Below are 57671 nucleotides of genomic sequence, written 5' to 3'. Positions count from 1 at the left end.
GCCTTAAAAAATATAGACTTATTTTTCGTTGTAACAAATAGATTGAAAAAAAGCCTGGCAGCATTAGGGATTTCAAATGAAAAGATGCATGTTATTTATAATGGAATTGAATACGATAAGGAAAAAGCAGAAGGCTATAATAAAAAAGAAATGTTCAATATTGATGAAGATGTATTTACGGCAATCCAAGTAGCGCGATTACATCCTGTCAAAGGACATGAAGTTTTATTCGATGCGTTACAACAAACAAAATTGGAGAAAATTAAAGTATTATTAGTTGGCGATGGCCCATTAGAAGAAAATCTAAAGTCATTAGCTACTGAAAAAGGGATTAACGATAAAGTAGAGTTTTTAGGACATCGTCAAGATGTAAAACAATTATTTGCGTCGTCACATGTAAATTTATTAACTTCCCATAGTGAAGGGTTCCCACTAGTTTTATTAGAAGCGGCAAATCAACGCGTACCATCAATTGTGACTAGGGCTGGAGAAATTGAACCATTAATCGTAGATGAAACTTACGGATGGATTGTGCCAACAGGTGATGGAAAGGCATTAGCATTAGCTTTAGAAGAAGCGTATGATAAGTGGAAAACGGGAGAATTAGCAGCAATGGGAAAACATATTTATGAGCATGCTACTATGAATTTCTCACTTCAAAAACTATATGAAGATACAAAGGAAACATATAAGCAATTAATAGCGAAAAACTTGTAATGATAGAGAGGATAGTTAACTATGGCAGTACAAACAGTTGATATTCTAGGCGTTCCTTTTTCTACAATGACAATGGATGAAACGGTCCAATATTTAAAAGAACAACTAGAAGCGGAGCGAACTCATACGTTTCAGGTAGTAACAGCAAACCCTGAAATTGTTATGTGCGCAAAAAAGGATGAAAAGTTCTATCAAACATTATTGAATACAGATTTAATTACACCTGATGGTATTGGGGTTGTAAAGGCAAGCGGCATGCTTGGTACACCTTTAAAAGAACGTGTAGCAGGTTTTGATTTAATGTGTAATTTACTTGCGAAGTTATCAGAAGATAGTAAACCAGTATCTGTTTTCTTATTAGGTGCAAAGCCGCATGTTGTACAAGCTGCAGCAGATCATTTAACAAAGACATATTCAGCTGTATCCATCGCCGGTACACAAGATGGTTATTTTAAACAAGAAGACGAAGAGAATATTATTTCTCGCATTCAAGAAGCAAAACCAGATTTATTACTTGTTGCACTTGGTTTCCCGAGACAAGAGAACTTTATCCAAAACAATAAGCAGCGTTTAGAAACGAAAATGGCTGTTGGAGTGGGTGGAAGTTTAGACGTATGGGCTGGAGAGGTAAAACGTGCACCAAAATGGATTCAAGCGATTCATTTAGAGTGGTTTTATAGATTATGCAGTAATCCAACACGCTGGCGTCGTCAGTTAGTATTAGCGGAATTTTTAAAAGAAGTAATGCGTTCGAAAAAGTAGCGAAATATCGCTGCTTTTTTTATTTGTTCATTTTTAATAAATTGAAACTTTAATTAGTGAGGCATCCCTACTGATTATTAGCCCTCACCGATCGGGATAGACGTTTTACTTTTTGGGAATGATGAAGGAGAATTTTTTACACAAAAGTATTTTACTTATACAATTCACACATGTAAAATGATGTGTAAAGACACCTGTGTGAGGAGGACTTCTAGTGGGCAAGGTAAAAGAAATTTCGAAGCGCAAACTACTTGGTATAGCTGGGCTTGGATGGCTATTTGATGCAATGGATGTTGGAATGCTTTCATTTGTAATGGTAGCCTTGCAAAAGGATTGGGGATTAACGAGCCAGGAAATGGGCTGGATAGGCAGTATTAACTCAATCGGTATGGCAGTAGGAGCGCTTATTTTTGGGATACTATCAGATAAAATAGGCCGAAAATCAGTCTTTATTATTACATTATTATTATTTTCTATCGGTAGTGGTTTAACTGCATTAACGACGACACTCGCGATGTTTCTCGTTTTACGCTTTTTAATTGGTATGGGGCTTGGCGGAGAGCTTCCGGTTGCCTCTACATTAGTATCAGAGAGTGTTGAAGCGCATGAGCGTGGGAAAATTGTTGTGTTATTAGAAAGTTTTTGGGCAGGTGGATGGCTAATTGCAGCCCTTATCTCGTATTTTGTTATTCCGAAATATGGTTGGGAAGTTGCGATGGTATTGAGTGCAGTTCCAGCACTATATGCTTTATATTTAAGGTGGAATTTACCGGATTCCCCAAGGTTTCAAAAAGTTGAAAAAAGACCATCTGTTATTGAAAATATAAAATCAGTTTGGTCTGGGGAATATCGTAAAGCAACAATTATGCTATGGATTCTATGGTTTTGTGTTGTCTTTTCTTATTATGGAATGTTCCTTTGGTTACCGAGTGTAATGGTGCTAAAAGGATTTAGTTTAATAAAAAGTTTCCAATACGTACTTATTATGACATTAGCTCAACTTCCAGGATATTTCACCGCTGCTTGGTTTATTGAACGTCTCGGTCGTAAATTTGTGTTGGTTACGTATTTAATCGGGACAGCTTGCAGTGCCTATTTGTTTGGGGTTGCGGATTCATTAACAGTATTAATTGTGGCAGGTATGTTACTATCCTTCTTTAACTTAGGTGCTTGGGGAGCATTATACGCCTATACACCTGAACAGTATCCGACGGTTATTCGTGGTACTGGTGCAGGAATGGCAGCAGCATTTGGGCGTATTGGTGGTATTCTAGGGCCACTATTAGTGGGGTATTTAGTTGCCTCAGAAGCTTCACTATCACTAATATTTACGATTTTCTGCGGATCAATTTTAATTGGTGTATTCGCTGTAGTAATACTTGGACAGGAAACGAAGCAACGAGAATTAGTATAAAGTGAAATTTTAAACGTAGCCCTGACCGTTTATTATCCTACACTACTCAGCTCTTTCTAGGCAGTTAATGTAGGATAAAGGGGGAGAGGAAACCGAAGTGGTTTCCTTTTTTCTGTTTTTTTAGATAAATAATGGTATAGTAAGAAAAAGGGATTATTTCTTATAAAAGCGAATGTATACAGCAGGACATATGGACAAAGAATTAGGTGGTTGAAGAAATGAAAATTTTACTGATCATGGAAGAGGCAAAAGAGAGAAGAAAGTTAGCTGAAAATTTCACTGAAAATATGAGAAATGTAGAATGTTTTGAAGCAAAGACAGGAACAGAATCTTTATTTATGATGAAAAAACATATACCAGACTTTGTTTTTTTAAGTTCCAAATTACTAGATGGTACTGGTTTTGAATATGCAAGTTTATTACGAGAAATAAATTGCTATACAAAATTTATTTTTGTAGGTGAAAACATAGAAGAATCCATTACAGCTTTTCGTTTCCAAGCATTTTATTATTTATTACGACCATTTCGTGAAGAAGATTTACAATTTCTTTTATATAAAATAGGTAAAGAACAAGGTGAGAAAGCAAAGAGTTATTTGCGGAAACTACCGATAGAAAGCCAAGAGGGTATACGATATATTCTTCCAGAAGATATCGTATATGTAAGTAAAAATAAAGAAAATAAAACTGTTTCAATTTACACAACGAATAATCAGTATATTTCAACATATACACTTCAGGAATTAGAAAATAAGCTAAATGCATATGATTTTTTACGTGTGCATAAAAGCTATTTAATTAATATGTCATATGTAAAAGAACTGAAACCTTATTATAATGGCACGTATAATTTGTATTTAGATAGGTATGATGAGCAACCGATTCCAGTCAGTCGTAATTATGTAAAACGCCTTCGAAATAACATTGAATTATAGTAGGTAATGAGAGTATTTTAACATGATAAACTGAAAATCCTTCATGATAGGGAGGATTCAAGTTAAATATTCAGAAAATTTAGTACAATCTCCACTAAGAAATAGTATTGGGGGAATTGTATGTGAAGACATTGAAATCGATCTTACTTTGGGGCGTTATTACAGCAGTAGGAGCAGGTGCTTTTGGGGTGATAGCTTTATCACAAGGTGAAACCATTAATGCTGTATGGCTCTTAGTAGCTGCTGTATGTGTATATGCAGTTGCTTATCGCTTTTATAGTAGATTTATAGCGAGAAAGGTTTTTAATTTAGATGATAATCGGCAAACACCAGCCCATACATTAAATGATGGGAAAGACTATGTTCCAACAAATAAGTGGGTATTGTTTGGACATCACTTTGCAGCGATTGCTGGGGCGGGACCTTTAGTAGGACCGATTTTAGCAGCACAAATGGGATATTTACCAGGGACCATTTGGATTATTGTTGGGGTAGTTGTTGCGGGGGCTGTCCAAGATTTTGTCATTTTATTTGCTTCGATGAGACGTAATGGTAAATCGTTAGGAGAAATGATTAAGGATGAGATTGGGCCTGTTACAGGACTAATTGCAATGATAGGTATTTTAGGAATTATGATTATTTTATTAGCAGTATTAGCGTTAGTCGTAGTAAAGGCACTGATTGGAAGTCCTTGGGGAATGTTTACGATAGCAGCAACTATTCCTATCGCTATTTTAATGGGAGTTTACATGCGCTATATTAGGCCTGGTCGTGTTGGAGAAGGGTCAGTAATTGGTATTATCCTACTTATTTTATCTCTTATTGGAGGACAGTATGTAGCAGAAAATCCAACACTTGCAAGTATGTTCACATTTAGTGGTGAAACAATTGCTATTATGCTTATTGTATATGGATTTATTGCATCTGCATTACCAGTTTGGATGTTATTAGCACCACGTGATTATTTAAGTACATTTTTAAAAGTTGGAACAATTGTTGGATTGGCGATAGGTATTTTAATTGTAGCACCTGATTTACAAATGCCAGCAGTTTCGCAATTTATTGATGGAACAGGTCCTGTTTTCTCCGGTAATTTATTCCCATTCTTATTTATTACGATTGCCTGTGGTGCAGTCTCTGGATTCCATGCTCTTGTTTCATCAGGTACGACGCCAAAAATGATTGAACAAGAGGGACATGCACAGCCAATTGGTTACGGAGCAATGTTAATGGAGTCGTTTGTAGCTGCGATGGCAATGATTGCAGCTTGTGTATTAACACCAGGAACTTATTTTGCGATTAATAGTCCGGCAGCACTTATTGGTACGGATGTATCGCAGGCAGCTCAAGTTATTTCTTCATGGGGATTTGCTATTACACCAAATGAACTAAAAGAACTTGCTGTAAATGTTGGAGAGCAAACAATTTTATCACGTACAGGTGGCGCACCAACGTTAGCGATAGGTATGGCATATATTTTCTCACAAGTAATAGGTGGAACGGCGATGATGGCATTCTGGTATCATTTTGCTATTCTCTTTGAAGCCCTATTTATTTTAACAACGATTGACGCAGGAACGCGTGTAGGACGATTTATGATTCAAGATATCTTAGGGCATGTATATAAGCCGTTTGCGAAAACAGATTCTACATTAGCGAATGTGATAGCTACAACGTTATGTGTATTAGGATGGGGTTATTTTTTGTACCAAGGGGTAGTAGACCCGCTTGGTGGAATTAATACATTATGGCCACTTTTCGGTATTGCAAATCAAATGTTAGCAGGTATTGCATTATTACTTGGAACGACAATTTTGTTCAAAATGGGGAAAAAGGCATATGTTTGGGTGACACTTATTCCAACTGTTGGATTGCTTATTGTAACGATGACGGCGGGTTATCAAAAGCTATTTCATGAAAACCCTAAAATAGGATTTCTATCTCATGCAAAGGTGTTCCAGGGAGCATTAGATGAGGGGAAAGTGTTAGCACCAGCTAAAAATGTTGCTCAAATGAAGCAAATTATTTTCAATGATTATATTGATGCAGCGCTTTGCGGGATTTTTATGATAGTTGTAATCGCTGTATTAATTTCTGCAATTCGAATTTGGATTCAAGTATTAAGAAATAAGCCGATGCCGCTAAAAGAGGCACCATATATTTCTAGAGATGAAAGTGAGTCGAGGAACTATTATGCTTAAACGACTACGGAAAGTATGGGGGGAAAGAAAACGCTTTATTAGTTTGCTCGTTGGGGTACCAAGTTATGAAGTATATGTGGAGCATATGAAAAAGCATCATCCTGAAGAAGAGGTTGTATGTCAAAAGCAATTTTTTGCTGAGGCACAAGAAGCAAGATTTAATGCAAAGGATGGAAAAATATCACGCTGTTGTTAATGAAAAAGGGCGAGTTTTCGCCCTTTTTATTTTTTTGCTGTTTCACGTGGAACAGCAAAAAATAAACAAAAAACTTTGGGAATTATAGGGATTTCGTATACAATAAAGTGAGGAAGGGGATAGATGGAAAAGTAGGGAGATTATTTTATGTTAAGGGACTTATTTGTAAATACAACAATTATTCTTTCCTTTATTTTTGTTGGAGGTCAGCTTTTAAGAGATAGGCCGTTAAAAGAAGAGTTTTCTCTTTGGCAGAAATGTGTAGTAGGTATTCTTACTGGAATATTAGGTATATTACTAATGTATTTCGGTGTTCATGTTGGTACCATCCTATTGGATTTGCGCTACTTAGCTGTTATTTTAGCTGTTATAATTGGAGGCCCGATAGCGAGTACTATAGCTGTTAGTATGATTTTAGTAACTAGGTTATTATTTATGGATTATTCATTAGCTTCTCAAGTAGCTTTTTATACAATTATTGCGATAGGAGTAGGTAGTATCTTTATTTCGCGTCTAAATCTCTCTCTAGGAGAAAAGTGGGCATGGTTACATACATATATTTTATCTATTCTAATCCCCTCACTATATATATGGTTAATTAAAGATATTAACATAGTAGGATTATATTTAATTTCTAGTATTATTACAGGCTACATAACATTCATAAGTGCAAATTACGTTTTACAATCCAATGAGTTATTCCAAACGATGAAGCAATACGCAACGGTAGACGCATTGACAGGTCTAGGAAACGTAAGACAGTTTGATTTAGAGATGAATCGTCATATTAGTAATAAGAACATGAAAAATGATTCGCTTTGTTTACTACTTATAGATATTGACCACTTTAAGTATGTAAATGATACGTACGGGCATCCTGCAGGGGACGAAGTGTTAAAACAAGTAGGATGTATTTTACGAGAAACTTCACAATTTCCAGATTTGGCTTTTCGAAAGGGTGGAGAGGAGTTTGCGCTTTTGATACCGAATAAGGGATTAGCTTACGGAATTCGTATGGGCGAGCAAATTCGTATAGCTGTTGAAAGTCACTCATTTCAATTGTTAGATGGAACAAAAATAAAAATTACGGTTTCGGTAGGGGTTTCAGAGTATGAAGGGTCATCAGAGCAATTTATTCAAGCGGCGGATGATGCGTTATACTACTCGAAACGAAATGGTAGAAATAAGGTCAGTTCTGCATCTTAAAGATAAGATGACCAGAAGACATAAAGCTTATAAAAAACACTCACAGAGGCAATGTATGAACCTTGTGAGTGTTTTTATTTATATATTAGACAAGTTCTTTTGATACAACGAATTTACGATATGCACCATGGTGAGTCGGACCTACGTATTCGTTAATTTTGAATGAGTAACGAATAGCAGCTGTGATGAATTCTTTAGCAGTTTTTACTGCTTCTTTCACAGGTTTTCCTTTTGCAAGTTCTGCTGTAATTGCAGCAGAATATGTACAACCTGCACCGTGTGTATTGGTTGTATCGATTTTTTCTGATTCTAGAAGGTCGAATGTTTCTCCATCATATAGGACGTCGATTGCAGTTTCCGTACCAAGTTTGCTTCCACCTTTAATTAGTACGTATTTGGCACCTAAAGCGTGGATTTTCTTCGCTGCTTCTTTCATGTCCTCAAGAGAATTAATTTTCACACCGCTTAATTGGTAAGCTTCAAATAAGTTTGGTGTTACAACTAATGCCTTTGGCACAAGAACGTCACGTAAGCAATCGTTCGTTTCAGGATGTAATGCTTCATCTGCACCTTTACATACCATAACAGGGTCAACTACTACATTTTTGAAATTGTGCTTTTCGATTGTTTCTGCAACCATTTCAATAATTTCTACTGATCCAAGCATACCTGTTTTTAAAGCGTCTACGCCAACACCTTCAATTGTTGTTTCTAATTGTGGTTTTAATGTAGAAGCTGGGATTGGAAATACGTTATGTGCCCAACCGTTATGTGGATCCATCGTTACGATTGTTGTAAGAGATGTCATTCCGTATACGCCAAGTTCTTGGAATGTTTTTAAATCTGCTTGTATACCAGCACCGCCACTTGTGTCAGAACCAGCGATAGTAAGTGCTTTATTTAATGTCATTATGAAAGCCCCCTCAAGTGATATAATGAAAACTATGTTTTCACCATTATATCAATGTTACGAATAAGTACAAAGTGAAAAGTAGATGATTTATTTTAAGAGCTATTTAAAATCTTGTATGCAGGAGACTGAATATGTTTCGAGATAATCGTACAAATGAATTAGTTATATTAAAGGAAATTGCAGAAACATTAAATACATCAAATGATACATATCATGTATTGCAAGCAGTGCTAGAAAAATTGCTCAGTGTAACAGGTTTAACGACAGGCTGGATTTTTCTCGCGGATGAAAATGGGAAGTATACGAAGGTGATCGATTACCAGTTACCAGAGGCACTTACATATGAAAATAAACGCCCGATGTGTGAAGGTGAGTGTTGGTGTTTACGCGGCTTCGTAGATGGGAAATTAGAGAGAGCCGTTAATATTATTGAATGTAAAAGAATTAATAATGCAATTGAATATAATTGGGGAGATACAGAAGGAATTCTTCATCATGCTACGGTTCCTTTAAAGGCTGGAGGAGAGAAATTTGGTGTTTTAAATGTAGCTAGCCCAGGTAAAACACATTTTTCGGAAGAAGAATTAGTATTGCTCCAATCAGTTGCTTTCCAAATCGGTACGGCTTTAAAGCGAACAAAATTATATGAAAATGAAAAGCGAAGAGCACATTATTATGTGAAATTGGAGCGGTTTATTCAAGCTTTAAAAACGATTCATAAGTTTAATGTATTACCTGAAAAAGTGGTAAATCACGTAGGTGAAGTATTTCAGTGGAATCAAGTGGCGTTTTTTATTAGGGAAGAAATAGAGTTATCTTTGCGAGCTTCTTATGGGCAGGAAGAGTTACAAGAGGATGTAAAAGAAGCGGCAAAGAAGGCGTTAGAACAAGGTGAGCTAGCTCTATTAAAACATGTAAATGGAGTTGTTATTGCTACGCCAATACATATTCAAAATCATATATTTGGTGTTTTATGTGTTAGTTTAAATAATGGGGAATTTGATGTTAATACAATAGATATAATTCAAGCGTTATCGAATCACGTTTCATTAATAATAGAGAATCTAAGATTAAACGAACAGCGCCGTGAACTCGTACGAATGGAAGAAAGAAACCGATTAGCAAGGGATTTACATGATTCTGTTTCGCAAAAATTATTTTCATTAACCTTTATGACAAAAGGGGCTGAGGCAGTTTTAAAAGGTCAAAATGAAAAGGTTGACCAATCTTTGCATGAGATGCGTGAACTAGCGCAAGGAGCTTTAAAGGAAATGAGAACATTAATTTGGCAGCTTCGTCCGGCAGGGTTAGAAAAAGGTTTATTACCAGCTTTAAAGCAGTACGGTGAAAACTTGGGACTGAAAATTAGGGAACAAGTTACAGGTGTTCGTGATTTACCGCGTGTAGTAGAGGAAGCGCTATGGAGAATTGGACAAGAAGCTTTAAATAACGTAAGTAAACATGCGAATGTCAGAGAAGCAACGATTTATTTCAAAGTGACAGAGAAGAATGTATCATTAGAAATAGTCGATCAAGGAAAGGGCTTTGTAGAAAAGGATATAAAAGAGAAGAAATCACTCGGCATGACTACGATGCGTGAAAGAGTAGAATTAGTTGGTGGAACAATTAAAATTGTAAGTAGTAAGAAGCGAACGAGCGTAAAAGTAAAAGTACCATTATGATGTGAAAATGAGGGAAGTTTGTGAAAATAAAAGTATTGTTAGTCGATGATCATACAGTCGTTTTAAAAGGATTAGCATTTTTCTTAAGTACACAGGAAGATTTAGCGTTAGTTGGAGAAGCAAATAATGGGAAAGAAGCGTTAGTGAAAGTAGGGGAGACGAATCCAGATGTTGTATTAATGGATTTATATATGCCCGAAATGGATGGTGTCGAGGCGACGGCGTGCATCAAAAAAGAATATCCGAATGTGAAAGTAATTGTATTAACTAGCTTTTCTGATCAGGCGCATGTTTTACCAGCGTTAAGGGCGGGGGCAAGTGGGTATATTTTAAAAGATGTAGAACCAGATCAGCTTGTTGAAGCTATTCGAAGCGCATATAAAGGGAATATTCAATTGCATCCGGATATAGCAAATACTCTTCTCTCTCAAACATTACCTGTGGAAGAAAAGGAAGAAGAACCTTTTCTTCAAGTGGGTGTGCTAACGGCGAGAGAAAATGAAGTGTTGCAACTATTAGCAAAAGGGATGAGCAATAAGGAAATTGCATCTGTTTTAGTTATTACAGAAAAGACAGTTAAGGCACATGTAAGTAGCATTTTAAGTAAATTAAATTTATCCGATCGTACGCAAGCGGCGTTATATGCAGTGAAAAATGGAATTGTATAAGACGAAAGTCGTAAGACCTAGTTCGCCTTTAGAAGGTGGACTTTTTTTATGGAAAAATACGTCTATGTGAGGACGAAATTGTCCTGATATAAAGATAAAATATGTTTGTAAGCAACAAAACAACAATTACAAGGGATACCTTTTTTGAAAGCATATAACAACATAAGAGTGAGTACTAGGAGGAAGAAATAATGGCAACAGTTTTATTCGTTAAAGCAAACAACCGCCCAGCGGAACAAGCAGTTAGTGTAAAATTATATGAGGCATTTTTAGCAAACTATAAAGAAGCACATCCAAATGATACAGTAGTAGAACTTGATTTATATAAAGAAGAATTACCATATGTAGGCGTAGACATGATCAATGGTACATTTAAGGTAGGTAAAGGATTTGATTTAACAGAAGAAGAGGCAAAAGCAGTAGCAGTTGCTGATAAGTATTTAAATCAATTCCTAGAAGCTGATAAAGTTGTTTTCGGCTTCCCATTATGGAACTTAACGATTCCAGCAGTGCTACACACATATATTGATTATTTAAACCGTGCTGGTAAAACGTTCAAATATACGCCAGAGGGTCCAGTTGGCCTAATCGGAGATAAGAAGATTGCATTATTAAATGCACGAGGCGGCGTATATTCAGAAGGTCCAGCAGCTGAGGTAGAAATGGCTGTTAAATATGTAGCAAGTATGATGGGCTTCTTCGGCGCAACAAACATGGAAACAGTAGTTATTGAAGGACATAACCAATTCCCAGATAAAGCAGAAGAAATTATTGCTGCAGGTCTTGAAGAAGCAGCTAAAGTAGCAAGTAAATTTTAATTTAAATTATAATCGTCACTCGAAAAAACAGCATTAACGTTTACATGTTAATGCTGTTTTTTTATATTTTTAGTTCATCAGCAAGTTTTTCTAATGTATTTCGATCTTTTATATAATATGTTCGGCCTTCTTTTCTTAAATAATTTTGTTGGCAAAACTGATTTAATACATATAAAAGATGACGGTAGCTGACATTTAAATATTCCGAGGCCTCGGTATGCTTTTCTATATAACAATTATTTTGCTCTGTTAATAGAATAAAAGCAGCTAATCGATTTTCGAAAGGATAACTATAGTTTTTTGCGTAATTTTCAGTGCGAGTAATTGTCTTTTCTCCAATAAATTTGCATAAGTGCTGTAAAAACGTTGCATCTTGTAATAAAAGTTGCTGACAATTTTTAAGAGGAAGTGCCAAACACATACAATCTTCTAGTACTTCAACGGACTTAGTAATATTTTCTACTCCTATTAATCCTAATTCCCCGATAAAAGATGGTGCTTGAATAAAGTTAATTAATGAAACCTTCCCGTTTTGATGACTCATATATATTTTTGCTTTCCCAGAAATTAAGTAATAGAGATAAGGAAGAGCATTTCCTTCGCTACATATCATCTCTTTCGTTTGAAAAGAATGTAGCTCTACATATGGCAAGACATGAAATGAAAATAGGGTATGGAATTGATGGATTTGCATGTATTGATAAATTTCTTCCTCATTTTTGCTGATTTTCATATTTTCACCCCCATGTATAGTATGAGATATCTCCTATTATCTTTACAAGAAGGAATGATACGATTTATGTAAATTTGTTTTTGTAGAAAAGAGAGTGTGATGAATTTATGAAAAAATATAAAACATTGTTATTTGATGTAGATGATACATTACTAGATTTCCAAAAGGCTGAAAAAGTGGCTTTACGGGTGCTTTTTGAAGAGAAGGGAATTCCTTTAACAGACGAGATAGAGGCTCGTTATAAAAAAATAAATAAAGGTCTTTGGGATGCTTTTGAAAAAGGTGAGCTATCACGTAATGAAGTTGTAAATACACGATTTTCTCTGTTGTTTAAAGAGTATGGAGAAGAAGTAGACGGTATATTATTCGAAAATAATTATCGTAGCTACTTAGAAGAAGGAAATCAACTCATGCAAGGTGCGTTTGAATTTATAAAACAAATTCAAGGGGAGTATGAGTTGTATATAGTGACAAATGGTGTTTCTAAGACGCAAGATAAACGTTTGCGTAATGCAGGGTTACATTCATTATTTAAAGATGTTTTTATTTCGGAAGATACAGGTTTTCAAAAGCCGATGAAAGAGTATTTTGATTATGTTTTTGAACGGATTCCTAACTTTGCACCTGAAGAAGGGCTGATTATTGGGGATTCATTAAGTGCCGATATTAAAGGTGGATATGTAGCAGGAATTGATACTTGTTGGTTTAATCCAGAAAGGAAATTAAATGATAGTGGGATTATACCGACATATGAAGTGCATAATTTTGAAGAATTATACGCTCTATTAAAACAGTTTGTTTAATGAAAATAGATGATTGGGGTTTATTTTACATGAATCATTTTTTCTAAAGGTCTTTTTCGAGTTAGTATGGAATATATTTCTTTTGTTTCTTTATATGAAATTGTTAACATTTATTTTAGAACATTCAGAAAAAACTGTTTGACATTAGGAAATTATTGCTATAAAATCAACGGTAATTGCATAGTCTTATCAAGAAAAGGTGGAGGGACAGGCCCGATGAAACCTTGGCAACAGCCGTATAACGGAATTGTGCCAAATCCTGCAGGTAGTAATCCTGAGAGATAAGAAAGAGCCTTTAGAGCGTGTTTTCAAACTGCTCCTTTCTTGTTTTCAGGAAAGGGGCAGTTTTTTATTTTGTATAAAAGAAAGGAGAATGAGAGATGGGAGAATCATGGGGAAAAGGAACGATTTGTGTGCAAGGTGGCTATACGCCAAAGAATGGTGAACCACGTGTTTTACCACTTTATCAAAGCACAACGTATAAATACGATACTTCGGATGATTTAGCAGCTCTATTTAACTTAGAGGCAGAAGGATATATTTATACGCGTATTGGAAACCCTACTCTAGCCGCATTTGAGCAGAAGTTATCAGATTTAGAAGGCGGTGTAGGAGCTGTCGCAACGGCTTCTGGGCAAGCAGCTATTATGCTCGCAGTTTTAAATATTTGTAGTAGTGGGGATCATTTACTTTGTTCTTCAACGGTTTACGGGGGAACGTTTAATTTATTTGGAGTGAGTTTGCGTAAGCTGGGCATTGATGTTACGTTCTTTAATCCAAATTTAACAGCAGATGAAATTACGGCACTTGCTAATGACAAGACGAAACTTATCTATGCAGAATCGTTAGGAAATCCAGCGATGAATGTTTTAAATTTTAAAGAATTTTCAGCTGCCGCTAAAGAATTAGAGGTACCTTTTATCGTTGATAATACATTAGCAACTCCTTATTTATGCCAGGCGTTTGAACATGGGGCAAATATTATTGTTCATTCTACGACTAAATATATCGATGGGCATGCGAGCTCCTTAGGCGGTATTGTAATTGACGGTGGAAACTTTGATTGGACAAATGGAAAGTATCCTGAACTTGTTGAACCAGATCCAAGTTATCACGGTGTAAGTTACGTTCAAAACTTTGGTGCAGCAGCGTATATTGTGAAAGCACGTGTTCAGCTATTAAGAGATTATGGAAATTGTATGAGCCCATTCAATGCATATATTAGCAATATTGGCTTAGAGACTTTGCATTTACGAATGGAGCGTCATAGCGAAAATGCTCTTGCAGTTGCTAAGTGGCTTGCTAATCATGAACGTATTGAATGGGTGAATTATCCTGGATTAGATAGCAACGAAAATTACTCGTTAGCACAAACGTATTTGAAAAAAGGTGCTAGTGGTGTTTTAACATTCGGCATTAAGGGCGGATTAGAAGCAGCGAAAGAATTTATCGCAAATGTAAAACTAGCAACTCTCGTAACGCATGTAGCGGATGCACGAACTTGCGTTATACATCCTGCTAGCACAACGCATAGACAATTAAGTGCTGAAGATCAGCGTCTAGCTGGCGTTACATCAGATTTAATTCGTTTATCGGTTGGTATAGAAGATGTTTCTGATATTATTGCAGATTTAGAAGCAGCGCTAGTCGGAGGCAAAGAACATGCCGATCATAATTGATAAAGATTTACCAGCTCGCAAAGTGTTGCAGAAGGAAAATATTTTTGTAATGACGAAGGAGCGAGCAGAAACACAAGATATCCGGGCATTGAAAATTGCTATCTTAAATTTAATGCCTACAAAGCAAGAAACGGAAGCGCAATTACTTCGTTTAATTGGCAACACACCGTTGCAATTAGATGTTCACTTACTTCATATGGAATCACATTTGTCTCGTAATGTAGCGCAGGACCATTTAACGAGTTTCTATAAAACATTTCGTGATATTGAGAATGAGAAATTTGATGGACTTATTATTACAGGAGCACCAGTTGAAACTCTTTCTTTTGAAGAGGTAGATTATTGGGAAGAGCTTAAACGTATTATGGAGTATTCAAAAAAGAATGTAACATCTACGCTTCATATTTGCTGGGGGGCACAGGCTGGCTTGTACTATCATTATGGTGTTCCAAAGTATCCTCTTAAGGAAAAAATGTTCGGTGTATTTGAACATGAAGTCCGTGAGCAACATGTGAAATTGTTACAAGGGTTTGATGAATTGTTTTTTGCCCCGCATTCTCGTCATACAGAAGTACGAGAGAGTGATATTAGAGAGGTGACAGACTTAACATTATTAGCAAATTCTGAGGAAGCGGGTGTTCACCTTGTCATTGGGCAAGAAGGAAGGCAAGTGTTTGCCCTCGGGCATAGTGAATATAGTTGTGATACGTTAAAGCAAGAATACGAACGAGATCGTGACAAGGGATTAAATATTGATGTGCCAAAAAACTATTTTAAACATAATAATCCAGATGAAAAGCCGCTTGTTAGGTGGAGGAGTCATGGGAATTTATTGTTTTCTAATTGGTTGAATTATTACGTGTATCAAGAAACCCCTTATATATTGTAAAGAAAGATTGTGTAACACGTGGCAACGTTTTCCTTGTAAAGATTAACCTTTATTTTTCCGAATGTTCAAAATACATTGTTTTTCAGATTTTTTACTCATATAATTTCATCTAAACACAATTTTTGAGGGGTGGACAGTACTATGAAAGAAATTCAAGTTGGGTTATTAGGTCTTGGGACAGTGGGTAGCGGTGTAGTTCGTATTATTACGGATCATCAAGAAAGACTCATACACCAAGTAGGTTGTCCAGTGAAGGTAACGAAAGTATTAGTGCAAAACATTGAGAAAGAGAGAGAGGTAGAGGTACCTTCTACTCTATTAACACAAGATGCAAATGAAATTTTAGATAATCCAAATATTGATGTTGTCATCGAAGTAATGGGTGGCATTGATGATGCAAAATTATATATTTTACAAGCTTTAAAAAGCGGAAAGCATGTTGTAACTGCAAATAAAGACTTAATGGCATTACATGGAGCTGAATTATTAGCGACAGCAAAAGATAATAAAACTGATCTCTTCTATGAAGCGAGTGTGGCAGGGGGAATTCCAATTCTACGCAGTATTGTAGAAGGACTTTCTTCAGATCTTATTACGAAAGTCATGGGAATTGTAAATGGAACGACAAATTTTATTTTGACGAAAATGTCAGACGAAGGGAGAGCATATAACGACGTGTTAAAAGAAGCCCAACAACTTGGATTTGCAGAAGCAGATCCAACATCAGATGTAGAAGGTTTAGATGCAGCAAGAAAAATGACGATTTTAGCTACTCTCGGTTTCTCTACAAATGTAGAGCTTGGAGATGTGAAAGTAAAGGGAATTACCTCTATTACAGAGGAAGATATTGAATACAGTAAGAGCTTAGGTTATACAATTAAATTAATCGGTCTTGCAAAACGAGATGGTGAAAAATTGGAGGTTACGGTTGAACCAACTTTACTTCCAAATACACATCCTCTTGCGGCAGTACAAAATGAATATAACGCTGTGTATGTGTACGGTGAAGCAGTTGGGGAAACGATGTTTTATGGACCAGGGGCAGGAAGTTTACCGACAGCGACAGCTGTTGTTTCGGATTTAGTTGCTGTAATGCAAAATATTAGATTAGGGGTAACAGGAAATAGTGCTGTAGTCCCACAATATCAAAAAGTATTAAAAGAGCCAGACGAAATTGTCGTGAAAAAGTTTTTAAGACTGCATGTAAAAGACGAAATTGGTGTATTTGCAAAAATTACTTCATTGTTCTCTGAGCGCGGAGTTAGCTTTGAGAAAATTATTCAAATGCCGCTTGAAGAGAAAGGAAAGGCTGAAATTGTAATTGTAACGCATCGTGCGTCTCTTGCTGATTATGATTATATTCTACATACGTTGCAAGGGTATGAAGAAATAGATTGTTTGAAAGCGAACTATCGAATTGAAGGGGATGCTAAGTAGTATCTCTTACCATAAAACAGAAAGAGCCTATTAAGCAGCTTGCTTAATAGGCTCTTTTCTATTTAAAATCTGCGTACCAACTTGAATAAATGCTTGGATAATCCAGCCTGTTGTAAAGGATAAGATGATTGTTCCAAAATAGATGGGTCCATCTAATAAAAAGCTTAACGTTAAAAATAAAAAGGCTAATGAAATCTCTGTTCTTCTAAACGTCCATTTTTTCTTCTCAGCAACGGTTAAAACGAAAGCTTCTTGAGGCGCTGCGCAAAGGTTTGTAGAGACGTAAAGACCAATTCCAGCTCCAACGAATAGATTTCCGCAAATAAGTGTTATATATTTTGGAAGAGAGCGGATAGCGTCCATAATAGTTATAATGGAACCAATCCAATCAACAAAAAGAGAAATAAGAACCATCGTTACAATTGTACCGATTGTAATTTGTTTTTTATTCCAAAAGAGTACGATAAGTGTAAAGGCAAAGTTAATCATGAAAATCCAAAAACCAATACTTATCCCAAAATTTTGATATAGTGCAATAAAGAAGGAATCATAAGGGCTAAGTCCAAAGGAAGTAATTGTCGTCATCATATTAATACCGATGGCAAGAATGAGTAAACCGCCAATGAAAAATATATATTCTAATTTGAATCGAAGCATAGTTGTATATCCTTTCTAAATGTATTTGCTAGGAAAGGATATATTGTGGAAAGCTTACCAGGTCAAGAGAGAATTTTTGTGAGAAGGGGAAAGTGAGATGACAAATATAAGAAAGATTGCTGAACTTGCTGGAGTATCTGTTTCAACTGTTTCACGTGTACTAAATAATCATCCGTACGTAAATGAACAGAAACGAAAAGAAATTTTAGCGATTATAGAAGAATTAAATTACACGCAAAACGTGAATGCAATTCATTTAGTGAAAGGAAAAACGAATGTAATTGGCGTTTTATTGCCACACGTAAATGATCAATATTATAGCGCTATTATCGAGGGGATATCAAAAGAAACGGCAAAGAATAATTATAATATGATGCTTTGCCAGACAAATTATAGCGAAGAAAGAGAACTAGAAATTTTAAATATGTTAAAAATGAAAAAGCTTGATGGGGTTATTATTTGTTCTCGGGCAAATAGTAAGGAGAAGCTTGAAGAATATACGAAATTCGGCCCGATTGTTATGTGTGAAGAAATAGATTCAAAATGCATTTCAAGTGTCCATATTGATTACTACAAAGTATTTTCACGTGGGATGAAAAGCTTAATAGATGCCGGTCATACAAGTATTGGATATTGTATTGGAAGAAGTAATAGCGTTAATAGCCAAAGACGAAAGAAGGCGTATGAAGATTCGCTTCAACAGAGTATCGTAACACCGTTAGAGACCTGGAAATTTGAGGGGTGTTTTACAGTGGAAGATGGACGCAATGTAATTAGAGAATGGGCTCATATGTCAGTAAAACCGACGGCGTTCCTTGTATCTTGTAACCATATTGCAGCGGGGATGGTTACAGAAGCAAACAAACAAGGAATTCGTATTCCAGAGGATATTACGATTATTGGGTGTGATGATCAAGAGGTGGCAGATATATTGGGTATAACGACGATTTCGCATTCTAGTAAAAACGTTGGAGTGAAAGCATTTGAATTATTATATGAAAAGATTAATGAAGAGAAATTAGATGTGAAGCATATAGAGTTATTACCAGAGTTAGTAGATAGAGAAACGACATAATTGAGAAGGTGTGAAAATCGCTTTTCAAAATTTCGTTTGGTATAATTATGGACAATCTATGAGGGCTAAAAGGGGTTTTGATATGAGATCAAAAGTAGTAAAAGTAATTCTACTCATTACAATTGCATCTTTCTGTGTATTTGCATATGGCTTTGTTTCAGGTGTAAATGATGTATTAAATCCGAAAGCTTCAAATTTAATTAAAAAGACCGATGTAGTGGCGAAAGAGAAAAAGAAAACAGGAACGTTACAAATCGTTAGTTTAGGTGATTCATTAACGCGTGGCGTTGGTGATAAAGAAGGAATTGGCTATGTTGGGCGAATGAAAGAGGATTTACAAAAAGATTATAAGCAAAAAATTGCATTAACAAATTTAGCAGTTAGTGGTGCAAAAATGCCCGATTTATTAAAACAAATTGAAAGTAGTGGCGCTCAATATTCAATTAAGCAAGCAGATGTAATCGTGTTAACGATTGGTGGGAATGATTTGTTCCCAGGCTGGGAATCGCTTGGGAAAATAGATTTAGAGACGTATCGTCCTGATACAGAAACATTTCAAAATGAAGCAAAGAAAATTATAGAAGAAATTCGTAAATTAAATACAGATAGTCCGATTTTTTGGCTTGGTTTATACAATCCTTTTGAAGATGTAGAAGATTTAAAAGGGTCTTCAAACATTGTTGTGGACTGGAATGCATCTTTAGAGAAGCTAGCACTAAACGATAAAAATGTGTATATTACACCGACATTTGATTTATTCCAAAACCGTGGAAAAGATTTATTATACTCTGATCATTTTCATCCGAATGAAGTAGGTTATACGTATATGGCAGAACGTTTAGTTCAAAATGTTGTAAGTAAATTAAAACTAGAACAAGGAGGGGTAAAATGACGACGATACTTTCCGTACGAGACTTGAAGAAGGTAATTGGAAAGAAGACTCTTGTAGAGAATATTTCCTTTGATGTAAAGCAAGGAGAAGTGTTCGGGTTCCTAGGACCAAATGGCGCTGGAAAGACGACTACCATTCGAATGTTAGTCGGATTAATTAAGGCAACAGAAGGTACAATTTCTATCGGTGGTTATTCGATTAAGGACAATTTCAGAGAAGCGATGCGTCAAATTGGTAGTATCGTTGAAAACCCAGAGTTGTATACATATTTAACGGGATGGGAAAATTTAAAGCAATTTGCTCGTATGTTAGGTGATATATCAGATGAACGTATTATTGAAATTGCTAAAATGGTTCATTTGGATGAAAGAATTCATGACAAGGTAAAAACGTACTCACTTGGTATGAAACAGCGCCTTGGAATTGCGCAGGCGCTCCTTGGGAATCCTAAATTACTTATATTAGATGAGCCAACGAATGGTTTAGATCCAGCTGGGATTAGAGAACTTAGGGAATTTATACATAAGCTTGTGAAAGAAGAAAATATGAGCGTGTTTATTTCAAGTCACTTGCTAAGTGAAGTGCAAATGATATGCGATCGCGTTGCTATTATTCATAAAGGAAAGATGATAACTGTTGCACCAATTGAAGAATTAATTAAAACAGCAAGTGATCGTGTAGAATGGATTGTTACACCAATTTCTAAGGCGAAAGATATGCTAGAAGCGGCCGAAGCAGTAAGAGAAGTGAGTGTAGAAGGCGAGCGATTATTATGCCGCATGGATATTGCATCTATAAGTAGTTGGAATAAACACTTTGTAGAAAATGAAATAGATGTACATAGCGTTAAGGAGCTTGTATTTACGCTAGAAGATTTATTTATTGAACTCACAAGGGGTGAGCAGCATGCGTGAATTTGCGAATCTAGTTTTAAATGAATCAGAAAAGATTTACCGTAAGAAACGTATTTTTGTTGTCATGCTTATTTTAGCAATCTTGATCCCGCTTTTTGTGTATGCGCAGTATCGTGAAATAGAAACGACACAAAAAAGACTCGGTACAACTGATTGGAAGGTTTCATTGCAACAGCAAATTGTTGATTCTCAGAATCGGTTGAACAATTCTAGATTGCCAGAAGAATGGCGTGATTGGTTAAAGGTAAGAGTTGAGCAACAACAATATTATTTAGATCATGATATTAACCCGATGGCGCCGGGTGCACCGACTTTTGTCAGAGCATTTATTGAACAAGGAATTACATTGTTTATTCCGCTTCTCGTAATGATTGTCGCCATTGATATCGTTTCAGGAGAACGAAGTGATGGGACGATGAAGATGTTACTTACGCGGCCGATTCGGCGCTGGAAAATACTCCTTAGTAAATACGTGACGATGTTATTTTTCATTTCGCTCATACTGTTTCTTGTAGGTTTGTTTGCTTACATATTATCAGGGCTTGTATTTGGGTACTCGGGATGGAATTTACCTGTTTTAACAGGATTCGTCATTGATAAGGAAACGTTAAATACGAACTTTGTGCATCTTATTCCGCAGTGGCAATACATCTTAATGGCTTATGGACTAGCCTGGTTTGTTGCTATTGTTGTCGGAACTATATCATTTATGGTCTCTGTTTTAATTCGTAATACACCAGCTGGTATGGGCGTTATGCTAGCTGCATTAATTGCAGGTGGTATCTTAAGCTCATTCGCAACATCTTGGGAAGGCGCGAAATATATTTTTAGCGTGAATTTATCATTAACGGATTATTTATCAGGAAAATTACCTGCATTACAAGGCTTATCAATGGGATTTTCTTTGATGAATTTAACTGTTTGGGCAGTTGTTTCTCTTATTATTTCGTTCTTAGTATTTACAAAACAGGATATGTTGAATTAATTGGAAAGGAAGTGAAAGCATGAAAAATGTTTTAAAAAATGATTGGGGACCATTATTGGCACCAGAATTCGAGAAAGAGTATTATCTTACTCTATCCAGTTTTTTGACAGAAGAATACAGCACGCATGTTGTTTATCCGAAGGTAGAAGATATTTTTAACGCTCTTCAGTATACAAGTTATGAAAATACAAAGGTTGTTATTTTAGGACAAGATCCGTATCATGGACCGAATCAAGCGCATGGTTTAAGCTTTTCTGTACAACCTGGTGTTAAAACACCACCATCATTGTTAAACATGTATAAGGAGCTTCGAGATGAATATGGTTATGAAATTCCGAATAACGGTTATTTAGTAAAATGGGCGGAGCAAGGAGTATTACTACTAAATACCGTATTAACAGTTCGTCAAAGTGAAGCAAATTCTCATAAGGGAAAAGGATGGGAGCACTTCACAGATCGTGTGATTCAACTGTTGAATGAACGTGAAAAGCCAGTTATTTTCATATTGTGGGGGCGCCATGCGCAGGCGAAGAAGAAGTTAATTACGAATCCGAATCATCATATTATCGAGTCTGTACATCCAAGTCCATTATCGGCAAGACGTGGTTTCTTTGGTAGTAAGCCATACTCTAAAGTAAATACGATTTTAGCTAATATGGGCGAAAGAGAAATTGATTGGGAAATTCCAAATTTATAAATAGAAAAGGTAGTTAACAGTCGTTAACTACCTTTTTATTATTATTGTTGCTCGTTCTTTAATTTTGCATCTAGTACAAAAGTACCGAATGGGATAACTGATGAAACGAATGCTCCAAGTGCCCATAAAATTGATTTACGGTGCACGATTGTTACTTGAATTACTGCAAAGATGAATAGAATAAATAGAACACCATGAGCCATGCCTGTAATTTTAACAGCTGTTGCAAATCCTGCGAAATATTTCAATGGCATTGCTACAAATAATAGTAATAGGAAAGAAATACCCTCAACTAGTCCAATTGCTCTTAATCGTCCGATTGGTGTAGATAACATAAAGTAGCCTCCTTTAACGTATGCTTGTATATAGTAAATTTGTATTCTTTTTCAAAATAAAATAGTCTATTTTGTTTCATTATATACAAAAAGAAAGTTTACACTACGAGAATAGTGCAAAGTTCAAAATATAGTCACAAAAGCATGAGAATTTAAATAAAAACCTATTTGAAGTATTTGACTTCAAATAGGTTTTGTGAATGAAAATATTAAACAAGTACATCCGTTTTTAAAACGAATTTCTCTACAACTTTTGCAACACCATCGTTCATATTTGTATCTGTTACGTAGTTTGCAATTTCTTTAATATCATCAGGTGCATTGCCCATTGCAACGCCAAGACCAGCAAATTCAATCATTGCTTGGTCGTTATAGCTATCGCCCATTGCGATAATTTCTTCACGCTTAATGCCAAGCTTTTGAATCAGTTTGTTTAAGCTCGTTCCTTTTGTAACACCGGCTTCGGTAAATTCTAAGAAGAATGGTTTCGAACGCATCACGCTTAATTGGCCTTCTAGTTGTTTTTGTAGTTTCTTTTCAACTTCAACAAGGCGTTCAGCTTCTTTATTCATTAATACTTTTACTACAGGCTCTTTAACTGCGGCTTTAAAGTCATCTACTACAACAATTGGCATACCAGTAATATCGCCCTCAATTTCAGTATAAGGATTATTTTCTTCCGTTACGATATCATCGCCCATATAAGTATGAATCCATACATCTTCAGTTTTACTAATTTCAAATAGATTGTGAACGATTTCAGGAGATAGCGTACTACTAAAGATTTCTTCGTTTGTTTTACAGTTAATAATTTTTGCGCCATTAAAAGATAGAATGAAACTGCCGTATTCTTCTAAACGAAGTTCTTTGGCTACATTGCGCATACCAAATGTTGGACGTCCAGAAGCAAGTACAACCTTTATCCCTTGCTCTTGTGCAGTCATTAATGCTTCTTTCGTACGAGGTGAAATAGTATGGTCATCACGTAATAAAGTATCATCTAAATCTAAAACAATCATTTTATAAGTCATATAGAAAATTCCTTTCTTTAATTGAAATCAAAATACATGTTCATGAAAATGTTGAGGAATAATAGTAAGACATCAAACCTCTTTGAAAAGAAGTAGATAAATTATTATGAGTGTGTTGCTCATAATATCGGTTAATAATCATTGGGGATGGATAAAACCCCAATGATTAAAGTTTGATTTTATCGTAACAACTCTAAAGGTAGAGTGCAATAATGGAAGTTTTCCAATTTACGATATTTGTTTTGCTGTGGAACGAGAAAATAGTATTTCTAGCAAGATTGCCATTACAGATCCAAGAACGAGACCGTTACTTAAAAACGATGCTAGAAATGGTGGAAGTGTGGAATATGCTCCTGCTGGAACAAACATAACTCCGACTCCTGTAAAGATTGAAAGACCGGCTACTTTAAATAATCGTTCTTTATCCTGGACAGTTTCGTATTCTCGAAAGGCGAGGCCGATCATGCTTGCGAATACAGGATAAATAGCGGCATAACCAACTGCAACAGGGATTGCTGCAAAGAATGAAGTGATCTTTGGAAATATACTAACGACAATAATAAAGCTTGACCCTAATATAAACGGGAGACGTTTATAAATATTAGTCGTTGCAATAAAACCTGCTGATCCAGAAATAGCGACAGGCCCAATAGCTGAAAACAGGCCGCCTAGCAATTGGTTGATTCCTGTTATAATGCCAGCTTGTTTAAAACGATCTGATGCCGCATTTTTTTCATATTTAGAGACAACCTTTTGAACAACGCGAATACTTGCTAACATATTTGTTAGAAGTAAGAGTGTAACGAAAATAACCGTAATTACCATGTTCCATTCAACACGAGGCATTCCGAAAACAAATAAGGATGGAAAACGGATTATGTCTGTCACTGGTGTTATTGGATTAGATAATCCGAAGTATGCGAATAATATCCAGCCGCATACGATACTGAAAAGAACAGAATATTGTCCAATAATAGGTAGCTTCATGATGAAAAAGGATAGTAAAATAACAATGAGTGAAAGAATAAATACGTTAGGTTGTACTTCTGTATGTTTTCCATCAAGGCCAAACATTCCCTTTAAGAAGGAGCCACTAAGCTGCGCGACAAGAAGAAATAAATATGTTCCAATGACTGTCGGTGTAAAATAGCGAACGAGTTTATCAATAAGTCCAAAAACGCTAAGAATAATACAAATAATACCGCTTAATAAGAAAGCGTATTGAAGAACTTTAAGTGTCTCATTGTTTGATCCAAATAATACGACGCCTAAACTTGCGTAAAGGGAGAAAATTCCCCACCAAAGGCCAGCAGGACCTTCTTGAATAGGAAGTTTATGCCCAAATATAGCTTGCAAGAGACCAGCAAAGCCTAGAACAAATAATGTTCTTTGTACGAATGCGATAGCTTCAGCGCCATCAAGACTATAACTAGTTGCGACACTAATTGGTACAATAAGGCTTCCAGCTAAAATAAATAGTGCCCATTGTAAGGCGGAAAGAAATGTCTTCATTATATCAACCTCTTTCATAGATTCCGTTTCTAGTATATACGTATTTTATTTCCACTGGCAAAGATTGTAGATAGAGAAAAGAGTTGAAATACGGTATGAATGCACGTAAGCAATTATGGATAGCAGTTATATGTATGACTTTTGTTGTAATTCTAGGAACGATAGGATTTATGACAATTGAAGAGATTAGTTTGTTTCAAGCATTTTGGATGACGGTGATTACTGTATTGACTGTTGGATACGGAGATGCTGTTCCTGTAACGCAAGCGGGGAAAGTATTTGCGCTCCTTATTATTCCTGTTGGCGTAGGTATTGTTACGTATGCAATTGGGGTAGTGGCAGCTATGATTATTGAAGGGAATTTATTTCATGCAGTGCGGAGGAAGAAGATGGATAAACAAATAGCGCAGTTGAAAAATCATATTATAGTATGTGGTTGCGGTAGAGTGGGGCTTCAAGTTGTACATGAATTGCAAGAAAAGAAAATTCCATTTGTTGTTGTCGATAAAGATGAAAGTGTATTAGAGAAGGGAAAGCTTTTGTATATACATGGAGATGCGACGGAGGATCAAGTTTTACATCATGCTGGAATTTCAAAAGCGGCTGGTTTAGTTGCTATCGTAGCAAATGATGCTGAAAATGTATTTATTACATTAACAGCAAGAGGATTAAACGATGCAATTAAAATTGTGGCGAGATCTGAAAAGCCAGAAACTGAAGAGAAATTAAGGCGTGCGGGTGCAAATAAAGTTATTAATCCATCCAGTATGGCAGGAATTCATATTGCAAAAGGTATTGCGAATCCATTAACAGTTCATTATATTGATACAGTGCTGTATGGGATAGAACAGTCATTTGTCATTGAAGAAATTTTAGTTGGAAAAGATTCAATATTAGTTGGTAAATCGTTACTAGAGAGTGATGTGAGGAATCAGTTTGATGTAACGATATTAGCGATTTTGAGAAATGGGGATATTATACATAATCCAACGGGGCAGGAAAAACTGCAAGAACATGATATGATAATAGTATTTGGTTTAGTAGAGAAGCTGAAGCAATTTGAGAAAGAACTACAAAGTACGAGGTGATAAGGAATGCAAATATCGAGCGATAAGATTTTAAATAAAATGGCGAATGAAATTGCAAAGGCAAAAAGTAGTGAAGGACAAAAATCAAAAGATCATTTATTAGTTGTGCGTGCTTTATGCGATTTACTATTAGATGAACAGGTTGAATCTTCTACGTATAGGGAGCCGCAAATTCAATCGCAAGTAATTGGATCGCAGCCTATAAAGACAGTTCAACCAGTTATGCCAGTTTCTGGAGAACCTGTGTATATTAAAGAAGAAGGTGCAAATGGTAATTCTTTATTTGATTTTTAAGGATTAAATCGTTTGGCTTATATGAAAAAATTGCTTATGATAAAAGTAAAAAAGGGGAATTAAGATGAAAATTTTCTTTTTACTAGGTTGTATTGCAGCGGGGCTATCTGTTGCGTTAGGAGCCTTTGGAGCACATGGTTTAGAAAATAAAATTTCTGCGAAAATGTTAGAAGTTTGGAAAACAGGTGTTACATATCAAATGTTTCATGCAGGTGGACTATTCGTAGTTGCTTTATTGATGGATAAGGTTCAATCATCACTTTTAACTACTGCTGGTTGGTTTATGGTAGCTGGGATTATTATGTTTTCAGGCAGTTTGTATGCATTAAGTACGACAGGTATTAAGTTCTTTGGACCAATTACACCTCTTGGTGGCGTAGCGTTTATTGTAGCATGGATTTTAGTCGGAACTGCAGTTGTAAAAGGTTTATAAAAAAACAAAAGCTGGCATATGCCAGCTTTTTTTATGGTCTTGGAGCATAAGTTGCTTGTTGACTAGGTAAGTACGTAATTTCTTCGGGGAATTCCACATAATCTAAGTAAATCATTAATAGTAAATAACGTTTCCCTGATTGTGGCTCACTAATTACAATATGATCACGACCAGCCGCTTCAATAATACCTGTATACGATTGTGTACCGAGTGAACTACCACGTTCATACGTCATTACAACTGTGGCTTGCTTGCCCTTGTTCAAGCGGAGAATATTTTCAATATACGACTGTTCTAATGGTAACATGCCTTGAGAAACAGCATATTGAGCTTGCGCAGCTTGTTGTTGCATCGCTTGCTGTTGCTGTTGTTGTGGGGTCATTTGTTGCGGTTGTACATAAGTTCCAGATGGTTGATAAAATCCAGTTCCGTAATACGGGTTTTGTTGCTGTGCCATTCAAAAATCCCTCCTTATTATCAATCCTTAATAAACGCTAGGACAATCTTCGCCAGATGGCTGGAAGAAGCAGTGCTTTTTGAAGCGACCAGAGTTTTGTTGATTATACCAAGTTGATGGACAAGGGCCTTCAGGTCTAAAAAACCATAAGGCAAAATTTGCAGGCCAAAAGCGTTGTCCCTGAATCGTTCGCCTTGCTAAAGCAATATCTTGTTCCCTTGCACGTTGATAAAAATATCCTTTTTGCGTTGCCTCAAAACCACCAGGGTTTTGATAAACCATTTGACGTAAATTACGTATTTTTTTAAAATCTAAACAATTTCCGCGGACACGATTTACCCCAACGTTTCCGACCATCAACATCCCCTGTTGACCTTCTCCTTCAGCTTCAGCACGCATCAGTCTAGCTAATAACTTTACATCTTCTTCGTTATACGCGATAACGCCCATTATGTGTCACCTCTCTTTTTGGAATCCCTTGTGGAAAGAGGTTTATCACGCATTAACGGGCAGTAAGACTCCCACCTTAAAATTGGGCTGGAGCAAAGAAGGTGGGTGGGAGATCAAACTGCCCGTAAAAGCCCGATTGGTTCAACTAATAATCAGTGGGGATGAACAAAACCCCCACTGATTAAAGTTTCACTTTATCTCTAGATGAAGTGTGTAACAATTACTAGTTCATACGTATGAGGAAAAGGACTCAGATATGACAACCAAACGAAGTTTTACATGGAGAGAAGAAAATAAAAAAAGCTAGCGTGAGCTAGCTTTTCATCATTATTAAAATACTTTAGACCATAAGTTTGAGAAGAAATCTCCAATAGAGCGCATTGTTAGCATAAACCAATTTGCTTTTTCAACTTCCCCTGTCGTTTTTGCAGTAGCTTTCATACTTTTACTACCGTCTAAGAAACCATATTTATCAGTTGATTCTAAAGTAATTGAGCCTACTTTGGTATCTTTCTTAACAGGAGCAACTAAATGTCCATCTTCAGCAAGGGATTTATCTAATTCAGTCCCAATTTTATAAGGCTCTTTGCTACCTTTTTTCGCAATTACTGTTATTTCTTTTTCGGGTGCAACAGTTACTTGGTCTTCTTTCCCTTTTACTACAGAGATTGTATTGTTTTTAATAACTTTTAATTTTTGTTTTTCAAAGTTATTAAATCCATATTCGATTAATTCACGAGATTCTGTGAAGCGTTCATCCATTGATTTTGTTTTAATAATAACCGAGATAAGACGAACATCACCACGTTTCGCTGTAATAGTGAACCCATATCCAGCGGTATCAGAACTACCAGTTTTTAAACCGTCCGTTCCATCATAAGAGAAGGCAGCGCCTGGTAACATCCAGTTCCAGTTTTCCATACGAATCGGTTTTGGATGATTGTCTGGGAAGTTTCTAAATCTTTGTTTTGTATCCTCTAGCATTTCTGGATACTTTGTAATAATCGTTTTTGCAAGAATACCCATATCGCGAGCTGACATGGAGTTTTCTCCAGTCGGATCTGTTCCTTCAGGATGTTTTCCTTTTAAGTCAGCATTATTTAACCCGGTAGAGTTTACAAATTTATATTTCTTTAATCCTAGCTTTTTAGCATGTTCATTTGCAAGATTTAAGAAGTTTTTCTCACTTCCTGCAAGAAGTTCTGCTAAAGCGATACTAGATCCATTTGCAGAGAATATAACAATAGAATGATATAATTCTTTTACAGTATATTGACGTCCTTTTTCGAACGGTACATTAGAGAATTCATTATTACGAGAGACTTCATAAGCGTAATCAGAAATATTTACTTTCGTATCCCATGTGATTTTTCCTTCTTTAATTGCTTCTAAAACAGCGTAAACAACAATTAATTTTGACATACTAGCAATAGCTAGCAATTCATCTGGATTTTGCTCGTGAAGTATTTTTCCTGTATCTGCATCAAATAAAAGTGCAGCAGCTGCCTCAATATGTATTTTTTCTTCTGCATGGGATGTTGTTACTCCTGAGGAAGAAATTGACAATACAAACAATAGTAAAATAGACAAGATTTTTTTCATATAGATTATCACCTTCGCATCGTTATTTAGCATATAGCTCGTATCATTTTAGCATATCTTTATATATAAAAAGGTTACAATTTTACAAGAAATTTGAAAAAATGTTGGTTTTTCTTCAAAAATGCAGAAAAAAGGAGATTTTTGAGGATAAATATAGAGAAGAATAAAAAAAGGAACGAATTTCGTTCCTTTTCACCATTTATATGTGTAAAAATTTCTCTACTTTTTCGTCTGGTAAAATGTTTCCAACGAAGAATGTTCCAAACTCACCATAACGAGCACTTACTTCATCGAAGCGCATTTCATATATAAGTTTTTTAAATTGAAGAACATCGTCAGCGAATAATGTTACGCCCCATTCGAAATCGTCGAATCCAACAGATCCTGAAATCACTTGGCGTACTTTACCTGCATATTGACGTCCAATTTTACTATGACTGTACATCATTTTTTTACGCTCTTCCATAGGAAGCATGTACCAGTTGTCATCACCTTGGCGACGCTTATCCATTGGATAGAAGCAAATATGATTTGCTTTCGGCAATTCAGGATATAAGCGAGCTAAAATTTGCGGGTTTTGGTATGGATCCTCATCAGCTGGAAGATAGTTGCTTAATTCAACAACAGATACGTAAGAATATGCAGGAACCATATATTCAGCTAAAGTTGTTTTATTCAATTCTGTCTCAATTTCATTTAACTCTTCCATTGTTGGACGTAAAATCATAAGCATAATATCAGCTTTTTGGCCAACAACTGTATACATTGCGTGACTACCTTTTTTCGCAGTAGCTACTTCGTTCCATTTTTCAACGACATTTAAAAATTCAGACACTGCTTGTCCGCGTTCGTCGCTAGATAATGTTTTCCATGCAGCCCAATCAATAGAACGTAAATCATGTAAACAATACCAGCCATCTAACGTTGTTGTTGCTTCACTCATTCTATTCACCTCAGTTAATGATAGTTTTACACGTTAACTATAGCATATATAGTTTTAAAATAATCTATATAAAACCTTGGCGCATAAAATTGTCACATTTAAGAGTTTAAGTAAGGTGAATTTCCTGGCTGAATTTTATGAAAATATAATCATTTTTATTTTATCTATTTTTTGGGAGCTATAAGTTTAAAATATAGAAGAAAAGCAGTATTCTTAAAGATAGAGTTTTTTAACATATGTAGGAGGGTTTATTCGTGAGCAACTTATTTACAACAGTAAAAGAAAAAGTTCAAGGAAAAGGCATTTCTATCGTACTTCCTGAAGGAACTGATGAAAGAATTTTAGGCGCTGCAGAGCGTTTGGCAAAAGAAGAGTTAGTAAAACCAATCTTAGTTGGTAATAAGGAAGAAATTAGCGCAAAAGCTGCTAGCATGAATTTAACATTAGCAGGCGTTGATATTTATGACCCAGCTACATATGAAGAAATGGATGCAATGGTAGCATCTTTCGTTGAACGCCGTAAAGGTAAAGCAACTGAAGAAGACGCTCGCAAAATCCTTAAAGACGAAAACTACTTCGGTACAATGCTTGTATACATGGGCAAAGCACACGGTTTAGTAAGTGGTGCAGCTCACTCTACAGCTGATACAGTTCGTCCAGCACTTCAAATCATTAAAACAAAACCAGGCGTTACAAAAACTTCTGGCGTATTCATCATGGTACGTGAAGAAGAGAAATATGTATTCGCTGATTGCGCAATTAACATTGCACCAAACAGCCAAGATTTAGCTGAAATTGGTATCGAGAGTGCAAAAACTGCTGAATTATTCGGTATTGACCCACGCGTTGCTATGTTAAGCTTCTCTACAAAAGGTTCTGCGAAATCTCCAGAAACAGAAAAAGTTGTAGAAGCAACTCGCATTGCAAAAGAAATGGCTCCAGAATTAACTTTAGATGGAGAATTCCAATTCGATGCTGCATTCGTACCATCTGTAGCTGAGAAAAAAGCTCCAGGTTCTACAATTCAAGGTGATGCTAACGTATTCGTATTCCCAAGCTTAGAAGCTGGTAATATCGGTTACAAAATCGCTCAACGTTTAGGTAACTTCGAAGCAGTAGGACCAATCTTACAAGGTTTAAACATGCCTGTAAATGACCTATCTCGTGGATGTAACGAAGAAGAAGTGTACAAGTTAGCTTTAATTACAGCAGCTCAAGCACTTTAATTCTATAATGAATTGAAATAAAGACCGTCGCTATTATAGCGACGGTCTTTATTTTTCTAAGCCAAGTGCTTTATTGTTACGATCAATAATCCGTTGTAAATTCGTCTCATATAAAGGTATTTCATCTATTGTTAATTGAGATGGTGTTAACTTTGGAGCGAATTGCTGCAATGTTTTTAAAAGGCGCATCATTAAATCTTGTACTGTAATGGTTTCGCCAAGTAATTCTGAAAGTGAAGCCATCGTACTCGGTACAATTTCAGGATACGTAAAGCGTGTTTCTTCTCCTTGAATGGCTAGGTTATAGAAATCACGAACGAGTGCGGCACGCTCAGAGCCACTTCCTGTAGCACAAAGATAAATTTGGACAGCGACACCCCCGCGAATACGGCGCTGTGAAATGCCAGCGAATTTTTGATCGCGAATACTTAAGTCATAGCTACCAGGACAGTAAGAACCTACAATTTCTTTTGCCTCGATTGTAACATCATAGTCGTGTAACATCTCCTGAATTAAGTGCCACATCGTATCGTATCCAAGATCAATATCAATCCCTTTTTCCGTCTCTTGGAATAAAAGTGATACGTTTAGAACACCTTCATCAAGTACGACTGCAAGTCCACCGGAATTACGAACGATAACATTGAAGTTGTTTTCTTTTAAAAAGGAAATCCCTTCCTCTAAGTGTGGTAGGCGTGAATCTTGAATGCCAAGAACAATTGTATTGTGATGAACCCAAGAACGCATTGTTGCAGCTGATTGACCATTTCCGATACTTGTACATAACGTGTCATCCATTGCGAATGACTGTAATGCATGGAATGTTGGTCCTAAACTAGACTGATCTACAATACGCCACTCTGGCTGAGATAAAATGGAACGGGAATTGCTCATATAACTAACCCCTTATCTTTAAAATGACAATCTCTATTATACCAAAAAAATGAAGAATGGAGTTTTCTCATATATAAAGGGGAGGTTTAGGTGTGAAAGAACAAAAAGGATGCATTACATGCATCCTTTTTATTCTGCAATTTTTTCTAAATTACCGTTTCGATCCATTCGGAAAGATGTTTGAGAACGTTCTTCGTCATCCATGACTGCCAACTTACGAGCTCGGTTCATAATGTTCATAAGTGTTTCGTAATCTTCTTGTACAGTATGAGATTGCTTTTCTAATTTTTCTAGTTTCTTTTCTAGTTCTTCATTTCGAAGGATTTGTGCTTTAATTTCTTGTTTCAATCTCGTATTCTCGTTTTCAAGAGCTGTTACTTTTATATTTGAGGATCCAACTGTTTGTAAGAAATAAATAACATCTTGCATTGTCATAGAGCTTTTTGCAACAGGAACGGTAGATTCTTGATATGGAATAGCCTCTTTATATTGTACAATTGATTCCTCTTGTACGAATTCTTCATAATCAGTTATCGAATCTGAAGCTGGTGGTGTATAAAGTAAACGTTTTTTCGCTTGCTCACCGCTTGCAGCGCGCATTTTATCTTTACGATGTTTTTTTGCTAGTTGAAGAGCTTGTTCATAGCTATAGCGAACGACAGCATTCCAGCGGAAACCACAGGCAGCGGATGTACGATTTAACTGGTCCCCTACTTCCTCAAATGCATTTAATTGCGTACTTCCTTCTCGAACATGACGAAGTACCGTTTCAGCAAGTAATAAATCATCCTCATCTGTCCAAGCATCTTGTCTTACTTTCATAGATTCAACTCCCTTTCTTTTTATGAACTTCCTATTTTTATAATGGGCAAAAAAATAAACTTTTATACAAAGCTTTTAAAAATATGGTAGATTTCGATGAAAGGTAAAAATTTTCCCATGAATGGTGAGCGCTTCTGTAGGAGAGCATATAAATATGTAGCATTATGTAGAGAATAGGCCCTGTAGGGAAACTTGCAACGAGCTTCAAAGAACGGTAAAATACCATTTAGTGTTTATTTTTAAATGTACTTGAGAAAAGTTTAAAATAGAGGAAGTGTTATATAATGGGAAACGAATTTCGCGTGTGCGATGACTGTCAGGCAACGAACGTTAAAACGTTAGTTCCGAAGTTAAAAAAAGTAGATTCATGTGCAACGATTGAAGTTGGATGTCAGTCTTACTGTGGTCCTGGTCGTAAAAAATCATTCGCATTTGTAAATAACCGTCCAGTTGCGGCTCCAACAGAAGATGAGTTAATCGTAAAAATTGAAGCAAAGTTAAATAAGTAAGAAAAAGAAGAGTGAAAAGATTACTCTTCTTTTTTATGCCCATAGGAGGAACGATTTATTCTGCGAAAGTGCTCTTGTGTGGACGAACGTTTTCTAAAGGATGGATATAACTTTTGTATTAAAGTTCTAATTTATATAAATTTGTATTTCAAAATAATGGTTGACAGTCTTTTAAAGCGATAGGTAGAATAGAAGTGTCTGATTCTGAGAATCATTATCAGGAAAATAACAATTCACCTAATTTTTTTATTACTATTTGAGAATAAATTTCATTTTAATAAATATATGTTGTTGGTTAGGATGGTTGAGGGATGGAAGCGAGCGCAAGCAGTATAGAACAGCAAGAAGAGAATGTTAAAGAGATTAAGAGCAGACCGCTCATTGCTTCTATTATTTTAGTAGCGGGTACAGTTTTGTTAGCTTTAAGCATGGCAGTTTCTATTTCTTTTGGGGCTGCAGATATTAGTTTAAAGACTGTATGGCAAGCTGTATTTCAGTTTGATGGATCTATTACACATCATAACGTAATTCAAGAGCTTCGCATGCCTAGAGCAATAGGGGGCGTAGTTGCAGGTGCCTTTTTAGCGGTATCAGGAGCAATTATGCAAGGCATGACGCGAAATCCACTTGCTTCACCATCGTTAATGGGGATTACAGATGGTGCAGTATTTGGAATTGCAATTATGTATGCATTTTTCCCTAATTCACCTTATTTAATGTTTGTTATTGCATCTTTTATTGGAGCTGCGTTTGGTGCAAGCATTGTATATGGAATTGGGTCTTCTTCACCAGGTGGATTAACACCTGTGAAATTAGCTTTAGCAGGTGCAGCTATTAGTGCTTTATTAGGGGCAATTTCATCTGGAATTGCATTGTATTTTAATCTTGCCCAAGAGGTGAGCATGTGGAATGCAGGCGGAGTTGCTGGAGTGAAATGGCAAAGTATTAATATGTTAGTGCCAATTGGCCTTGTTTGTCTTTTTATCGCAATTATGATGTCGAGATATATTACAATTTTGAGCTTCGGTGAAGAAATTGCGATTGGACTTGGTCAAAATACGACATTAATTAAATTTATCGGAACAGTACTTGTTCTTGTTTTAACGGGTTCCGCAGTTTCCATGGCAGGATCAGTTGGATTTGTTGGTCTTGTAATCCCGCATATGACTCGTTTCCTTGTAGGCTCGGACTATAGATGGGTTATTCCATGTTCTGCGGTCTTAGGCGGGCTGTTAATTGAATGTGCAGATATGTTATCTCGCGTTATTAACCCGCCATTTGAAACGCCAATTGGAGCAATTACAGCGCTAATTGGGGTTCCATTCTTCCTCTACTTAGCACGTAATGAAGGGAGAGGAAAGATGTGAGGACGAGTGTCTTAACAAAGAAGAACATTTCTATATTAACGATTTTAGTAGGACTAATCGTTTCTATATTTCTTATTAGTTTAAATACAGGAACTTTTAAAATACCGCCAATGGACGTATTAAAGTCATTGGTTGGAATAGGGGCTGAAGATCAGTCTGTTATTTTATTTGAATTCCGTATGCCGCGTATGGTGATTGCTATACTAGTCGGATCTGCTTTAGCTATGTCAGGAGCGATTTTGCAAGGTTTATCACGAAATCCGCTTGCTGATCCAGGTATTATAGGTATTAATGCTGGAGCGGGATTAACAGTTGTTATATTCGTCTACTTCTTCTTCGGGAAAGTAGGGACTGGTACATTTTTATCTGTATTCATTCTTCCATTCTTCGCACTAGTTGGAGCGATATTAGCAGCGGTAATTATTTATTTACTAGCATGGAAAGACGGCGTTTCATCGACTCGATTAATACTTGTCGGTATTGCCGTTGCAGCTGGATTTGGAGCTGTTAGTTTAATTTTCTCTATGAAAATGACATCTAACGATTTTCGTTTTGCTACGATTTGGCTGGCGGGAAGTCTGTGGGGTACAGATTGGAAATTCGTATTAAGTGTACTTCCATGGATGGTTATCTTCTTACCGCTTGCTATAAGTAAAGCACACATATTAAATGTAATGAATTTAGGCGACTCTACAGCTGTTGGTCTTGGTTTAAATGTAGAAAAGGAAAGACGTAAATTATTATTTATTGCAGTTTGCTTAGCTGGTGCATCTGTCGCTGTTGCCGGAGGAATTGGTTTTATCGGTTTAATGGCTCCGCATTTAGCGAGGCGCCTTGTTGGTGGTAAACATCAAATTATGCTGCCTACTGCTGCACTAATAGGGACGTTTTTACTTTTATTCGCAGACGTAATTTCAAGAAGTGTACTAACAACTTCAGAAATACCAGTCGGTCTTGTTATTTCTGTAATTGGTGCACCGTATTTCATTTATTTACTTATGAGGACAAAATAAAGGGAGGCTTTTCGTATGGCAACTTTAGCGGTGGATGCGGTATCTGTTGGCTATAATGAAGGTTTAATTATTGATGGATTAACAGTTGAAATTCCGGAAGGGAAAATTACAACAATTATTGGACCAAATGGTTGTGGGAAGTCCACATTATTAAAAACGGCGTCTCGTATTTTGAAGGCAAAGCAAGGTACTGTTTATCTTGACGGAAAAGCAATTGAGAAACAGCCAACGAAAGAAATTGCAAAGAAAATGGCGATTTTACCACAAACTGCAGAAGTGCCAACGGGTCTTACTGTATTTGAGCTTGTGTCATATGGAAGATTCCCTCATCAAAAAGGGTTTGGCACGTTGAAAGAAGAGGATTATCGCTACATTAACTGGGCACTTGAAGTGACAGGAATGAAAGAATTTGCGAATCGTCCAGCAGAAGCGCTATCAGGTGGTCAACGTCAACGTGTGTGGATCGCAATGGCCCTTGCACAAGGAACAGAATTACTTGTATTGGATGAACCAACAACGTACTTAGATATGGCTCATCAATTAGAAGTATTAAACTTATTGAAAAAATTAAATGAAGAAGAAGGTAGAACGATCGTTATGGTTATCCATGACTTAAACCACGCTTCTCGTTTCTCAGATCATATGATTGCATTAAAAGCAGGTAAGTTAATGAAACAAGGAACGCCAGATGAAGTTATGACAAGTGAAACACTTCGTAACGTATTTGAGATTGAAGCTCAAATCGTTCCTTGTCCAGTAAACTGTAAGCCAATTTGTTTAACATATGATTTAGCGATGATTAGTAATCAATTGCGTAAAAAAGCATAAGTAGGACCCCCTCGTGAAGAGGGGGACTTCTAATGGACGTTGAGCTTCTTATATAAGAATGGGAAGTTGAATGCCCGTTAGAATGGGTTATTAACAACAGTTAATATATATATATTAATTAATTGTTATCTTTGTTTCTTATAGTTCATTGTAACTTATAAGATAAATACAGCTAGAAGGAGTGGGAACATGAAGAATTTTAAAATGGCACTATTAGCAATGGTACTAGTTGTGACTTCTGTACTATTTGCAGCTTGTTCTAACAAAGAAGAAGAAAAGAAAGCAGATGCAAAGACTGAAGAGCGCACTGTAAAACATGCAAAAGGGGAAATTAAAATTCCTGCAAACCCAAAGAAAATTGCTGACCTTAGTGGTTCAACAGAAGAATTATTAATTTTCGGTATGAAACCGGTTATTACTGCTAATACATCTCAAGAAAAAATTGATGCACATATTGAAAAGAAACTAAAAGACGTTAAACCAGTTGGTTCTGCTTGGGGAGATAAAATTAACATCGAAGCAGTAGCTGCTGCAAAACCAGATTTAATTCTTGTAAATAATCGTCAAGAAAAGATTTATGATCAATTATCTAAAATTGCACCAACAGTTATGTTAAATACTCCATTAGATCAATGGCGTCCAAAATTCGAAGAAGTAGGCCAAATCTTCGGTAAAGAAAAAGAAACAAAAGAATGGTTTAAAAAGTATGATGAAAAAGCAAGCAAATTGCATGACAAAATTGTCGCTAAAACTGGTGAAGCAACATTCATGAAAATGGCTGCATATCCAAATGCTTTCCGCGTATACGGTGACTATGGTTACGGTAGTGTAATCTTTAATGATTTAAAACTACCAGCAGTTAAAGGTACACCAACTGATAAACCGTTAGTACAAGTACAAAAAGAAGCTTTAATCGATTACAACCCAGATTACTTATTCGTATTTACAACTGGTGACGGTTCTCAGCGCTTAAAAGAATTCCAAGAAGAATCAATTTGGAAAAACATGAACGCTGTTAAAAACAACCACGTATTTACAATTAAAAATGAGGACTTAAACAAAGGTTACTTCCCACTAGGTAAAGATATGATCTTAGACGAAGTTGCTGAATTCGTTTTAGGTAAATAATGTATAAAGGAAATCACTTTTACTTCGGTAAAGGTGATTTTTTCTTTTTATAAAGGGAATTAATACAGTCTTTCATTTCTTTCTGTTTCTCATTTCGTTTATAATATAAAGTAAGAATGTAGTAAAGAAAGGGGGATGTCGGAAAGTGGTATATTTAAACGACAAACTCAGCGAAACAAAAGTGTTTAAAGACCCAGTACATAAATATGTGCACGTGCGTGATCGTGTTATTTGGGATTTAATCGGAACGAAAGAATTTCAACGCTTGCGCCGTATTAAGCAGCTTGGAACGACATTTTTTACATTTCACGGTGCAGAGCATAGTCGCTTTACTCATTCGTTAGGTGTATACGAAATTATTCGTCGTATGATTGATGATGTGTTTGATGGCAGACCAAATTGGAATGCTGAAGATAGATTGTTATGTTTATGTGCGGCATTACTTCATGATGTCGGCCACGGCCCATTTTCTCACTCGTTTGAAAAAGTATTTTCATTAGATCATGAGAAATTTACGCAAAAGATTATTGTGGGCAATACGGAGATTAATGATGTATTAAGTCGTGTTGATAAGGAGTTTCCACAAAAGGTAGCAGATGTAATTGCAAAAACGTCTACTAATAAATTAGCGATTAGTATGATTTCGAGTCAAATTGATGCGGATCGTATGGATTATTTATTAAGAGATGCTTATTTTACAGGTGTAAAGTACGGAAACTTCGATATGGAACGTATACTGCGTGTAATGCGTCCGTATGGGAATCAAGTAGTCATTAAAAATAGTGGTATGCATGCTGTTGAGCATTACATTATGAGTCGTTATCAAATGTATTGGCAAGTATATTTCCACCCGGTAACGCGAAGTGCAGAAGTTATTTTAACGAAGATTTTACACCGTGCGAAATCACTGCACGAGAAGTATTACACATTTAAAAATCATCCTGTTCATTTCTATTCTTTATTTGAAGAAGAAGTAACAGTAGAGGATTATTTAAAGTTAGACGAGAACGTTATGTATTACTACTTCCAAGTATGGCAGGAAGAAGAAGATTCAATTTTAAGCGATTTATGTCGCCGTTTTATGAATCGAAATCTATTTAAATATGTAGAGTTTACAGATAAACACGGTTTAGATAATTGGATGGAATTAAGTAGTTTATTTAAAAAGATTGGACTTGATCCGGAGTATTATTTAGTAGTGGATTCAACATCAGACTTACCGTATGACTTTTATCGTGCAGGAGAAGAAGAAGAGCGTCTGCCGATCCTACTTCTTATGCCAAACGGAGAGCTTAGAGAGCTTTCACGTGAATCGGATATTGTTGAGGCGATTACAGGTAAGAAAAGAACGGATCAAAAGCTATTCTATCCACATGATTTAATCTATGAAGATGGAAGAAAAGGAAAATATAAAGAGAGAATTATTGAGTTGTTAGAAGGAAAGAAATAAGAAGCAGCTAATGGCTGCTTCTTATGAAAAAACTTGAGATTATTTGTCGCTTAAGCGTTTTCCGCCAACTGCATAATGGTTTTTAGACATTTCTTCGATGAAAACAACGATGTTTTCTTCAGGAGCACCAGTTGTTTCGCTTACTGCTGTTGTTACTTTCTCAGCAAGAGCTTTCTTTTGTTCTTCTGTGCGTCCTTCTAGCATTTTCACTGTTACGTATGGCATGTACAATCGCTCCTTTTATGTAAGTTACACTCTTATTATAGCGGATTATGGGGAAGAACAATCGAAAAAACAAATAATTTCTTTTTTGGACATATTGAAGAGGAGTTGGAGTATGGATCAGTTATTTAGATATCCATTGCACGAAATTCCGTTAGTAGCAATGGCGATTATTATTGCACTATCCGTTCATGAATTTGCACATGCATATGTTGCATATAAATTTGGGGACGATACAGCAAAGAGACAAGGGCGTTTAACGTTATCACCGATGGCCCATTTAGATCCTATCGGTTTGATTGCAGTATTAATTCTTGGTTTTGGTTGGGCAAGACCAGTTCCTGTTAACCCATATAACTTTAAAAGACCGCGTCTTGCAGGCATATTAGTTTCAATTGCAGGGCCGATTAGTAACTTAATTTTAAGTGCAATTGGTTTAATTATTTGGTATAGCTTATTAAAATTTGGTGTATTATACTCAATTCCATCTGCAGTAGCAGATACGTTAGCACAATTTTTCCAGATTTTTATTATGCTGAATATCGTTTTACTTGTATTTAACTTATTACCGATCCCACCACTTGATGGGTATCGCGTAGTGGAAGATTTAGCACCAGCAAATATTCGCGCGAAAATGACACAGTATGAAAAATACGGGGCAATTGCGTTATTAATTCTCGTTATTACACCGCTTAGTAATTACACAATTCAACCTATTTTTCAGGTAGTTATTCCGCATGTATTTGTATTTTTAGATAGCATCATTGCGCCTATTTTTGGCCTTTTATAATTTTTAAGTGAGGAGGATTTTACATATGACAGAGAAAAAGAAAAAAATCGGTTTTAATATCGTGAAAAATGATTCAACAGATGGACATGGTGGATTTGGTGTTGGGGCATTAAGCTTAGAAAACATTTCACCTGTATTTGTTGATGTACTAGAGAAGACTGCATTCGTTGATATCGGTGCGATGCATGCGCGTAGTACAGTAGAAAAAGGTATTAAGTTTTTAACAAATAAAGATGAAGTTCCAAACGGAAAACCATTTTGGCTTGTTTGGGTAACAATTGAAAGAACTGCGACAGGTGCGTATTATGCAGGTGTAACAGCTTGTGAAATGACAGTTGACCGTGAGATTCGCCGCGGATATAAATCGCTTCCAGAACACGTAAACAAAATGGATAAATCAATGAAGCGTCACATTATGGTTGACCATATGGATGAATCATCTAAAAAAGTACTTGGTACGTTCTTAAAAGAACATAATGAAGCGATTTGGAACGAATCTAGTGAAGAATTGCGCCGTGCATTATTAAGTGAATAAAAATAGCTGACGGATGCCCGTCAGCTATTTTTTTTACCAAGGAAGATATTTTTTCCACCAACTTGTTTTTTTCTTTTCTTCAGTCGTTTTTTCAAATTCTTCTTTATCATCGACGTGATCCATACAATATTCAGTCGGTTCGGTACCTTTAGCGAAATACATTTTCACAGAAATAGGGCAATTTTTTGTAGCAATTTTACCGTTCTCTGGATTGATATTAACCGCTACGACGTCACTTGGTTGTTTAAATTCTTTTTTAGGCTGTCCATCTAAGCCTTTCTCCATCGTATCAGTCCATATTTTCTTCGCATATCCTTGTTCTGCTAAGTTTGAAATAGATTTAGGTTGATCGTATCCGACCCATACACCAGTTACGATTTGCGGAGTAAATCCGATCATCCAACTATCTGTTTCAGTAGAACCAGATTTGCCGGCATATGTTCTTGATAGTTTGGATAACATCGATTGACCAGTTACAGCAGCATAACTGCTTAGTTTCTTATTAAACATACCAGTCATCATTTCTTCCATTACAAACGCTTTGCTCTTGTCGAGAACTTGTTTACTCTCTAAATGAGCATCGTATAATATATTTCCTTCATGATCCATAATGCGGCGAATGAAAGTAGGTTTTACTTCTTTTCCACCGTTTGCGAACATGCTATAAGCGTTGACCATTTCAATTGGTTTTACTGGTGATGTACCGAGAGCTAGAGAAGGCACATCTTTTAATGCACTTTTAATTCCAAATTGTTTCGCTGTTTTTGCAAGCGCGTCATCTCCTAAAAACAAATTCGTTTTCACAGCATATATGTTATCAGAGACTGCGAGAGCTTGTGCCATCGTTACGAAATCATCGGCATAATAATCTTTATAGTTCTTCGGTTTATACTTTGAAACACCGTCACCTAAGGTAAATACAGTATATTCGCTTTTTAAGCGCGTAGCAGGCGTGAATCCTCGTTCTAATGCCGCATAATATAGAAATGGCTTGAATGTAGAACCAGGCTGACGGATGGCTTGTGTAGCCCTGTTAAATTGACTCGTAGTATAATCAGTTCCGCCAACAAGAGCAGCCACTTCACCTGTCGTTGGATTCATAGAGACGAGAGCAGTTTGTATGTTTGTTGTGTCAGGTATATGATCTTTTACAGCTTGTTCTGCTACAGCTTGTAGTTTAGGGTCTAGCGTTGTATAAATTCGCAAGCCACCTCGTTGTAAAGCTTGTTCGTCTAATCCAACATCACGAAGAAGCGAAGCTTGTACAGCATCTTGGAAATATGGTGCGACCTCTGCTACTTTTTTCGTATCTAATGAGGCAAAAGTTAGTGGCTCTTTCTTCGCTAAGGCTGCTTGTTGCTTCGTAATATATCCTTGTTCTACCATTTCATCTAATATGAGAGCTTGTCGCCCTTTAGCACGATCCTCTTTCAAAAAGGGAGAATAGACACTTGGCCCTTTTGGGATACCTGCGAGCATACTAGCTTCTGCTAATGTTAACTCTTTTGCTGTTTTATCGAAATATAGACGGGACGCAGCTTCGATGCCATAAGCGCCATGTCCGTAATAAATTGTATTTAAATATCCTTCTAAAATATGATTTTTATTATAGTTTACTTCAAGGCGGACAGTGTACATTGCCTCTAATAATTTCCGTTTCCACGTTTTATCATGATCTAAATACAGATTACGCGCGTATTGTTGTGTAATTGTACTAGCTCCTTGTACCTTTGCCATCGCTTTTAAATCAGCAACAATTGCACCTGCAATCCGTTTTACATCGAAGCCGTGATGTTTATAAAATCTTTGATCTTCAATAGAAAGGGTCGCTTCTTTTACATAAGGTGAAATTTCATTAAGAGAGACATTGTAACGTTTTTGAATTTCGTTACTTTGTCCAATAACAGTATCATCGTTTGCGTAAAAGACGCTTGTTTGCGGGACCGCAACAGGAGGAGGTCCCATAATTTTTGCAACTATAATAATAACAAAAAAAGAAAAAACGAAGAAAAGGACGCAAGAAAACATTGCGGTGAAGAAAAGACGTTTATATTTTTTAAGTTTTGGATTCATAGTTTGATCCATCTTTTTTCAGCCCCTCATTAATACAAGCGTTATTGTATTAGTATTGAGGGTTTTCGTTTATTTTAAACAATGAAATTTCGAAAATAAAAAAGCCCCTTCCATTAAGAAAGGAGCTCAAAGGCACGTGCTGGCCAATCGGTAATGATGACATCTACACCATAATCAATCATAGTTTGTAAATCTTTGTATTCGTTAATTGTATACGGACGGAAAACATATCCTTGCTCTTGTGCTAACTGTACAAATTCTTTCGTTAATAGCTGGAAGTTTGGATGTAACCCACTTGCTTCTCGACGTTTTGCTTCGGCAATTGGATCAGCAATCGGTGTATCATATAAAATTGCTCTTGGAATTTCAGGAGCAATTTCTGCTAATAATGAAACAGAGTCATGGTTAAATGATGAAAATACAATTTGATTTGAAAGATGATATTCACGCACAAGTGCAACGACTTTTTCCTCAATATTTGAGTAATGAATAACATCTGTTTTTAATTCGATATTTAGTTGTAAGTTCGTTGTGGAAAGCCAAATGAAAACCTCGCGCAACGTTGGAATTTTTGCTTCTTGGAAAGAAGGGGCTTTATGGCTACCAGCGTCCAATGATTGTAATTCCTCTACCGTTTTTTCAGCAACAAGTCCAACGCCATTTGTTGTACGATCGACGGTTTCATCGTGAATTACGACAAGTTCACCATCTTTTGATAGGTGGACATCGAGTTCAATTCCGTGAGCGCCGATGCGTTCAGCTTCTTGGAAGGCAATCATCGTATTTTCGGGATGTGTTCCTTTTACTCCGCGGTGAGCAAAAATAAGTGGTTTACTCATGTGAAAATCTCCTTATTATCTCTTTTCTTTCATTATGAAACTGCTTTAGGGAAAATACAATTGAATATGACAAACATTTACAAAAGTCTAACAGTTGCATAAAAGTTAACGTTAACGTAAAATGTAATAATTGAGTGAAGGGAGGAATAAACATGTATAAAATTGATGAAGTAACAAAGCAAGTCGGTTTAACAAAACGTACACTTCGTTATTATGAGGAAATTGGTTTAATTCATCCCCCAGAACGTAGTGAGGGGAATATTCGTCTGTATACGGATGAGGATATTGCCAGAATTAAAAGAATTGTAGAAGCGAAAGAAGTGCTAGGAATCACACTTCAAGAAATGCAACATTTCTTATCACTAAAAGAAAGAATGGAGCAAAGAAGAAATAGCGAGAACCCTCGTGATCGTGAAGTGATTCAAGAGATTAAAGATATGCTTGAAAAACAAGTGCAAACGTTAGACGAAAAAATGGAGCAAATGCAACGTGTAAAGGCAGAACTTGAAGATAGTTTACATCGTGCAGTAACATTTTTAGAGAGCACAAAAGGAGAGTAATCAAAATGGAGAGCAAACAAAAACTAGGGAGATTGATTACAGTGGTAGCTACCTTTCTTGCCTTTTCGGGTATAGGGGTAGTTGACCCAATCTTGCCGATTATTGCTGAGAAAATTGGTGCAACGCATTGGCAAGTTGAAATGTTATTTACCGCTTATATTTTAACGATGGCAATCATGATGTTACCAGCTGGTATATTTGCATCGAGATTTGGTGATAAACGAATGATGACAATAGGCCTTGCGATTGTGACTGTATTTGCGTTTATATGCGGTATATCGCAAACGATTGCTCAATTATCTCTTTTCCGTGCTGGATGGGGATTAGGAAATGCGATGTTTTTTGCGACAGCAATGACACTGTTAATAGCATTAAGTAAAGAAGTTCATGAAGCGGTAGGATTATACGAAGCAGCTATCGGCTTAGGTATGGCTGGGGGGCCGTTATTGGGTGGAATACTAGGTGGACATTCTTGGCGTTATCCGTTTTTCGCGACGAGTATTTTAATTTTCTTAGCATTTATTTTAGTATTCTTTTTTGTAAAAGAACCAGAGCGAAAAGTGAAGCGTAAGGCTGCTGGCGTAGGGGAATTATTTAACCTGGTGAAGTATAAACCATTTATGCAAGGTGCCATTTCAGGGATGCTATACTACTACGGATTTTTTGTCGTGTTAGCATATTCACCACTTATTATGCATTTATCAGCTATTCAATTAGGCTTTGTATTTTGCGGATGGGGACTCGCGTTAGCTTACGGTTCTGCAATTTTAGCACATAAGCTAGAAGGGAAATATGAACCAAAAACATTATTGAAGGGGAGTTTACTCGTATTTGCGATTTTCTTAATTGCACTATTCTTTGTGAAAATTATGTGGTTACAAATTACTCTTATCGTTTTATCAGGATTGGCATCTGGCTTAAACAATGCATTATATACAAGTTATGTAATGGATATTTCACCTTATGAAAGATCTGTTACGTCAGGTGTTTATAACTTTGTTCGTTGGTTAGGTGGTGCGATTGCTCCAATTTTATCAGGAGTTATCGGGCACACAGTTTCACCACAAAGCCCATTTTTAGTTGGGGGAATTGTTGTGTTAGTTGGTTGTATTATGATCCTAATTCCAATTCGTAAACCAGTAGAACTAGAGACGAAAACCCTTTCTTAAGAAAGGGTTTTCTTTATACACATATGTTAGAACCCTCTGACTAAAATATATTTTCGGTATTTTTGTACTTTTAACTATACATTTTGGATGTTTTGTTTTATTTTTGTTAGGGGACATTAATGATGTCCCTATTATAAATTTGCATTGAAAGGCGTGATTGTACGATGGAACTATGGTTCACTGAAAAACAAACAAAACATTTTGGGATTACGGCGCGTATTAACCGCACATTACATACGGAGCAAACAGAATTCCAGAAACTTGATATGGTTGAAACGGAAGAGTTCGGAAACATGCTTATTTTAGACGGCATGGTTATGACAACAGAAAAGGACGAGTTCGTTTATCACGAAATGGTAGCGCACGTACCTTTATTTACACATCCAAACCCTGAGAACGTATTAGTTGTTGGCGGCGGCGATGGTGGTGTTATTCGCGAAGTGTTAAAACACCCAAGTGTAAAGAAAGCAACTCTTGTTGAAATCGATGGAAAAGTAATTGAGTACTCTAAACAATACTTACCATCAATTGCAGGCGCATTAGATAATGAGCGTGTAGAAGTAAAAGTAGGAGACGGTTTCCTACACATCGCAGAAAGCGAAAATGAATACGACGTAATTATGGTAGATTCTACCGAGCCAGTAGGCCCAGCAGTAAACTTATTTACGAAAGGTTTCTACGCTGGAATCTCTAAAGCGTTAAAAGAAGATGGTATTTTCGTTGCACAAACGGACAACCCTTGGTTCACACCAGAACTAATTACAACTGTGTTTAAAGACGTAAAAGAGATTTTCCCAATTACTCGTTTATACACAGCGAACATCCCAACTTACCCAAGTGGTCTTTGGACGTTCACAATTGGATCTAAAAAACATGATCCATTAGAAGTAAGTGAAGAGCGTTTCCACGAAATCGAAACGAAATACTACACAAAAGAATTACACAATGCAGCATTCGCATTACCGAAATTTGTTGGCGATTTAATTAAGTAAGAAATCGAGTTTGAACAAATAAAGTGTAGGTAGCTCATTTAAGGTGTTTGTCCAGAAGACTTGAACATGCTAGCTACTTACACTCCTGTAAAGAAAATCGTCTTCTTATTGTTAAAAAAGAAGACACCGGTAAATCGAGAAAGAGGAGCAGTTCGCCCCAAATTTGAGAAATAATGAAAGGTTGGGATACCTTAAGTTCCACATAAGGAGGAAAAGAATATGCGTTTTGATGAAGCTTATTCAGGTAAAGTATTTATTAAAAGTCATCCAAGTTTTGAAGAGTCAAAGGTAGTTATTTACGGGATGCCTATGGATTGGACAGTAAGTTACCGTCCAGGTTCTCGCTTTGGTCCTGCACGTATTCGTGAAGTATCAATCGGTCTTGAAGAATATAGCCCATATTTAGATCGTGAATTAGAAGAGGTAAAATATTTTGATGCGGGTGATATCCCATTACCATTCGGAAACGCACAACGCAGTTTAGACATGATTGAAGAGTATGTATCAAAACTTTTAGATGCCGATAAGTTTCCACTAGGTCTCGGCGGTGAGCACCTAGTGTCTTGGCCAATTTTTAAGGCAATGGCAAAAAAATATCCGGATTTAGCAATCATCCACATGGATGCTCATACTGATTTACGTGAATCGTATGAAGGGGAGCCTTTATCCCACTCTACACCAATTCGTAAAGTGTGTGATTTAATTGGTCCGGAAAACGTATATTCTTTTGGGATTCGTTCTGGAATGAAGGAAGAATTTGAATGGGCCAAAGAAGTAGGTATGAACTTATATAAATTTGACGTATTAGAACCGTTAAAAGAAGTATTACCGAAACTCGCTGGACGCCCAGTCTATGTCACAATCGACATTGATGTATTAGACCCAGCTCACGCTCCAGGAACAGGAACGTTAGAAGCTGGCGGTATCACATCTAAAGAATTATTAGATTCCATCGTAGCAATTGCAAATTCAAATATAAATGTAGTTGGAGCAGACTTAGTAGAAGTAGCTCCGGTCTACGACCATAGTGATCAAACACCAGTCGCAGCAAGCAAATTCGTGCGGGAAATGCTGCTCGGTTGGGTGAAGTAAAAGTGAAGCCGACTGTTTAGACCCGTTGACTAAGGTTCTTTCCTGCAAAAGGTGCTTTTTGCCTCGAAGGAAGAAGCGGAGCCACCGATTATTCTAGCTGCTGTAGCTGGATAAAATAGAGGCCTCTATATAAATAGGGGGCTCTTATTTTTGCCATTATGTGTCGGTAAGTCGATATATTAAAAAAATCGTCAATATAATCTTATTTACCATGGCAAGACATGAAAAAAAGAGTTATTCTCAAAAGGTGAGAATAACTCTTTTTCTTATGCAACTTTCTCTTCCGAATTAACGCCGCGAATTTCATCAGCAGAGCGGATCGGATATTTGCGGAACACAATAGATCCGATGTATCCGACAATAGTGGTAACGATTCCACATAGTACAGCAGCAATTGTTACTTTTATAACGTCATTAAATCCGAATAGGACGAGAAGACCTGGAATTGGTGATGCTGTTCCTGGTGCATTATTAACAAGCTGGAATAGCGATGTAATAATACCGGCAAGTGCACCGCCAACGAAATTTGTCATATAAATTGGAATTGGATTTGCTGAGACAACATCGGCTTGTGTTAAAGGCTCGATTGCTACAGCAATTGTATCTTTCTTTGAACAAATTTTTAATCGTTTAAAGAAAATAAAGTTCATCGGGGCTGAAGCTGCTACGGCAAGACTACCAATTGCCATTGGTAAACCTGTTAATCCAAGCATTGCAGTTAGTGCCATAGAACTCAGTGGAGAGGTAGAAATAACTGTTATTAATCCACCAAGCATAATACCCATAATGATAGGACTCTCTGTAGTTGCAACTGAAATCATAGAACCGATTTTACCAAGTGTTGCGTTAACGAGCGGATCCATAAGCATTGCCATTCCACGTGAGATTGGTGCAGCGATGAATAGGATTGCTAAAAATTCCACACCAGCTGGTAATTTCTTTTCGAGAAATTTCACGACGAAGGCACAAACGTATCCAGCGAAAAATCCTGGTAAAATACCGAATCCACTAGTAGCGATACCAATTAAAACAGCGTATACGGGGGAAACACCGATTGCTAATGCGACTAAAATCGCTGCTGCGACACCGCTCATACTACCAGAAGCTTCTCCTACTGATTGTAAAAAGTCATTATGAAACATTTCTCCACCTATATAACGGTGAAATGCTTCAATAAGAAAACTTGCGATTGCTGCATTAGCTAAAGCACCCATCGCCTTCATTCCGTAAGGTGCACGGTAACTGAAAAGTGTAAATAGACAAAGTACAACAAGTAATAGTGCTAAACCTTGCAAGATAGCCATTTGAAAACTGTCTCCTTTGATTTTTGTAATAAAGTGAAACTTTAATCAGTGGGTGTTTTGTCCCTTCCCACTGATTATTAGTTGAACCAATCGGGCATTTACGGGCAGTTGTTTCCCACCGACCTTTCCCGTATTCACCGCATTTGGGGGTGGGAGTCTTACTGCCCGTTAATGCGGGATAAAAATTCGTATCATTCAATAATAATATAAAAGTGTATGAAACGGAAAAAATTTTTCTTGGGAACTTGCTGTAAGAAAAAATCCCTTACAATAATGTAAGGAATATGTAAGACTTTTCGATAGAGTATAGTATACCCTTTTCCGTATAATACAGGTATAGACATAACATTAGTGAGAAAGAAGTGTAAAACAGGAGGCGCATGTATGAAATTGGTCATTAAAGTTTTAGCTGTATTCGCCATTATTTTAGGGGGAACAGCGTATTATTTGAATACAAAAACAGAAGGTGTACATGCTTTTGTAGACAACTTCTTTTCAAATAAAGAAATACAAGATTATTATGCGGTTGTAGATAAAGGTGAGAAAAAAGACGGTGAGTATTTGTATACATTTAAAGGGTATACAGAGGACGGAAATCAACAAATTATTAAAAGAATGGTAAATCGTGAATTGCATGCAGGTGCTTTTATAAAAATTTATGCAAAAGGTATGCAAGGAAAAGGATGGGCTGAAATAACGAAAGAGTCAATCCCGCAAAAAGCGTTGCAAAAAATAGAAAAACCATAAAAGGAGCGACTCATTCGCTCCTTTTTTAGTACGTTAAAATAGTGATAGATGTCTTTTCTTTGTTAGAAATAATTTTTGCACGTCCACCAATTGGGAAAGTGAAAATCGGGGTTGTATGCCCGAAACTTGCGTTTGCAATGATAGGAATATTTGCAAGTTCAGGTTTTGAAGAAATCATTTCTTGAATGTCCGCTATCGTACATTCTGCTTCTTTTTGCATTCTTCCTATTACAATACCTTTTATATGTTCAAAATTAGGTTGCTGCATAAGGGAATGCAGATAGCGATCAAAAGTTTTAAGTGTCGATTTTCCTGTTAAGCTGTCTTCTTCAAGGAATAAAACTTTGCCCTTTAAGTTTGGCATATATGGTGTGCCTTGTAGTAAATTAAGTGTGCTCATATTACCACCGATAATATCTCCTGTTGCTTCCCCCTCTTGAATCGAAACATACCCTTCATTTTTAATAAATTCTCGATTTTCCTGATCCATATACCAAGAATCATCGCTCCACGTTTCAGCCGGAATGATTTCAATAGGCTCATTAATGGTTAAGCATTGTAAAAAATAATCAGCCGTGTAATGGAGTCCTTTTTCCATTCCAAATGAAGAGAAGTGTGGACCCGAATATGTAACAAGACCTGTTTTTGCGTAAATTGCATTATTTAAGGCAGTAATATCAGAATAACCACAGAAAAATTTCGGGTTTTCACGAATTAAATCATAATCGAGATGTTTCAATAAACTATTTGAGTTGTATCCGCCAAGTGTCGTCAAAATAGCTTTTACATTAGGGTCTCCAAATGCTTCATGGAGGTCTTGAATGCGGGAAGAAATAGAAGAGGAAGCAAATCGATCTATCTCATCAGCATATTTTGAGAATGTCACTTGAAAGCCCATGTCAGTTAATCTTTTTATAGCAAGTTTTCTATTTTCATTTGAAACAATACTTAAACTACAAGATGGTGAAATCACTCGTATTTCATCACCCTTTTTTAGCTTTGTTGGTATCACTGAATTCACCTCTGTAATTAAAAGAATATTTAGATTTAAAAAATATTTTATCATATGAAATAAAGTAGAAGGGAATTATTTTTTGAAATGGAGTTTTCCTGATTTTTCAGCAGACAGACAGAGTCTTTTTTTGATATGATAGGAAAAGTGATTTATTATAAGTAGTATTTAATATCTATAACATTTGAAAGGTGTGCAAGACGTGGAGAAACAACTTGCAGGCTTGCCGGTACACGTTTATTTCGTAACAGAAATCCGTGAAGGGGCGAGGAAGGAAACCGTTGCTTTTGAAGCAAATGGTCAATACTATGTAAAAGGTCAAGGTACATATGTAACATTCCAGGAGCCGAACGAACAAGGCGAAGTGAAGACAATTATTAAAATTCAAGATGAACAAGTTCTCATTATGCGTTCAGGTGCTGTTTCTATGCGTCAAACGCATGTGAAAGGTGAATGGACAACTGGTACGTATACGAGTGAACTTGGTACGTTTGCATTGCAAACAAAGACTGATAACGTTCTTTTTAAATGGTCGGATGAAAAGAAAAAAGGACAACTCTTCTTAACGTACGCATTGCTTCTAAGTGAACAAGAAGCTGGCAGATATACGATTACAATTAATTTGAAGGAGGCAAAATAATGAATTCCTTAGAACAGGTAAAAGGATTGATTAAAGAAGAAATTCAAGCCGCTGTATTAAAGGCAGAATTAGCGACAGAAGAACAGATTCCAAACGTTGTATTAGAATCTCCAAAAGATAAAACAAATGGTGATTTCTCTACAAACATGGCAATGCAACTTGCACGCGTTGCGAAAAAAGCACCTCGTATGATTGCAGAAGAACTAGTTGCAAACTTCGATAAAGCAAAAGCTTCTATTGAAAAAATCGAAATCGCTGGTCCTGGTTTTATTAACTTCTATATGGATAATAGCTACTTAACAGATTTAATTCCAACAATCGTAAACGCCGGTGAAGCTTACGGTGAAACGAATACTGGTAAAGGTGAAAAAGTACAAGTTGAGTTCGTATCTGCGAATCCAACAGGTGACCTTCATTTAGGACATGCACGTGGTGCGGCAGTGGGTGATACTTTATGTAACGTATTAGCAAAAGCAGGATACGATGTATCTCGTGAGTACTATATTAATGATGCTGGTAACCAAATTCATAACTTAGCTCTTTCTGTTGAAGCTCGTTACATGCAAGCTTTAGGTTTAGATAAAGAAATGCCAGAAGACGGTTACCATGGTGCGGATATCATTGGAATCGGTAAACGTTTAGCTGAAGAGTTTGGCGATCGTTACGCAAAAGCTGATGCTGAAGAAAGCTATGAATTCTATCGTTCATACGGTTTGAAATATGAGTTAGCAAAACTTCAAAAAGACTTAGAGAGCTTCCGTGTTAAATTTGATGTATGGTTCTCAGAAACATCATTATACAAAAACGGAAAAATCGATGCTGCACTTGCTGTATTAAAAGAGCGTGACGAAATCTTTGAAGAAGGCGGAGCAACTTGGTTCCGTTCAATGACTTACGGTGACGACAAAAACCGTGTATTAATTAAAAATGACGGTTCTTACACATACTTAACGCCAGATATTGCTTACCATCGCGATAAATTAGAGCGTGGTTTCGATAAGCTAATCAACATTTGGGGTGCTGACCACCACGGTTACATTCCTCGTATGAAAGCTGCTATTCAAGCGCTAGGTTACGATAAAGAAACACTTGAAGTAGAAATCATCCAAATGGTACAACTGTACCAAAATGGTGAAAAAATGAAAATGAGTAAACGTACAGGTAAAGCAGTTACACTTCGTGAGCTTATGGAAGAAGTAGGCGTGGACGCAATGCGATACTTCTTCGCGATGCGTAGCGGTGATTCTCATTTAGACTTCGATATGGACTTAGCTGTATCAAAATCTAATGAAAACCCAGTATACTATGCACAATATGCTCATGCTCGTGTATGCAGTATCCTTCGTCAAGGTGAAGAGTTAGGATTAGCTGCAGATGGAGACGTGAATTACAAACTTGTTACTTCTGAGAAAGAAGTAGAATTACTGAAAAAGCTTGGTGAATTCCCAGCTGTAGTTGCGGATGCAGCACAAAAACGTCTGCCACACCGCATTACAAGCTATGCATTTGAATTAGCAGCAGCATTACACAGCTTCTACAATGCAGAAAAAGTATTAAACCAAGATAACTTAGAATTAAGTAAAGCTCGTTACGAGTTAATGAAAGCAGTACGCACTACACTTCAAAATGCATTAGCAATCGTAGGAGTATCTGCACCAGAAAAAATGTAATGAAGAAAAGCGGAAGCGGACTTTCGTTTTTAAATAAAAGGCAATCACATGATGTTGTGATTGCCTTTTTGTATGGAGATAATAAAAAAATAAAATTTTATCAAACAAAAGGATAATTTGCGTCGTCTTATATAAATGACAGGAGGCTTATGATGGAAGAAAAGGTAGAAGAATTAATTGATATATATAAGCAGCAAATATATTCCTTATGCTATAAGTTAGCGAAAACGAAAGAAGATGCGGAAGATATTTTTCAAGAGACGTGGATAAAGGTTTTTTCATCAAGGCACCAACTTTCCTATGTGGATAATTATAAAAAATGGATTACTACAATTTGTGTTCGTACGTTTTATGATTTTTATCGTAAGAAAAAAAGGTGGAAAGATCGAATATTGGATTTGTTTCATAAAGAAGATGGTGGAGAAATAGATTTCGCAGATGAAGTAAATATATCAGAAGAATTTATTCGAAAAGTGGAAGCGGAAATGATACGGGAAGTTATACAGTTATTGAATGAAAAGTATAAAACTGTGCTCGTACTCTACTATTATGAACAATACTCTTATAAAGAAATGAGTGAAATATTAAATATACCGATTGGTACAGTGAAATACCGCCTTAATTATGCGAAGAAGCAAATGCGAGAACATTTGGAGGGGTTCGTTTATGACGGAAGATAAGTTTGATCAGAAGATAAAAAGTAGCTTAGCGGGAGAGATGGTTCCTAACGAAGAGCTAATAAACGATACGAAACAGAGCGTGCGAAATGCTCGAAAATTAGAAAAGAGATGGGTTGTTTTCATTCATGCTATTTGGATGATTGTATTAACAGTCACCCTAGAGCAGTTTGTTAGTCATTTGGATCATAAAATATCTGTCGTTATAACAATAATTATTATGATGCACCTATACATTCCTATATATGTTGTCATACAGTCATTTTTAAAGAAGGAGTATAAATTACATGATAGAGTTCGCTAATCCATTTGTAGTATTTGAGATAGCTGGGATTACAATGTTTTTGGCTTTTATAGCACTTTTAGTATGTGTAGCATCATGGGTGTATACAGATGCGAAAACGCGTGGAATAAGTAAGTGTTGGAGTGTTATAGCGATTGTATTGCCATTTTTTATTGGAGCTTTGTTATATATGATACGCAGAAGTAGCCGGAAAGTAGAAGGAGAATATACGATGAAGGGTATGAAAAAGCAAAAGGTAACATTAGTTGTTATATTTGCAAGTGCGATGTTTGTATTACTTAGCGGCTTTACTTTCGTTCAAACGTTAGATGATATGTGGAAAGCTGGTGATATATATTTAGAAAATGAGAAGAAAGGGGAGACAAGTTACGAGGCAAAATTCTCATCATGGGATATTGCTGGGAAAGATATTGAACTTGAGTATGCAAAAGATACAGAAGTAACATTTTCTTATGAAACAGATGCAAAGCGTGGTAACTTATGCTTTAGCTTGTATGAAAGAAAAGGAGAAGGGATAAAGGAATTAAAGGAGATTTGTGAATCGAAAAAAGGTACTTTTAAAGCTACATTAAAAGCAAATGAAAAGTATGTATTCAATATAAGTGGTTTAATGGTGAAAGATGGTTTTGTAAAAGTGAATTGGGAAGCAAAATAAAGGGCCCCTGAGAAAGGCCCCCTATTTTATTGGATTGTATAAGTAACAGAAAAACTAACAGGACTATAGTAAACGTAAGGTGCATGAAATTGAACGTACATATTTCCATCTGTTTTTGCAGTGAAAATTCGGCCGTAACCATCAGAATAACGCCCAATAAGGTTATGATTTGAGTCATAAACACTGTAACTAGGAGTTTTGCTGTTAGGATGAATTGTTAGTTCTTGTCCTTTTTGAAGGAAAATAGGTTCTTGTTCAGAACTACCTCCAGTTTGCAAAGAATAAAATTTTGTAAAGCTTTGTTCTTGAGCGGCAGCAGCGACTTTTGTTTCAGGAATAAACGCGGTAGATCCGGTAATTCCTGCTAAAGTTAACGCACCTACTAAAATCATTTTTTTCATAATAGAAAAAGCCTCCTTATTAGTTGTAATCGGTGTTGTTACAGTTAATATTGTATACGATAATGAGTAGGATAAAATATGCTTTTATGCATATATATTTTTTCTCAATAAAAGACCACTGATAAAAATCAATGGTCTTTAAATGATTAAGCAGCTTTCTGTTCAGTTTGAGTAATAGATTTTTGAAGCGAGTTATAAACTCCTGTTCCGATAACGTCTAATGCCATTTTCATTCGTTCAGGTGAAATGTTTTCTAATACGTTATCTTGAGGTGTATGGTATACCTTCTCAATATGATAGATTAATGGATTCCAACTATCGACACCCATCCAAATAAATAGAGCAGCAGGAATACCAGCTTCAGCAAACGGTACGTGATCACTGGAGCCAAATTTCCCTTGAAGAACGAGGTCATTATTTAATTGTTTACCTGCTTGCAAGGCAGCATCTGTTACAAAGTTTGTAGAGCCATCAGGTGTCATAGCGTATAAATTCTTTGCTTTATCATAATTTGTTGCAACCATATCAGCATTAAAGACGCCTAAAATACGGTCACGTTCTTTTTGGGATAGACTATTAACGTAATAATCCGAACCAAGTAATCCAGTTTCTTCAGAACCAAAGGTAATAAAGCGAATTTCTTTATCAGTTTCTACATTTTGAAAAGCACGAGCTAGTTCTAATACTAATCCAGTTCCAGAAGCATTATCATTTGCGCCAGGTGCTCCAACAACACTATCATAGTGCGAGCTTACAACGACTGCTTTTTCATTACCCGTACTCTTTTTGGGTTTCTTTTTTGCAATAACATTTAGAGATGTTAATTTAGATTCATGTCTTGCTTTTAGGGAAAGAATTGTTGTCTCTTTTTTAGCGATTTCTTCTTTAAATGCATTTCCTTGCGCATAAGCAAGACCAAAGACAGGGATAGATTGCTTTTTCGTTAGGCGGGGATTGAAGGTTTGTCCATAATTTCCGCGTCCGCCAATTAAACTGTATAAAAGAACACCTTTTGCACCTTTGCTAACAGCATTTTCAACTTGTTTATTATAGTCTGTAACTGTCGTTCCTCTTTCAAATAAAACAATTTTACCGTTTACTTCATTTGGAATATCTTCTAATTTTGTCCCACCTTGAACAAAGATAAGGGGAGCTGTAATAGCTTCTGTAGAAATTAGTGCATTAGGAGCAGCACCGGCTTGCCAATTACGTTTTGTTGATAGTGGCGATTCAATAAATCCAATGTATTGATCGGGCACCTGAAATGGCTGATATTCTACTTCATAGCCCATTGATTTAAGCTGCATACCAATGTAACGAGAAGCCCATTCTTCGGATTTTGTTCCACCGGGGCGAGGACCAATTGTTTCAGATAAGAAACGAACATGTTCAATGGCGCGGTTTGGATCAATTTGTTTTGTAATAGATGAAGTTTGTGTAACTTCTGAAGTGGAATCCGCTTTTGCTTGCCCAATTGGAGCTAAGCTAACAGCAAGTGATATAGCAAGCAAAGAGCTTACTATTTTTTGTTTCAATGATTTGCTCATTTTTTCCTCTCCTATTCCTCTATTCTCTCTGACTGACAAAAGAAGACGGATAATGACTTTATTTTACCTTTGTGCCTTTTATTTTTCAATATTCTGACATTGAGAAATAAAAACAATATATGCATATTTGCATATTTTTGAGGGAGATATGTATGCTATCATTTTAAACGAAGGTTCGCTTTCTACTCTGAAAGCTCCTACATTGCATGAATCTAGTGTACCCAAACTTTAGATTATGTAGAGGAATGGAACCACTGTAGGGTTTCATTTCTCATGTTTGAATCAGTTGATGGTAATTATGTTTCCGCATTTCATAATTATTATCAGTGATATATGTAAGGCATCCATATGAAAATACGAGGCTGTTCAAAGGTTTTCCGTACTTTTGGGCAGCCTCACCCCGTTAAAAGGACGATACTTTATGTATCGTCCTTTTTCAGGCTGTGGAGAAAGTCTTCTCCACAGCCTGTTTTTGTGTCTGAACCTCTTTTTATGTGTCAACACTGATAAAAAGAGGTAAAGGAGAGATTTTTTATGATGGGTGCTTTAAAAAATCATCGTGATGAACGTGTATCTGTTTCTGTAGAAGAGTTGGTTCCACAAGATCATTTCCTTCGTGCGATCGAAGCGACAATTAGTTTTGATTTTATTGAAGAGAAGTTACGCCCTTATTACTGTGAAAACAATGGACGTCCTTCAATCCATCCTATCGTTTTATTTAAAATGATGTTTATTGGATATTTTTACGGTATTCGTTCGGAGCGTCAATTGGAAAAAGAGATTAAAA

Annotated in this window: 61 protein-coding genes and 1 riboswitch (1 of these 62 running past the window's edge); of the genes, 42 read left to right on the top strand and 19 right to left on the bottom strand. The window is 36.3% G+C overall.

The window, feature by feature from the left end; all coding sequences use genetic code 11:
• The 7 genes from C4S65_RS24030 to C4S65_RS23995 all read left to right on the top strand — a co-directional run.
• Nucleotides 1-717, top strand: partial view of a glycosyltransferase family 4 protein gene (locus C4S65_RS24030; protein ID WP_001221220.1) — the 3' portion only. Its footprint begins 393 nt before the window's first position; 717 of the gene's 1110 nt are visible here — the last part of the coding sequence; the start codon falls outside the window, past its left edge; it ends in the stop codon at nt 715-717.
• A 21-nt stretch (nt 718-738) separates the two neighbouring features.
• Nucleotides 739-1479, top strand: coding sequence for a WecB/TagA/CpsF family glycosyltransferase (locus tag C4S65_RS24025; RefSeq protein ID WP_000290752.1), 741 nt, complete (start codon nt 739-741; stop codon nt 1477-1479).
• Nucleotides 1480-1693: 214 nt separating this feature from the next.
• A complete protein-coding gene (locus tag C4S65_RS24015; protein ID WP_000521104.1) occupies nt 1694-2893 on the top strand; it encodes an MFS transporter in 1200 nt (399 codons plus the stop codon).
• Between the two features lie 218 nt (nt 2894-3111).
• The gene (locus C4S65_RS24010; protein WP_098838264.1) at nt 3112-3828 is read left to right on the top strand and encodes a LytTR family DNA-binding domain-containing protein; all 717 of its coding nucleotides are present in this window, start codon (nt 3112-3114) and stop codon (nt 3826-3828) included.
• Nucleotides 3829-3950: 122 nt separating this feature from the next.
• Entirely contained in the window at nt 3951-6029 is a 2079-nt protein-coding gene (gene cstA, locus C4S65_RS24005) for a carbon starvation protein CstA (RefSeq protein WP_000854307.1), read from the top strand.
• Entirely contained in the window at nt 6022-6225 is a 204-nt protein-coding gene (locus tag C4S65_RS24000) for a YbdD/YjiX family protein (protein ID WP_098617536.1), read from the top strand. Before cstA ends, C4S65_RS24000 begins: the two co-directional genes overlap by 8 nt.
• Nucleotides 6226-6372: 147 nt before the next feature.
• Nucleotides 6373-7431 (top strand): diguanylate cyclase, encoded by a 1059-nt coding sequence (locus tag C4S65_RS23995; protein WP_000942922.1) that lies wholly within the window; start codon nt 6373-6375, stop codon nt 7429-7431.
• A gap of 85 nt (nt 7432-7516) precedes the next feature.
• On the opposite strand, the gene pdxK is transcribed toward C4S65_RS23995, so the two are convergent.
• Nucleotides 7517-8341, bottom strand: a complete 825-nt coding sequence (gene pdxK / locus C4S65_RS23990; RefSeq protein WP_000174252.1) for a pyridoxine/pyridoxal/pyridoxamine kinase — start codon at nt 8339-8341, stop codon at nt 7517-7519.
• Between the two features lie 134 nt (nt 8342-8475).
• On the opposite strand from pdxK, the gene C4S65_RS23985 reads away from it, so the two are divergent.
• From C4S65_RS23985 to C4S65_RS23975, 3 genes are all read left to right on the top strand, one after another.
• Nucleotides 8476-10026 (top strand): GAF domain-containing protein, encoded by a 1551-nt coding sequence (locus C4S65_RS23985; protein WP_000488151.1) that lies wholly within the window; start codon nt 8476-8478, stop codon nt 10024-10026.
• 20 nt (nt 10027-10046) lie between these two features.
• Nucleotides 10047-10694 carry a response regulator transcription factor gene (locus C4S65_RS23980; RefSeq protein ID WP_000695793.1) on the top strand — a complete coding sequence of 216 codons (648 nt, stop codon included), beginning with the start codon at nt 10047-10049 and terminating at the stop codon, nt 10692-10694.
• Nucleotides 10695-10885: 191 nt separating this feature from the next.
• Nucleotides 10886-11512: an FMN-dependent NADH-azoreductase gene (locus C4S65_RS23975; protein ID WP_000246735.1), complete on the top strand. Its 627-nt coding sequence runs from the start codon at nt 10886-10888 to the stop codon at nt 11510-11512.
• A 61-nt stretch (nt 11513-11573) separates the two neighbouring features.
• Here C4S65_RS23975 and C4S65_RS23970 read toward each other — a convergent pair whose 3' ends face one another.
• Nucleotides 11574-12245, bottom strand: coding sequence for a transcriptional regulator YeiL (locus C4S65_RS23970; protein WP_098285260.1), 672 nt, complete (start codon nt 12243-12245; stop codon nt 11574-11576).
• Between the two features lie 107 nt (nt 12246-12352).
• Between C4S65_RS23970 and C4S65_RS23965 the strand changes: the two genes are divergently transcribed.
• The 4 genes from C4S65_RS23965 (at nt 12353) to C4S65_RS23950 (ending at nt 17053) form a co-directional block, all read left to right on the top strand.
• Nucleotides 12353-13048: a YjjG family noncanonical pyrimidine nucleotidase gene (locus tag C4S65_RS23965; protein WP_061667928.1), complete on the top strand. Its 696-nt coding sequence runs from the start codon at nt 12353-12355 to the stop codon at nt 13046-13048.
• 183 nt (nt 13049-13231) lie between these two features.
• Nucleotides 13232-13336: riboswitch (SAM riboswitch) on the top strand.
• Nucleotides 13337-13428: 92 nt separating this feature from the next.
• On the top strand, nt 13429-14727 hold the full coding sequence (locus C4S65_RS23960) for a bifunctional O-acetylhomoserine aminocarboxypropyltransferase/cysteine synthase (protein ID WP_098285259.1): 1299 nt from the start codon (nt 13429-13431) through the stop codon (nt 14725-14727).
• Entirely contained in the window at nt 14711-15616 is a 906-nt protein-coding gene (gene metA / locus C4S65_RS23955; RefSeq protein WP_001121547.1) for a homoserine O-succinyltransferase, read from the top strand. Before C4S65_RS23960 ends, metA begins: the two co-directional genes overlap by 17 nt.
• Before the next feature lie 141 nt (nt 15617-15757).
• Nucleotides 15758-17053: a homoserine dehydrogenase gene (locus C4S65_RS23950; RefSeq protein WP_086407121.1), complete on the top strand. Its 1296-nt coding sequence runs from the start codon at nt 15758-15760 to the stop codon at nt 17051-17053.
• A 30-nt stretch (nt 17054-17083) separates the two neighbouring features.
• Here C4S65_RS23950 and C4S65_RS23945 read toward each other — a convergent pair whose 3' ends face one another.
• Entirely contained in the window at nt 17084-17710 is a 627-nt protein-coding gene (locus C4S65_RS23945; protein ID WP_000943409.1) for a YitT family protein, read from the bottom strand.
• 97 nt (nt 17711-17807) lie between these two features.
• Here C4S65_RS23945 and C4S65_RS23940 point away from each other — a divergent pair, with 97 nt between their 5' ends.
• The 5 genes from C4S65_RS23940 to C4S65_RS23920 are packed head-to-tail and all read left to right on the top strand — an operon-like array spanning nt 17808 to nt 22273.
• A complete protein-coding gene (locus C4S65_RS23940; protein WP_000181961.1) occupies nt 17808-18785 on the top strand; it encodes a LacI family DNA-binding transcriptional regulator in 978 nt (325 codons plus the stop codon).
• Between the two features lie 10 nt (nt 18786-18795).
• Nucleotides 18796-19677 carry an SGNH/GDSL hydrolase family protein gene (locus tag C4S65_RS23935; RefSeq protein ID WP_116365991.1) on the top strand — a complete coding sequence of 294 codons (882 nt, stop codon included), beginning with the start codon at nt 18796-18798 and terminating at the stop codon, nt 19675-19677.
• Entirely contained in the window at nt 19674-20591 is a 918-nt protein-coding gene (locus C4S65_RS23930) for an ABC transporter ATP-binding protein (protein WP_000207711.1), read from the top strand. Before C4S65_RS23935 ends, C4S65_RS23930 begins: the two co-directional genes overlap by 4 nt.
• The gene (locus tag C4S65_RS23925) at nt 20584-21576 is read left to right on the top strand and encodes an ABC transporter permease subunit (protein WP_001206475.1); all 993 of its coding nucleotides are present in this window, start codon (nt 20584-20586) and stop codon (nt 21574-21576) included. Before C4S65_RS23930 ends, C4S65_RS23925 begins: the two co-directional genes overlap by 8 nt.
• A gap of 19 nt (nt 21577-21595) precedes the next feature.
• Complete coding sequence (locus C4S65_RS23920; RefSeq protein ID WP_000800193.1) at nt 21596-22273, top strand: uracil-DNA glycosylase; 678 nt, start codon at nt 21596-21598, stop codon at nt 22271-22273.
• A 41-nt stretch (nt 22274-22314) separates the two neighbouring features.
• On the opposite strand, the gene C4S65_RS23915 is transcribed toward C4S65_RS23920, so the two are convergent.
• The 3 genes from C4S65_RS23915 to C4S65_RS23905 form a co-directional block, all read right to left on the bottom strand.
• Nucleotides 22315-22608, bottom strand: a complete 294-nt coding sequence (locus C4S65_RS23915) for a DUF3817 domain-containing protein (protein ID WP_000953396.1) — start codon at nt 22606-22608, stop codon at nt 22315-22317.
• 209 nt (nt 22609-22817) lie between these two features.
• The gene (locus C4S65_RS23910) at nt 22818-23639 is read right to left on the bottom strand and encodes a Cof-type HAD-IIB family hydrolase (RefSeq protein WP_061667924.1); all 822 of its coding nucleotides are present in this window, start codon (nt 23637-23639) and stop codon (nt 22818-22820) included.
• A gap of 228 nt (nt 23640-23867) precedes the next feature.
• Nucleotides 23868-25151, bottom strand: coding sequence for a purine/pyrimidine permease (locus C4S65_RS23905; protein ID WP_141551075.1), 1284 nt, complete (start codon nt 25149-25151; stop codon nt 23868-23870).
• Nucleotides 25152-25246: 95 nt separating this feature from the next.
• On the opposite strand from C4S65_RS23905, the gene C4S65_RS23900 reads away from it, so the two are divergent.
• From C4S65_RS23900 to C4S65_RS23890, 3 genes are all read left to right on the top strand, one after another.
• Nucleotides 25247-26239 carry a potassium channel protein gene (locus tag C4S65_RS23900; RefSeq protein WP_141526962.1) on the top strand — a complete coding sequence of 331 codons (993 nt, stop codon included), beginning with the start codon at nt 25247-25249 and terminating at the stop codon, nt 26237-26239.
• Nucleotides 26240-26245: 6 nt separating this feature from the next.
• Nucleotides 26246-26533, top strand: a complete 288-nt coding sequence (locus C4S65_RS23895; protein WP_001167339.1) for a YwdI family protein — start codon at nt 26246-26248, stop codon at nt 26531-26533.
• Nucleotides 26534-26597: 64 nt separating this feature from the next.
• Nucleotides 26598-26966, top strand: a complete 369-nt coding sequence (locus tag C4S65_RS23890; RefSeq protein WP_097960105.1) for a DUF423 domain-containing protein — start codon at nt 26598-26600, stop codon at nt 26964-26966.
• Between the two features lie 31 nt (nt 26967-26997).
• Here the strand turns inward: C4S65_RS23890 and gerQ are convergent, their stop codons facing one another.
• From gerQ to hemQ, 4 genes are all read right to left on the bottom strand, one after another.
• On the bottom strand, nt 26998-27423 hold the full coding sequence (gene gerQ / locus C4S65_RS23885) for a spore coat protein GerQ (RefSeq protein ID WP_000068645.1): 426 nt from the start codon (nt 27421-27423) through the stop codon (nt 26998-27000).
• A 27-nt stretch (nt 27424-27450) separates the two neighbouring features.
• On the bottom strand, nt 27451-27873 hold the full coding sequence (gene cwlJ / locus C4S65_RS23880; protein WP_000538161.1) for a cell wall hydrolase CwlJ: 423 nt from the start codon (nt 27871-27873) through the stop codon (nt 27451-27453).
• 330 nt (nt 27874-28203) lie between these two features.
• Nucleotides 28204-29475 carry a serine hydrolase gene (locus tag C4S65_RS23875; RefSeq protein ID WP_103945506.1) on the bottom strand — a complete coding sequence of 424 codons (1272 nt, stop codon included), beginning with the start codon at nt 29473-29475 and terminating at the stop codon, nt 28204-28206.
• 199 nt (nt 29476-29674) lie between these two features.
• Nucleotides 29675-30418 carry a hydrogen peroxide-dependent heme synthase gene (hemQ, locus tag C4S65_RS23870; RefSeq protein ID WP_001287595.1) on the bottom strand — a complete coding sequence of 248 codons (744 nt, stop codon included), beginning with the start codon at nt 30416-30418 and terminating at the stop codon, nt 29675-29677.
• Between the two features lie 254 nt (nt 30419-30672).
• Between hemQ and pta the strand changes: the two genes are divergently transcribed.
• Nucleotides 30673-31644: a phosphate acetyltransferase gene (gene pta, locus C4S65_RS23865; RefSeq protein ID WP_000067216.1), complete on the top strand. Its 972-nt coding sequence runs from the start codon at nt 30673-30675 to the stop codon at nt 31642-31644.
• A 48-nt stretch (nt 31645-31692) separates the two neighbouring features.
• On the opposite strand, the gene C4S65_RS23860 is transcribed toward pta, so the two are convergent.
• Nucleotides 31693-32538 carry a biotin/lipoate A/B protein ligase family protein gene (locus tag C4S65_RS23860; protein ID WP_000071955.1) on the bottom strand — a complete coding sequence of 282 codons (846 nt, stop codon included), beginning with the start codon at nt 32536-32538 and terminating at the stop codon, nt 31693-31695.
• Nucleotides 32539-32667: 129 nt separating this feature from the next.
• The gene (locus C4S65_RS23855; RefSeq protein ID WP_000868355.1) at nt 32668-33360 is read right to left on the bottom strand and encodes an RsfA family transcriptional regulator; all 693 of its coding nucleotides are present in this window, start codon (nt 33358-33360) and stop codon (nt 32668-32670) included.
• A gap of 284 nt (nt 33361-33644) precedes the next feature.
• Between C4S65_RS23855 and C4S65_RS23850 the strand changes: the two genes are divergently transcribed.
• The 6 genes from C4S65_RS23850 to C4S65_RS23825 all read left to right on the top strand — a co-directional run bounded on the left by C4S65_RS23850 (nt 33645) and on the right by C4S65_RS23825 (nt 39655).
• On the top strand, nt 33645-33869 hold the full coding sequence (locus C4S65_RS23850; RefSeq protein ID WP_000526079.1) for a DUF1450 domain-containing protein: 225 nt from the start codon (nt 33645-33647) through the stop codon (nt 33867-33869).
• A 311-nt stretch (nt 33870-34180) separates the two neighbouring features.
• Complete coding sequence (locus C4S65_RS23845) at nt 34181-35236, top strand: iron ABC transporter permease (protein WP_000388296.1); 1056 nt, start codon at nt 34181-34183, stop codon at nt 35234-35236.
• Nucleotides 35233-36249 (top strand): iron ABC transporter permease, encoded by a 1017-nt coding sequence (locus C4S65_RS23840; protein WP_001260753.1) that lies wholly within the window; start codon nt 35233-35235, stop codon nt 36247-36249. Before C4S65_RS23845 ends, C4S65_RS23840 begins: the two co-directional genes overlap by 4 nt.
• Before the next feature lie 15 nt (nt 36250-36264).
• Nucleotides 36265-37077 (top strand): ABC transporter ATP-binding protein, encoded by an 813-nt coding sequence (locus C4S65_RS23835; protein ID WP_000212068.1) that lies wholly within the window; start codon nt 36265-36267, stop codon nt 37075-37077.
• Between the two features lie 189 nt (nt 37078-37266).
• Nucleotides 37267-38205: an ABC transporter substrate-binding protein gene (locus tag C4S65_RS23830; RefSeq protein WP_000787724.1), complete on the top strand. Its 939-nt coding sequence runs from the start codon at nt 37267-37269 to the stop codon at nt 38203-38205.
• Nucleotides 38206-38350: 145 nt separating this feature from the next.
• Entirely contained in the window at nt 38351-39655 is a 1305-nt protein-coding gene (locus tag C4S65_RS23825) for an HD domain-containing protein (RefSeq protein ID WP_061667916.1), read from the top strand.
• A gap of 39 nt (nt 39656-39694) precedes the next feature.
• Here the strand turns inward: C4S65_RS23825 and C4S65_RS23820 are convergent, their stop codons facing one another.
• Nucleotides 39695-39880, bottom strand: coding sequence for a 2-hydroxymuconate tautomerase (locus C4S65_RS23820; RefSeq protein WP_001147172.1), 186 nt, complete (start codon nt 39878-39880; stop codon nt 39695-39697).
• A gap of 112 nt (nt 39881-39992) precedes the next feature.
• Between C4S65_RS23820 and C4S65_RS23815 the strand changes: the two genes are divergently transcribed.
• Both C4S65_RS23815 and C4S65_RS23810 read left to right on the top strand, forming a co-directional pair.
• On the top strand, nt 39993-40667 hold the full coding sequence (locus C4S65_RS23815) for a site-2 protease family protein (RefSeq protein WP_000372445.1): 675 nt from the start codon (nt 39993-39995) through the stop codon (nt 40665-40667).
• A 25-nt stretch (nt 40668-40692) separates the two neighbouring features.
• Complete coding sequence (locus tag C4S65_RS23810) at nt 40693-41202, top strand: YwhD family protein (RefSeq protein ID WP_000136683.1); 510 nt, start codon at nt 40693-40695, stop codon at nt 41200-41202.
• Nucleotides 41203-41235: 33 nt separating this feature from the next.
• Here the strand turns inward: C4S65_RS23810 and C4S65_RS23805 are convergent, their stop codons facing one another.
• Nucleotides 41236-43287 (bottom strand): PBP1A family penicillin-binding protein, encoded by a 2052-nt coding sequence (locus tag C4S65_RS23805; protein ID WP_086407127.1) that lies wholly within the window; start codon nt 43285-43287, stop codon nt 41236-41238.
• Between the two features lie 101 nt (nt 43288-43388).
• Nucleotides 43389-44114 carry a glycerophosphodiester phosphodiesterase gene (locus tag C4S65_RS23800; RefSeq protein ID WP_061667915.1) on the bottom strand — a complete coding sequence of 242 codons (726 nt, stop codon included), beginning with the start codon at nt 44112-44114 and terminating at the stop codon, nt 43389-43391.
• 152 nt (nt 44115-44266) lie between these two features.
• Here C4S65_RS23800 and C4S65_RS23795 point away from each other — a divergent pair, with 152 nt between their 5' ends.
• The 4 genes from C4S65_RS23795 to speB all read left to right on the top strand — a co-directional run bounded on the left by C4S65_RS23795 (nt 44267) and on the right by speB (nt 47927).
• On the top strand, nt 44267-44674 hold the full coding sequence (locus C4S65_RS23795) for a MerR family transcriptional regulator (RefSeq protein WP_000276560.1): 408 nt from the start codon (nt 44267-44269) through the stop codon (nt 44672-44674).
• A 5-nt stretch (nt 44675-44679) separates the two neighbouring features.
• Nucleotides 44680-45843, top strand: coding sequence for an MFS transporter (locus C4S65_RS23790; protein ID WP_097960109.1), 1164 nt, complete (start codon nt 44680-44682; stop codon nt 45841-45843).
• A gap of 164 nt (nt 45844-46007) precedes the next feature.
• Entirely contained in the window at nt 46008-46835 is an 828-nt protein-coding gene (speE, locus tag C4S65_RS23785) for a polyamine aminopropyltransferase (protein WP_000424696.1), read from the top strand.
• A gap of 219 nt (nt 46836-47054) precedes the next feature.
• Complete coding sequence (gene speB / locus C4S65_RS23780; RefSeq protein ID WP_001209831.1) at nt 47055-47927, top strand: agmatinase; 873 nt, start codon at nt 47055-47057, stop codon at nt 47925-47927.
• Between the two features lie 266 nt (nt 47928-48193).
• Here speB and C4S65_RS23775 read toward each other — a convergent pair whose 3' ends face one another.
• Nucleotides 48194-49231 carry a PTS sugar transporter subunit IIC gene (locus tag C4S65_RS23775; RefSeq protein WP_000996327.1) on the bottom strand — a complete coding sequence of 346 codons (1038 nt, stop codon included), beginning with the start codon at nt 49229-49231 and terminating at the stop codon, nt 48194-48196.
• 384 nt (nt 49232-49615) lie between these two features.
• On the opposite strand from C4S65_RS23775, the gene C4S65_RS23765 reads away from it, so the two are divergent.
• On the top strand, nt 49616-49978 hold the full coding sequence (locus tag C4S65_RS23765; RefSeq protein ID WP_000779933.1) for a YxeA family protein: 363 nt from the start codon (nt 49616-49618) through the stop codon (nt 49976-49978).
• A gap of 25 nt (nt 49979-50003) precedes the next feature.
• Here the strand turns inward: C4S65_RS23765 and C4S65_RS23760 are convergent, their stop codons facing one another.
• Complete coding sequence (locus C4S65_RS23760) at nt 50004-50990, bottom strand: S66 peptidase family protein (protein WP_097960111.1); 987 nt, start codon at nt 50988-50990, stop codon at nt 50004-50006.
• A 202-nt stretch (nt 50991-51192) separates the two neighbouring features.
• On the opposite strand from C4S65_RS23760, the gene C4S65_RS23755 reads away from it, so the two are divergent.
• From C4S65_RS23755 to C4S65_RS23735, 5 genes are all read left to right on the top strand, one after another.
• A complete protein-coding gene (locus C4S65_RS23755) occupies nt 51193-51630 on the top strand; it encodes a DUF1934 domain-containing protein (protein ID WP_097960112.1) in 438 nt (145 codons plus the stop codon).
• Nucleotides 51630-53300, top strand: a complete 1671-nt coding sequence (gene argS, locus C4S65_RS23750; protein WP_001086462.1) for an arginine--tRNA ligase — start codon at nt 51630-51632, stop codon at nt 53298-53300. Before C4S65_RS23755 ends, argS begins: the two co-directional genes overlap by 1 nt.
• 152 nt (nt 53301-53452) lie before the next feature.
• Nucleotides 53453-53980, top strand: a complete 528-nt coding sequence (locus C4S65_RS23745) for an RNA polymerase sigma factor (protein ID WP_141526961.1) — start codon at nt 53453-53455, stop codon at nt 53978-53980.
• Nucleotides 53967-54281, top strand: a complete 315-nt coding sequence (locus C4S65_RS23740; protein WP_000133815.1) for a hypothetical protein — start codon at nt 53967-53969, stop codon at nt 54279-54281. Before C4S65_RS23745 ends, C4S65_RS23740 begins: the two co-directional genes overlap by 14 nt.
• Nucleotides 54265-54936: an anti-sigma factor gene (locus tag C4S65_RS23735; protein WP_086407134.1), complete on the top strand. Its 672-nt coding sequence runs from the start codon at nt 54265-54267 to the stop codon at nt 54934-54936. Before C4S65_RS23740 ends, C4S65_RS23735 begins: the two co-directional genes overlap by 17 nt.
• A 26-nt stretch (nt 54937-54962) precedes the next feature.
• Here the strand turns inward: C4S65_RS23735 and C4S65_RS23730 are convergent, their stop codons facing one another.
• Together C4S65_RS23730 and C4S65_RS23725 are read right to left on the bottom strand one after the other, a co-directional pair.
• Nucleotides 54963-55337: a hypothetical protein gene (locus tag C4S65_RS23730; RefSeq protein WP_000738258.1), complete on the bottom strand. Its 375-nt coding sequence runs from the start codon at nt 55335-55337 to the stop codon at nt 54963-54965.
• 146 nt (nt 55338-55483) lie between these two features.
• Nucleotides 55484-56884, bottom strand: a complete 1401-nt coding sequence (locus C4S65_RS23725) for a M28 family metallopeptidase (RefSeq protein WP_098013605.1) — start codon at nt 56882-56884, stop codon at nt 55484-55486.
• A 534-nt stretch (nt 56885-57418) separates the two neighbouring features.
• Here C4S65_RS23725 and C4S65_RS23720 point away from each other — a divergent pair.
• Nucleotides 57419-57671 (top strand): transposase (locus tag C4S65_RS23720; protein ID WP_141195401.1); only part of this gene is annotated, 253 nt, incomplete at its 3' end.

It is taken from the genome of Bacillus sp. ok061 (assembly GCF_900108285.1).
GTDB lineage: Bacteria > Bacillota > Bacilli > Bacillales > Bacillaceae_G > Bacillus_A > Bacillus_A thuringiensis_S.
Note: the sequence above shows the minus strand (reverse complement) of the source record. Positions and strands in the feature narration are given on the sequence as shown.

Coding starts and splice junctions, on each gene's coding strand:
- metA (WP_001121547.1), top strand. CDS start 14,711: ATGCCGATCATAATTGATAAAGATTTACCAGCTCGCAAAGTGTTGCAG.
- C4S65_RS23790 (WP_097960109.1), top strand. CDS start 44,680: ATGGAGAGCAAACAAAAACTAGGGAGATTGATTACAGTGGTAGCTACC.
- argS (WP_001086462.1), top strand. CDS start 51,630: ATGAATTCCTTAGAACAGGTAAAAGGATTGATTAAAGAAGAAATTCAA.
- C4S65_RS23905 (WP_141551075.1), bottom strand. CDS start 25,151: ATGAAGACATTTCTTTCCGCCTTACAATGGGCACTATTTATTTTAGCT.
- C4S65_RS23725 (WP_098013605.1), bottom strand. CDS start 56,884: ATGAGCAAATCATTGAAACAAAAAATAGTAAGCTCTTTGCTTGCTATA.
- C4S65_RS23835 (WP_000212068.1), top strand. CDS start 36,265: ATGGCAACTTTAGCGGTGGATGCGGTATCTGTTGGCTATAATGAAGGT.
- C4S65_RS23860 (WP_000071955.1), bottom strand. CDS start 32,538: ATGAGCAATTCCCGTTCCATTTTATCTCAGCCAGAGTGGCGTATTGTA.
- C4S65_RS23925 (WP_001206475.1), top strand. CDS start 20,584: ATGCGTGAATTTGCGAATCTAGTTTTAAATGAATCAGAAAAGATTTAC.
- C4S65_RS23800 (WP_061667915.1), bottom strand. CDS start 44,114: ATGAGTAAACCACTTATTTTTGCTCACCGCGGAGTAAAAGGAACACAT.
- C4S65_RS23920 (WP_000800193.1), top strand. CDS start 21,596: ATGAAAAATGTTTTAAAAAATGATTGGGGACCATTATTGGCACCAGAA.
- pdxK (WP_000174252.1), bottom strand. CDS start 8,341: ATGACATTAAATAAAGCACTTACTATCGCTGGTTCTGACACAAGTGGC.
- C4S65_RS23810 (WP_000136683.1), top strand. CDS start 40,693: ATGACAGAGAAAAAGAAAAAAATCGGTTTTAATATCGTGAAAAATGAT.
- C4S65_RS23950 (WP_086407121.1), top strand. CDS start 15,758: ATGAAAGAAATTCAAGTTGGGTTATTAGGTCTTGGGACAGTGGGTAGC.
- C4S65_RS23985 (WP_000488151.1), top strand. CDS start 8,476: ATGTTTCGAGATAATCGTACAAATGAATTAGTTATATTAAAGGAAATT.
- C4S65_RS23745 (WP_141526961.1), top strand. CDS start 53,453: ATGGAAGAAAAGGTAGAAGAATTAATTGATATATATAAGCAGCAAATA.
- C4S65_RS23850 (WP_000526079.1), top strand. CDS start 33,645: ATGGGAAACGAATTTCGCGTGTGCGATGACTGTCAGGCAACGAACGTT.
- C4S65_RS24025 (WP_000290752.1), top strand. CDS start 739: ATGGCAGTACAAACAGTTGATATTCTAGGCGTTCCTTTTTCTACAATG.
- C4S65_RS23830 (WP_000787724.1), top strand. CDS start 37,267: ATGAAGAATTTTAAAATGGCACTATTAGCAATGGTACTAGTTGTGACT.
- cwlJ (WP_000538161.1), bottom strand. CDS start 27,873: ATGGGCGTTATCGCGTATAACGAAGAAGATGTAAAGTTATTAGCTAGA.
- C4S65_RS23855 (WP_000868355.1), bottom strand. CDS start 33,360: ATGAAAGTAAGACAAGATGCTTGGACAGATGAGGATGATTTATTACTT.
- C4S65_RS23945 (WP_000943409.1), bottom strand. CDS start 17,710: ATGCTTCGATTCAAATTAGAATATATATTTTTCATTGGCGGTTTACTC.
- speB (WP_001209831.1), top strand. CDS start 47,055: ATGCGTTTTGATGAAGCTTATTCAGGTAAAGTATTTATTAAAAGTCAT.
- C4S65_RS24010 (WP_098838264.1), top strand. CDS start 3,112: ATGAAAATTTTACTGATCATGGAAGAGGCAAAAGAGAGAAGAAAGTTA.
- C4S65_RS23890 (WP_097960105.1), top strand. CDS start 26,598: ATGAAAATTTTCTTTTTACTAGGTTGTATTGCAGCGGGGCTATCTGTT.
- C4S65_RS23910 (WP_061667924.1), bottom strand. CDS start 23,639: ATGACTTATAAAATGATTGTTTTAGATTTAGATGATACTTTATTACGT.
- C4S65_RS23730 (WP_000738258.1), bottom strand. CDS start 55,337: ATGAAAAAAATGATTTTAGTAGGTGCGTTAACTTTAGCAGGAATTACC.
- hemQ (WP_001287595.1), bottom strand. CDS start 30,418: ATGAGTGAAGCAACAACAACGTTAGATGGCTGGTATTGTTTACATGAT.
- C4S65_RS23960 (WP_098285259.1), top strand. CDS start 13,429: ATGGGAGAATCATGGGGAAAAGGAACGATTTGTGTGCAAGGTGGCTAT.
- C4S65_RS23795 (WP_000276560.1), top strand. CDS start 44,267: ATGTATAAAATTGATGAAGTAACAAAGCAAGTCGGTTTAACAAAACGT.
- C4S65_RS23765 (WP_000779933.1), top strand. CDS start 49,616: ATGAAATTGGTCATTAAAGTTTTAGCTGTATTCGCCATTATTTTAGGG.
- C4S65_RS23740 (WP_000133815.1), top strand. CDS start 53,967: ATGACGGAAGATAAGTTTGATCAGAAGATAAAAAGTAGCTTAGCGGGA.
- C4S65_RS23915 (WP_000953396.1), bottom strand. CDS start 22,608: ATGTTATCTACACCAATCGGACGATTAAGAGCAATTGGACTAGTTGAG.
- C4S65_RS24000 (WP_098617536.1), top strand. CDS start 6,022: ATGCTTAAACGACTACGGAAAGTATGGGGGGAAAGAAAACGCTTTATT.
- C4S65_RS23775 (WP_000996327.1), bottom strand. CDS start 49,231: ATGGCTATCTTGCAAGGTTTAGCACTATTACTTGTTGTACTTTGTCTA.
- C4S65_RS23805 (WP_086407127.1), bottom strand. CDS start 43,287: ATGGATCAAACTATGAATCCAAAACTTAAAAAATATAAACGTCTTTTC.
- C4S65_RS23995 (WP_000942922.1), top strand. CDS start 6,373: ATGTTAAGGGACTTATTTGTAAATACAACAATTATTCTTTCCTTTATT.
- C4S65_RS23820 (WP_001147172.1), bottom strand. CDS start 39,880: ATGCCATACGTAACAGTGAAAATGCTAGAAGGACGCACAGAAGAACAA.
- speE (WP_000424696.1), top strand. CDS start 46,008: ATGGAACTATGGTTCACTGAAAAACAAACAAAACATTTTGGGATTACG.
- C4S65_RS23975 (WP_000246735.1), top strand. CDS start 10,886: ATGGCAACAGTTTTATTCGTTAAAGCAAACAACCGCCCAGCGGAACAA.
- C4S65_RS23930 (WP_000207711.1), top strand. CDS start 19,674: ATGACGACGATACTTTCCGTACGAGACTTGAAGAAGGTAATTGGAAAG.
- C4S65_RS23970 (WP_098285260.1), bottom strand. CDS start 12,245: ATGAAAATCAGCAAAAATGAGGAAGAAATTTATCAATACATGCAAATC.
- gerQ (WP_000068645.1), bottom strand. CDS start 27,423: ATGGCACAGCAACAAAACCCGTATTACGGAACTGGATTTTATCAACCA.
- C4S65_RS23900 (WP_141526962.1), top strand. CDS start 25,247: ATGAATGCACGTAAGCAATTATGGATAGCAGTTATATGTATGACTTTT.
- C4S65_RS23815 (WP_000372445.1), top strand. CDS start 39,993: ATGGATCAGTTATTTAGATATCCATTGCACGAAATTCCGTTAGTAGCA.
- C4S65_RS23735 (WP_086407134.1), top strand. CDS start 54,265: ATGATAGAGTTCGCTAATCCATTTGTAGTATTTGAGATAGCTGGGATT.
- C4S65_RS23845 (WP_000388296.1), top strand. CDS start 34,181: ATGGAAGCGAGCGCAAGCAGTATAGAACAGCAAGAAGAGAATGTTAAA.
- C4S65_RS23895 (WP_001167339.1), top strand. CDS start 26,246: ATGCAAATATCGAGCGATAAGATTTTAAATAAAATGGCGAATGAAATT.
- C4S65_RS23965 (WP_061667928.1), top strand. CDS start 12,353: ATGAAAAAATATAAAACATTGTTATTTGATGTAGATGATACATTACTA.
- C4S65_RS23940 (WP_000181961.1), top strand. CDS start 17,808: ATGACAAATATAAGAAAGATTGCTGAACTTGCTGGAGTATCTGTTTCA.
- C4S65_RS23875 (WP_103945506.1), bottom strand. CDS start 29,475: ATGAAAAAAATCTTGTCTATTTTACTATTGTTTGTATTGTCAATTTCT.